Annotated in this window: 64 protein-coding genes (2 of these 64 only partly in view); 17 read left to right on the top strand and 47 right to left on the bottom strand. The window is 52.2% G+C overall.

The window, feature by feature from the left end; all coding sequences use genetic code 11:
* Positions 1–82: the 3' end of a 6-carboxytetrahydropterin synthase gene (locus NITSA_RS03710; protein ID WP_013553692.1), read on the top strand. It extends 488 nt beyond the left edge of the window; only the last 82 of its 570 coding nucleotides appear in the window; its start codon lies off the left edge, out of view; its stop codon occupies positions 80–82.
* A 59-nt stretch (positions 83–141) separates the two neighbouring features.
* Positions 142–663, top strand: a complete 522-nt coding sequence (ppa, locus tag NITSA_RS03705) for an inorganic diphosphatase (RefSeq protein ID WP_013553691.1) — start codon at positions 142–144, stop codon at positions 661–663.
* A 182-nt stretch (positions 664–845) separates the two neighbouring features.
* On the opposite strand, the gene NITSA_RS03700 is transcribed toward ppa, so the two are convergent.
* The 8 genes from NITSA_RS03700 to purH form a co-directional block, all read right to left on the bottom strand.
* Positions 846–1598: a DUF2231 domain-containing protein gene (locus NITSA_RS03700; RefSeq protein WP_013553690.1), complete on the bottom strand. Its 753-nt coding sequence runs from the start codon at positions 1596–1598 to the stop codon at positions 846–848.
* 47 nt (positions 1599–1645) lie between these two features.
* Positions 1646–2077: a protoporphyrinogen oxidase HemJ gene (hemJ, locus tag NITSA_RS03695; protein ID WP_013553689.1), complete on the bottom strand. Its 432-nt coding sequence runs from the start codon at positions 2075–2077 to the stop codon at positions 1646–1648.
* 2 nt (positions 2078–2079) lie between these two features.
* A complete protein-coding gene (locus tag NITSA_RS03690) occupies positions 2080–3675 on the bottom strand; it encodes an endonuclease/exonuclease/phosphatase family protein (protein WP_013553688.1) in 1596 nt (531 codons plus the stop codon).
* A gap of 55 nt (positions 3676–3730) precedes the next feature.
* Positions 3731–4114: a fluoride efflux transporter CrcB gene (gene crcB, locus NITSA_RS03685; protein ID WP_013553687.1), complete on the bottom strand. Its 384-nt coding sequence runs from the start codon at positions 4112–4114 to the stop codon at positions 3731–3733.
* 2 nt (positions 4115–4116) lie between these two features.
* Positions 4117–4467: a DUF190 domain-containing protein gene (locus tag NITSA_RS03680; protein ID WP_013553686.1), complete on the bottom strand. Its 351-nt coding sequence runs from the start codon at positions 4465–4467 to the stop codon at positions 4117–4119.
* Between the two features lie 31 nt (positions 4468–4498).
* The gene (locus NITSA_RS03675) at positions 4499–4873 is read right to left on the bottom strand and encodes a heat shock protein transcriptional repressor HspR (protein ID WP_013553685.1); all 375 of its coding nucleotides are present in this window, start codon (positions 4871–4873) and stop codon (positions 4499–4501) included.
* Between the two features lie 11 nt (positions 4874–4884).
* A complete protein-coding gene (locus tag NITSA_RS03670; protein ID WP_013553684.1) occupies positions 4885–5772 on the bottom strand; it encodes a DnaJ family protein in 888 nt (295 codons plus the stop codon).
* Between the two features lie 105 nt (positions 5773–5877).
* The gene (gene purH / locus NITSA_RS03665) at positions 5878–7410 is read right to left on the bottom strand and encodes a bifunctional phosphoribosylaminoimidazolecarboxamide formyltransferase/IMP cyclohydrolase (RefSeq protein WP_013553683.1); all 1533 of its coding nucleotides are present in this window, start codon (positions 7408–7410) and stop codon (positions 5878–5880) included.
* 107 nt (positions 7411–7517) lie between these two features.
* Here purH and kdsB point away from each other — a divergent pair, with 107 nt between their 5' ends.
* Positions 7518–8237 (top strand): 3-deoxy-manno-octulosonate cytidylyltransferase, encoded by a 720-nt coding sequence (kdsB, locus tag NITSA_RS03660; RefSeq protein ID WP_013553682.1) that lies wholly within the window; start codon positions 7518–7520, stop codon positions 8235–8237.
* 56 nt (positions 8238–8293) lie between these two features.
* On the opposite strand, the gene NITSA_RS03655 is transcribed toward kdsB, so the two are convergent.
* From NITSA_RS03655 to NITSA_RS03525, 27 genes are all read right to left on the bottom strand, one after another.
* Positions 8294–9544 (bottom strand): type II secretion system F family protein, encoded by a 1251-nt coding sequence (locus tag NITSA_RS03655; protein WP_013553681.1) that lies wholly within the window; start codon positions 9542–9544, stop codon positions 8294–8296.
* Position 9545: 1 nt separating this feature from the next.
* On the bottom strand, positions 9546–11303 hold the full coding sequence (locus NITSA_RS03650; RefSeq protein WP_013553680.1) for a GspE/PulE family protein: 1758 nt from the start codon (positions 11301–11303) through the stop codon (positions 9546–9548).
* Positions 11304–11346: 43 nt separating this feature from the next.
* Positions 11347–12057: a tetratricopeptide repeat protein gene (locus NITSA_RS03645; RefSeq protein WP_013553679.1), complete on the bottom strand. Its 711-nt coding sequence runs from the start codon at positions 12055–12057 to the stop codon at positions 11347–11349.
* Positions 12050–12862: an ATP-binding protein gene (locus tag NITSA_RS03640; protein WP_013553678.1), complete on the bottom strand. Its 813-nt coding sequence runs from the start codon at positions 12860–12862 to the stop codon at positions 12050–12052. The genes NITSA_RS03645 and NITSA_RS03640 overlap by 8 nt, the downstream gene beginning before the upstream one ends.
* A complete protein-coding gene (gene mshL, locus NITSA_RS03635; protein ID WP_013553677.1) occupies positions 12859–14394 on the bottom strand; it encodes a pilus (MSHA type) biogenesis protein MshL in 1536 nt (511 codons plus the stop codon). Before mshL ends, NITSA_RS03640 begins: the two co-directional genes overlap by 4 nt.
* Positions 14395–14399: 5 nt before the next feature.
* Entirely contained in the window at positions 14400–14732 is a 333-nt protein-coding gene (locus NITSA_RS03630) for a hypothetical protein (protein ID WP_148224931.1), read from the bottom strand.
* Between the two features lie 74 nt (positions 14733–14806).
* Positions 14807–15460, bottom strand: a complete 654-nt coding sequence (gene pilO, locus NITSA_RS03625; protein ID WP_013553675.1) for a type 4a pilus biogenesis protein PilO — start codon at positions 15458–15460, stop codon at positions 14807–14809.
* A complete protein-coding gene (locus tag NITSA_RS03620) occupies positions 15457–16980 on the bottom strand; it encodes a DNA topoisomerase IV subunit A family protein (RefSeq protein WP_013553674.1) in 1524 nt (507 codons plus the stop codon). The genes pilO and NITSA_RS03620 overlap by 4 nt, the downstream gene beginning before the upstream one ends.
* A 98-nt stretch (positions 16981–17078) precedes the next feature.
* On the bottom strand, positions 17079–17987 hold the full coding sequence (gene era / locus NITSA_RS03615) for a GTPase Era (RefSeq protein ID WP_013553673.1): 909 nt from the start codon (positions 17985–17987) through the stop codon (positions 17079–17081).
* Positions 17984–20038, bottom strand: a complete 2055-nt coding sequence (gene glyS, locus NITSA_RS03610) for a glycine--tRNA ligase subunit beta (protein ID WP_013553672.1) — start codon at positions 20036–20038, stop codon at positions 17984–17986. The genes era and glyS overlap by 4 nt, the downstream gene beginning before the upstream one ends.
* 78 nt (positions 20039–20116) lie before the next feature.
* Entirely contained in the window at positions 20117–21007 is an 891-nt protein-coding gene (locus NITSA_RS03605) for an NAD(P)H-dependent glycerol-3-phosphate dehydrogenase (protein ID WP_013553671.1), read from the bottom strand.
* Positions 21004–21726 (bottom strand): potassium channel family protein, encoded by a 723-nt coding sequence (locus NITSA_RS03600; RefSeq protein WP_013553670.1) that lies wholly within the window; start codon positions 21724–21726, stop codon positions 21004–21006. Before NITSA_RS03600 ends, NITSA_RS03605 begins: the two co-directional genes overlap by 4 nt.
* Positions 21714–23294 (bottom strand): potassium channel protein, encoded by a 1581-nt coding sequence (locus NITSA_RS03595; RefSeq protein ID WP_013553669.1) that lies wholly within the window; start codon positions 23292–23294, stop codon positions 21714–21716. Before NITSA_RS03595 ends, NITSA_RS03600 begins: the two co-directional genes overlap by 13 nt.
* Entirely contained in the window at positions 23291–24724 is a 1434-nt protein-coding gene (gatB, locus tag NITSA_RS03590) for an Asp-tRNA(Asn)/Glu-tRNA(Gln) amidotransferase subunit GatB (RefSeq protein WP_013553668.1), read from the bottom strand. Before gatB ends, NITSA_RS03595 begins: the two co-directional genes overlap by 4 nt.
* A gap of 247 nt (positions 24725–24971) precedes the next feature.
* Positions 24972–25514 (bottom strand): thiamine phosphate synthase, encoded by a 543-nt coding sequence (locus NITSA_RS03585; protein ID WP_013553667.1) that lies wholly within the window; start codon positions 25512–25514, stop codon positions 24972–24974.
* On the bottom strand, positions 25511–25747 hold the full coding sequence (locus NITSA_RS03580; protein WP_148224930.1) for a hypothetical protein: 237 nt from the start codon (positions 25745–25747) through the stop codon (positions 25511–25513). The genes NITSA_RS03585 and NITSA_RS03580 overlap by 4 nt, the downstream gene beginning before the upstream one ends.
* Positions 25748–25808: 61 nt before the next feature.
* The gene (locus tag NITSA_RS03575; protein ID WP_013553665.1) at positions 25809–26531 is read right to left on the bottom strand and encodes a F0F1 ATP synthase subunit A; all 723 of its coding nucleotides are present in this window, start codon (positions 26529–26531) and stop codon (positions 25809–25811) included.
* 72 nt (positions 26532–26603) lie between these two features.
* On the bottom strand, positions 26604–27959 hold the full coding sequence (gene ffh / locus NITSA_RS03570) for a signal recognition particle protein (RefSeq protein WP_013553664.1): 1356 nt from the start codon (positions 27957–27959) through the stop codon (positions 26604–26606).
* A gap of 178 nt (positions 27960–28137) precedes the next feature.
* Positions 28138–28869, bottom strand: a complete 732-nt coding sequence (locus NITSA_RS03565; RefSeq protein ID WP_013553663.1) for an RluA family pseudouridine synthase — start codon at positions 28867–28869, stop codon at positions 28138–28140.
* A gap of 103 nt (positions 28870–28972) precedes the next feature.
* Complete coding sequence (locus NITSA_RS03560; protein WP_013553662.1) at positions 28973–29269, bottom strand: DUF167 domain-containing protein; 297 nt, start codon at positions 29267–29269, stop codon at positions 28973–28975.
* Complete coding sequence (gene waaA, locus NITSA_RS03555) at positions 29259–30425, bottom strand: lipid IV(A) 3-deoxy-D-manno-octulosonic acid transferase (protein ID WP_013553661.1); 1167 nt, start codon at positions 30423–30425, stop codon at positions 29259–29261. The genes NITSA_RS03560 and waaA overlap by 11 nt, the downstream gene beginning before the upstream one ends.
* Before the next feature lie 7 nt (positions 30426–30432).
* A complete protein-coding gene (locus tag NITSA_RS03550) occupies positions 30433–31158 on the bottom strand; it encodes a zinc ribbon domain-containing protein (protein WP_013553660.1) in 726 nt (241 codons plus the stop codon).
* Positions 31159–31206: 48 nt separating this feature from the next.
* A complete protein-coding gene (locus NITSA_RS03545; protein ID WP_013553659.1) occupies positions 31207–31929 on the bottom strand; it encodes a Nif3-like dinuclear metal center hexameric protein in 723 nt (240 codons plus the stop codon).
* Positions 31930–31984: 55 nt separating this feature from the next.
* Entirely contained in the window at positions 31985–32878 is an 894-nt protein-coding gene (gene glyQ / locus NITSA_RS03540; RefSeq protein WP_013553658.1) for a glycine--tRNA ligase subunit alpha, read from the bottom strand.
* Positions 32878–33135 (bottom strand): glutaredoxin family protein, encoded by a 258-nt coding sequence (locus NITSA_RS03535; RefSeq protein ID WP_013553657.1) that lies wholly within the window; start codon positions 33133–33135, stop codon positions 32878–32880. The genes glyQ and NITSA_RS03535 overlap by 1 nt, the downstream gene beginning before the upstream one ends.
* 174 nt (positions 33136–33309) lie before the next feature.
* Complete coding sequence (gene purE, locus NITSA_RS03530; protein WP_013553656.1) at positions 33310–33804, bottom strand: 5-(carboxyamino)imidazole ribonucleotide mutase; 495 nt, start codon at positions 33802–33804, stop codon at positions 33310–33312.
* 23 nt (positions 33805–33827) lie between these two features.
* Positions 33828–35162, bottom strand: a complete 1335-nt coding sequence (locus NITSA_RS03525) for a peptidase U32 family protein (RefSeq protein ID WP_013553655.1) — start codon at positions 35160–35162, stop codon at positions 33828–33830.
* A 165-nt stretch (positions 35163–35327) separates the two neighbouring features.
* Between NITSA_RS03525 and NITSA_RS03520 the strand changes: the two genes are divergently transcribed.
* From NITSA_RS03520 to NITSA_RS03510, 3 genes are read left to right on the top strand one after another with little or no spacing between them, the layout of a single operon-like run.
* On the top strand, positions 35328–36122 hold the full coding sequence (locus NITSA_RS03520; RefSeq protein WP_052296598.1) for a polysaccharide deacetylase family protein: 795 nt from the start codon (positions 35328–35330) through the stop codon (positions 36120–36122).
* Between the two features lie 36 nt (positions 36123–36158).
* Positions 36159–36410, top strand: coding sequence for a hypothetical protein (locus NITSA_RS03515; RefSeq protein ID WP_013553653.1), 252 nt, complete (start codon positions 36159–36161; stop codon positions 36408–36410).
* Positions 36407–36763, top strand: a complete 357-nt coding sequence (locus NITSA_RS03510) for a type II toxin-antitoxin system PemK/MazF family toxin (RefSeq protein WP_013553652.1) — start codon at positions 36407–36409, stop codon at positions 36761–36763. The genes NITSA_RS03515 and NITSA_RS03510 overlap by 4 nt, the downstream gene beginning before the upstream one ends.
* On the opposite strand, the gene NITSA_RS03505 is transcribed toward NITSA_RS03510, so the two are convergent.
* Positions 36760–37560 (bottom strand): shikimate dehydrogenase, encoded by an 801-nt coding sequence (locus NITSA_RS03505; RefSeq protein ID WP_013553651.1) that lies wholly within the window; start codon positions 37558–37560, stop codon positions 36760–36762. The genes NITSA_RS03510 and NITSA_RS03505 overlap by 4 nt on opposite strands.
* Before the next feature lie 154 nt (positions 37561–37714).
* On the opposite strand from NITSA_RS03505, the gene NITSA_RS03500 reads away from it, so the two are divergent.
* From NITSA_RS03500 to NITSA_RS03475, 6 genes are all read left to right on the top strand, one after another.
* The gene (locus tag NITSA_RS03500) at positions 37715–38494 is read left to right on the top strand and encodes a histidinol-phosphatase HisJ family protein (RefSeq protein WP_013553650.1); all 780 of its coding nucleotides are present in this window, start codon (positions 37715–37717) and stop codon (positions 38492–38494) included.
* A gap of 124 nt (positions 38495–38618) precedes the next feature.
* A complete protein-coding gene (gene glnA / locus NITSA_RS03495; protein ID WP_013553649.1) occupies positions 38619–40049 on the top strand; it encodes a type I glutamate--ammonia ligase in 1431 nt (476 codons plus the stop codon).
* Positions 40050–40303: 254 nt separating this feature from the next.
* On the top strand, positions 40304–41407 hold the full coding sequence (locus NITSA_RS03490; RefSeq protein ID WP_013553648.1) for a carboxylate-amine ligase: 1104 nt from the start codon (positions 40304–40306) through the stop codon (positions 41405–41407).
* A 72-nt stretch (positions 41408–41479) separates the two neighbouring features.
* A complete protein-coding gene (ggt, locus tag NITSA_RS03485) occupies positions 41480–43000 on the top strand; it encodes a gamma-glutamyltransferase (protein WP_013553647.1) in 1521 nt (506 codons plus the stop codon).
* 17 nt (positions 43001–43017) lie between these two features.
* Positions 43018–44295: an RsiV family protein gene (locus NITSA_RS03480; protein WP_013553646.1), complete on the top strand. Its 1278-nt coding sequence runs from the start codon at positions 43018–43020 to the stop codon at positions 44293–44295.
* Between the two features lie 57 nt (positions 44296–44352).
* The gene (locus NITSA_RS03475) at positions 44353–45660 is read left to right on the top strand and encodes a cation:proton antiporter (protein ID WP_013553645.1); all 1308 of its coding nucleotides are present in this window, start codon (positions 44353–44355) and stop codon (positions 45658–45660) included.
* 25 nt (positions 45661–45685) lie between these two features.
* Here the strand turns inward: NITSA_RS03475 and NITSA_RS11075 are convergent, their stop codons facing one another.
* From NITSA_RS11075 to NITSA_RS03460, 4 genes are read right to left on the bottom strand one after another with little or no spacing between them, the layout of a single operon-like run.
* The gene (locus NITSA_RS11075) at positions 45686–45853 is read right to left on the bottom strand and encodes an AzlD domain-containing protein (RefSeq protein WP_281031939.1); all 168 of its coding nucleotides are present in this window, start codon (positions 45851–45853) and stop codon (positions 45686–45688) included.
* 45 nt (positions 45854–45898) lie between these two features.
* Positions 45899–46738 carry a hypothetical protein gene (locus NITSA_RS03470; protein ID WP_013553644.1) on the bottom strand — a complete coding sequence of 280 codons (840 nt, stop codon included), beginning with the start codon at positions 46736–46738 and terminating at the stop codon, positions 45899–45901.
* On the bottom strand, positions 46735–48168 hold the full coding sequence (locus tag NITSA_RS03465; protein WP_013553643.1) for a hypothetical protein: 1434 nt from the start codon (positions 48166–48168) through the stop codon (positions 46735–46737). Before NITSA_RS03465 ends, NITSA_RS03470 begins: the two co-directional genes overlap by 4 nt.
* A 12-nt stretch (positions 48169–48180) precedes the next feature.
* Positions 48181–48366 (bottom strand): hypothetical protein, encoded by a 186-nt coding sequence (locus tag NITSA_RS03460; protein ID WP_042203667.1) that lies wholly within the window; start codon positions 48364–48366, stop codon positions 48181–48183.
* 115 nt (positions 48367–48481) lie between these two features.
* Between NITSA_RS03460 and NITSA_RS03455 the strand changes: the two genes are divergently transcribed.
* Complete coding sequence (locus NITSA_RS03455) at positions 48482–49411, top strand: hypothetical protein (RefSeq protein ID WP_013553642.1); 930 nt, start codon at positions 48482–48484, stop codon at positions 49409–49411.
* Positions 49412–49439: 28 nt separating this feature from the next.
* Here the strand turns inward: NITSA_RS03455 and NITSA_RS03450 are convergent, their stop codons facing one another.
* From NITSA_RS03450 to NITSA_RS03420, 7 genes are all read right to left on the bottom strand, one after another.
* Positions 49440–49769 (bottom strand): branched-chain amino acid transporter permease, encoded by a 330-nt coding sequence (locus NITSA_RS03450; RefSeq protein ID WP_013553641.1) that lies wholly within the window; start codon positions 49767–49769, stop codon positions 49440–49442.
* Positions 49753–50466: an AzlC family ABC transporter permease gene (locus NITSA_RS03445; protein WP_013553640.1), complete on the bottom strand. Its 714-nt coding sequence runs from the start codon at positions 50464–50466 to the stop codon at positions 49753–49755. Before NITSA_RS03445 ends, NITSA_RS03450 begins: the two co-directional genes overlap by 17 nt.
* A 129-nt stretch (positions 50467–50595) precedes the next feature.
* Positions 50596–50919: a hypothetical protein gene (locus NITSA_RS03440; RefSeq protein WP_013553639.1), complete on the bottom strand. Its 324-nt coding sequence runs from the start codon at positions 50917–50919 to the stop codon at positions 50596–50598.
* A 9-nt stretch (positions 50920–50928) separates the two neighbouring features.
* The gene (locus tag NITSA_RS03435; RefSeq protein ID WP_042203661.1) at positions 50929–51765 is read right to left on the bottom strand and encodes a hypothetical protein; all 837 of its coding nucleotides are present in this window, start codon (positions 51763–51765) and stop codon (positions 50929–50931) included.
* 110 nt (positions 51766–51875) lie between these two features.
* Positions 51876–52073 carry a hypothetical protein gene (locus NITSA_RS03430; protein ID WP_013553637.1) on the bottom strand — a complete coding sequence of 66 codons (198 nt, stop codon included), beginning with the start codon at positions 52071–52073 and terminating at the stop codon, positions 51876–51878.
* Positions 52063–53046, bottom strand: coding sequence for an EI24 domain-containing protein (locus tag NITSA_RS03425; RefSeq protein ID WP_013553636.1), 984 nt, complete (start codon positions 53044–53046; stop codon positions 52063–52065). The genes NITSA_RS03430 and NITSA_RS03425 overlap by 11 nt, the downstream gene beginning before the upstream one ends.
* Before the next feature lie 4 nt (positions 53047–53050).
* Positions 53051–53302, bottom strand: coding sequence for a hypothetical protein (locus NITSA_RS03420; protein WP_013553635.1), 252 nt, complete (start codon positions 53300–53302; stop codon positions 53051–53053).
* Positions 53303–53499: 197 nt separating this feature from the next.
* Between NITSA_RS03420 and NITSA_RS03415 the strand changes: the two genes are divergently transcribed.
* From NITSA_RS03415 to NITSA_RS03400, 4 genes are all read left to right on the top strand, one after another.
* Positions 53500–54417: a YfdX family protein gene (locus NITSA_RS03415; RefSeq protein WP_013553634.1), complete on the top strand. Its 918-nt coding sequence runs from the start codon at positions 53500–53502 to the stop codon at positions 54415–54417.
* Positions 54418–54495: 78 nt separating this feature from the next.
* Complete coding sequence (locus tag NITSA_RS03410; protein WP_013553633.1) at positions 54496–54945, top strand: DUF1931 family protein; 450 nt, start codon at positions 54496–54498, stop codon at positions 54943–54945.
* Positions 54946–54967: 22 nt separating this feature from the next.
* On the top strand, positions 54968–55534 hold the full coding sequence (locus NITSA_RS03405) for an HdeD family acid-resistance protein (protein ID WP_013553632.1): 567 nt from the start codon (positions 54968–54970) through the stop codon (positions 55532–55534).
* Positions 55535–55775: 241 nt separating this feature from the next.
* Positions 55776–56362 carry the start of a DUF505 domain-containing protein gene (locus NITSA_RS03400; RefSeq protein ID WP_013553631.1) on the top strand. It continues 1363 nt past the right edge of the window, so only the first 587 of its 1950 coding nucleotides appear in the window; it begins with the start codon at positions 55776–55778; the stop codon falls past the right edge of the window.

Genomic DNA, 56362 nt, shown 5'->3' with positions numbered 1-56362 from the left:
CGGAATCGTCGTCGAAGCAGTGGAGTTTTGGGAGACACCCAAATCCCATTGCCGGGTTGAGCGCTCCACGGCGGGCTCCTGACAAGCTCGGGCACTCTCCGCCTATGGTAAAATTCCGGAAAACTTTGCAAAGGATCAACTATGGATATCAGCAAAATCGGACCGGGTGAAAACCCCGATGCAGTCAAAGCGATCATCGAAGTCCCCTACGGTTCCAACGTCAAATATGAGTTGGACAAAGAGAGCGGCGCCATCGAAGTGGACCGGGTAATGTATTCGGCGATGTTCTACCCCGCCAACTACGGCTTCGTCGCCAATACCCTCAGCGACGACGGTGACCCGGCCGACATCCTCGTCATCAGCGAATACCCCCTCTACCCCGGTTGCTACATCAAAAGCCGTCTCATCGGGGTTCTGATGATGGAGGACGAAAAAGGTATCGACGAAAAGCTCATCGCCGTTCCCGCCGACAAAATCGATCCTACCTACAAGGATATCCGGGAGATCGACGATCTGCCCCAGCATACCCTCAACAAGATCAAAAACTTCTTCGAAACCTACAAAATGCTTGAACCCAACAAGTGGGTCAAAGTAACCGGTTTCGAAGGCAAAGAGAAAGCGAAGCAAATTCTCGACGCCGCCATCGCCAACTACAACAAGTAAAACTTCCGCAGGCCTCTCTCCGAGGCTGCCTTTCCCCTTTTTTTCTTATCACATTTTTTGTATTGTTTCGTGAGAATCGGTTTGATTTTAACGAGCTTTTATTGGATAACACAGTGAGATATGGTGATTAATACATCAAGGTAATAACTTCTCTATTTCTTAGAGAGGGCCGGAGGGAAGGCTTATTCGGCTTTGCTCTGATTTCCTTCGGTCGTTTTCTCCGTGCTATTCTCAGTCGCAGCAGCAGGCTCAGCGGCTTTTTCAGGTGCCACTTTAGCAGGAGTTTTCTCTTCGGCGGGGGAAGAAGTCTTCGCTGCCGGAGTCTCTGAGGGACTTGCAGATTGTTTTACCTCCTCCGATGTCTTACTCTCCGATTTCATTTCATTTTTTTCGGTAGTTACAGGCGCTGCAGCGGGAGTTGCCTCTTCTTTGACCGGAGTTTCCTTGGCTGCTGTCGCCTTGACATTGACGCCATAGTCGAAGACCAACTCTTTGCCCTTTTGGGCCGTATTGATCGTCAAAGCGGTAAAGGCGATCAGGAAGATCAAAAAGAAGACGCGTATGGGTGTCTTGCGGACGAGCACGCTGAGGAGTTTGATCACGACCAGGACTAGGGCGCTGTAGACCAGATAGATCCCCTGAATTTTGTGAGCTTCAAAGAGATCATGAGCCGGACCCGCATTGAGAACATCTCCCGCCTCTTTGGCATCAGCCATTCCCGTCAGATAAGCACCGAAGAGAATCACCGCCAAGAGAACCATCAAAACGAAGCTAAAGACGCCCAGAGCTCTTTTTTTGGCGACCAGGTTGACCAATTCCAGCAGCAGGATAACCAAAGGCAGCGCTACTGCCAGGTGCACCATACAGGGATGCACCTCCACAGGGACAGAAAAAGGCAGAGGAAATGAAGGGATCGATACAGCGGGAAGAGCCATAATTACTCCTTGGAAAAAATTATGGCTCCATTATATCAGAGAGGTCGCTAAAAGGGTTTGACGACGACAAAGATCACGATCCCGATCATCAAGAGTGTGGGGACTTCGTTGTAGAAACGATAGAATTTCCCCGGCTTGTAGTGGGGATTCTCGATCAGGCGTTTGCGGTGATACTCCAGAGAAAAATGGTACGCAATCAGAAGCGCGACAAAAAGAAGCTTGGCATGCATCCAGGGCATTTTCAACAATACGGGATTGAGCCAGAGCATCGTCCCCCCTGATAGAACCGTCGCCCACATAGCAGGCACTCCGATATATTTATAGAGTTTGTACTCCTGGATCTTCACCACCTCCACAAATCCGGGATTGTCGGCGTGCTCGGCATGATAGACGTAGAGTCTGGGTTGATAGAAGAGCATCGCCATCCAACTGACGAAACTCATAACGTGAAAAGCCAATACCCAAGTGTAATATTCCATTTTTACCTCACTGTTTCGAAGTCGTTCCGATCCCAGATGACCAGTTCCGGATGGCCCTTATAATAACCAATCTGAGCTCTCTTTATCCTAAGGCGGCTCCCCTCTTTCGGCTTCCAACGCCTGCTGCGAAAATGAATCGGCCACGCGTGTTGTCTCACCCAAAGCTGCCGATGCCGATAGATCCCCTCCAAATCTCGGACCACCCGAAAGCGAGCAGCGGGGTCATTCATCATTTCCGGTCGAAAGGCCGGGATGTAAGGAGCAAGATCGACACGCCCCAGATCCTTCAGTGGCTCCAGGTCGACAATCTCCGGGAGCCCGTGATAACGTTTGAAGCCCTCGACCTCGATGCGGTAGCGATGCCCCTCTTTCAGAGCCGCAGCCGCCCCATAGACCAGGATTGTCGGCCCTTTTCCTTCCTCCTGCAATACTGCGTGGGGCCCCCGTTTGAAAGTGACGACCGCATTATCGAGACAGAGCGGCAAAGCCGGAGATTCTGCCTTTTGCAATTGTGTGATGGTGACCTTGTGACATTGAAGCCTGCCGGGCGGGAGAGGCTTTTTGGCCTCGGGGGCGGAGGTTTTGACAGGCAGATCAGGCAGAGTCTGAAAACGAGCGTAGATGGGCAAATGGTCCGAAAAACCTTTGCCGGTGTGCTTGCCGTGGCGATAGCCCCAGCGTAGGATCTCCCCGTGTATTCCGAAAAGATAAGAGGGGCGGTAAACGCCAAAACTCCCCCGGACATACTCCCATCTGCGTCCATCGGCCAGAGAGGGAGGGATCAACATCGCATCGATCGCTTCCTTGTTGCCGTAAAAATTGTGGCTCCATCGCTGGGAAGCCGGCAGATCGAGCCAGAGGTTATAGTGGAGAAACTCCCTCTGCCCTCTTTTCAAATCCCGGTAGCGTACCATCCGTCCGTCCCGGGTGGTTGCCATCACCTGATTGATCCCGGTGATCCCGCCGGTGTCGTTGAGCTTTGGGTCGATAATGCGAAACTCTTCCCAATCACTGTTGAAATCCCCCAGCAGGAGGTACTCGGTCGAGGGAGGAAGTTTCATCAACCGTTTGCGCAGAGCCTTCGCATAGAGGATCCGCTCGCTTTCGGGCCCCCGTTTGGAGCGCCAGTGATTGACAAAAATCTTGAGAGAGGGATCGAGACGGAGGGTCGCTTCGAGAATAGGCCGCTGCCGGCCGTAGCGGGTCACGGGGAGATCCCGTACCTTCGCCAGAGGAATACGGCTGAGTAGAGCCGTGTGGACCGGTGCCCTGCCCCCGGTGACGGCTCGGTAGGGATAGGGGCACCCCACCCGCTTCAAAAGTCTCTGGAGCCGCGAGAGGACTTCATCGTTTTCTATCTCCTGAAGCCCGATCACATCGGCATCCAGATCGCAGATTACTTGGGCGGTGTGCTCCAGTTTTTTTCGCAGCATCGCTTCGGACCATCCGTGACGTCCGGGAACATACTCTTCATACTCCGTTCCCTGATAGTGCATATCGAAGAGATTCTCTACATTCCAGCTGGCGATCTTGATCGTGCGGCTATGGAGATTCTGCCACGTCAGCAAAAACAGAAAAAGAAGAAAGAAGAATTTCATAGAGTTATTCTATCCGATCTCCAGAGGGGAGATCCCGATAGATGTCACAATGACATCAAAGGCCGTAGAGTTTGCGAAAGAGGGCCATCCCTCCCATCGTCGCGGCGAGACAGAGGGTGACATTGAGCAGAATGTTCGCGAGTGCTTTGGCGGCCAACCCCTGATGCAGCATCAGCATCGTCTCCAGAGAGAAGGTGGAGAAGGTGGTCAATGCCCCCAGCATTCCCGTCACCAGAAGCGCTTTTTGATAGGGGGCGATGGTCTGTTCGAAATAGAGGTAGAGGAAGCCGATGATGAAGCTTCCCAACACATTGACAGTAAGCGTACCGTAGGGAAAACCGGCACCGACGATTTTGTGTACTCCCGTAGCGATGAGAAAGCGGGCCGTCGCACCGATCGCACCTCCCAGTGCCACAGCCAGAATCATTTGAAAGCCCATAATCAATTCCTGTCGTAGACAGCGTTCTTATAGCGGAGGACCTCCACATCACAGAGGGTCACCAACCCCTCTCCGATCATCGTGTCGTATTTATCCAGGAAAGCCTGGATCCGTTCCTCATCTTCGATCACTTCAATGATCACCGGAAGCTTCTGGGCCAGAGCCCAGATCTCGAAGGTGTGCAGCTCCGTATGGGCACCGATCCCGGCAGCCCCTTTGAAGACCGTTGCGCCGGCCATCCCTTCGTCCTTGACCCGGCGGAGCAATTGCTGCCAGAGCGGCTTGCCCTCGTAGGTATCCGAATTGTCCAGGTAGATCCGCATCACCTTTTTCTTACCGAGATATCTTTTCATCTAAGGCTCCTTCCAGAAGGTGTTCCAGGGATCATTGATCCTCGAAGATCACCAGATCGTATCGGCTCTTGCGAACCACCGCTTTGCCGGCGGGGACTACACCGTTTCGGTTGACTTTGCTCAACTCTTCGCGGAGATACTCCAACTCCTGCTCCATCTTCTCCATCTGCTCTTTGAGCCGGAGAATGACGTCGACTCCGGCCAGATTGACCCCCATATCCCGGGTCAGGCGCAGGATCATCTTCATCCGGTCGATATCCCGCTGGGAGTAGAGGCGCATCCGCCCCTGCGTACGGGCGGGCTGGATCAAACCGTCCCGCTCGTACTGACGCAGGGTCTGGGGATGGATATTGAGCATATTGGCCACCACGCTGATCAAATAGACCGGCTCGTCATAACTGTGCATCGTTCACCTCCTTAGGCTTCAGGCAACTTCTCTTCGCATATTTTCTTCAGATCCTCCGGCAATGAATCCACATCCGGAAGGACGACGTTGGCCACCAGGTAGAGGTCTCCCCGCTTTCCGGTTTTGCGATCGGGAATCCCCATCTCTCTGAGGCGGAACTTCTGGCCGTTTTTGGTGTTTTTCGGGATCTTGAGCGTCACCTCTTTCTCCGGGGTCTGAACCTTGATCTTCCCGCCGAAGAGGGCATATTTGAGGGGGACATCGATCTTTTTGTAGAGGTCGTTGCCTTTACGCTCATACTCGGTGGAGGGAGCCACATCTACGGTGATCAGCAGATCGCCCCGCCGCCCCTGCCAACTGCGGCCCTTGCCGCGTACACGCAGGGTTTCTCCGCTCTTGATCCCCGCCGGAATCTTGATATCGAAGCTCTCTCCCTCTGAAGTGGTGATATGGTGTTTCCCGCCGGTAATGGAGACGTTGAAGGGGACGGTGATCCGTGCCCGCGTATCCAGATCGGGCTGGCCGTAGCCTCCGAACCCGCCGGCTCCGCCATAACTGCTTCGGCTGCTGCGGAAACCTCCGCCGCCAAACCCGCCGGCTCCGCCGAACATCGCCCGCAGGATCTCTTCGAGATCCACTTCGCCTCCCTGGCTGCGGGCGAAATCACTGAAGTTCTGTCCACCGAACATCTGGTCGCCGAACTGGTCGTATTTGGCCTTCTTCTCGGGATCGCTCAAAACTTCATAAGCGGCATTGATCTCTTTGAATTTTTCCTGAGCTTCCGGATCTTTGTTGATATCCGGATGGTATTTCCTCGCCAGTTTCCTATAAGCTTTTTTGATCTCTTCGGGTGTAGCGTTTTCACTGACACCCAATGTTTCATATAGACTCTTCGCCATTTACCTGCTCCTTGAAGCCCGGTCTTTTCGCACTCTTTTCGACAGGGCTCTTCTAATTTTTAGACTATTATATCAAAATACTTTAGTCTATGTCAATCAATCTTATCAATGCAGGAAATGACGGACCCCGGTGAAATAGAGTGCAATCCCATGCTCGTTGGCCGCCTGGATCACTTCATCGTCGCGGATGCTTCCCCCCGGTTCGATAATCGCACGGACTCCCGCCTCAGCCGCGGCATCCACACTGTCTCTAAAGGGGAAGAAGGCTTCACTGGCCATTGCAGCCCCGCTGACATCCAGACCCACCTCTTTGGCTTTCTTCAGGGCACACTGGGCGGCATCAACCCGGGAAGTCATCCCCATTCCTACAGCGACCATTGCGGAGTCTTTGACATAGACGACACAGTTGGACTTGGTCAGGCCAGCAACCTTCCAGGCAATCTCCAGATCCTTCATCTCCTGGGGAGTCGCTACTGTCTCGCTCATCTGTTTGGCCTGTTTGACCTCGTTGTCGCAAATACAATCCGCCGTCTGGTAGACGAAGCCTCCCTCGATATGTTTGAAATCATGCCGGTCTCCGGCGATGTGCAGGCGATCGCTCTTCTGGGAAAAGAGTTTGATCCGCTTTTTGGGAGCGAAGACCTCTACCGCTTCGGGAGTGAAATCAGCCGCGATAATCACTTCGAGGAAGATCTCGTTCATCTTCTCGGCCAGTTCCTTATCCACAGTTCCGTTGACGGCGACCACTCCGCCGAAAGCGCTGATGGGATCACATTTGAGCGCTTCGGTGTAGCTCTCGAGCAGATCGGATTTGATGGCGAATCCACAGGGGTTGCCGTGCTTGACGATACAAACGGCCGGCTCGTCACCGAAAGAGGAAGCGATCTTTACCGCTCCGTTGATATCGGTCAGGTTGTTGAAGCTCGCCTCCCCTTTGAGGGTATGGAAATTTTTGGTGAAAAAATCCCCGAATTCATAGAGTGCTCCCTGCTGATGGGGGTTCTCACCGTAGCGGGTATCAAAGACTTTTTTGCCGGAAATGAACTGATAACGCCCGAAGCCTTCGTTGAAACGCTGGTTCATATAGTTGGCGATCATCGCATCGTAGGCCGCGGTATGCTCGAAGGCCTTGATCATCAGATCGCGACGGAAGGCCAGATCGTCCTTCCCCTCACGCAGTGCCTCGAGGACAGGTGCATAGTCCGCCGCATCGGTCACGATCAGCACATCCTGGAAGTTCTTGGCCGCGGATCGAACCATCGTGGGGCCGCCGATATCGATGTTTTCGATGATCTCGTCAAAGTCATCGGTCCGTTCGATCGTCTCTTTGAAGGGATAGAGATTGACACAGACCAGGTCGATCCCCGTAATTCCGAGTTCTTCGGCCTGCTTCCGATGGCCCTCGTCTCCACGCTTGTAGAGAATTCCCCCGTGGACATAGGGGTTGAGTGTCTTGACCCGCCCTTCGAAACACTCGGGGAATTTGGTCACTTCGTCGATTTCTGTTACCGGAATTCCCGCCTCTTTGAGCGTCCGATAGGTACCCCCCGTCGAAACGATCTCCCATCCCATATCGGCCAAACCCTTGGCAAACTCTACAATTCCGCTTTTGTCACTTACGCTCAACAAGGCACGCATAGTCATCCTTATGAATATTTGGGACTAATTATATCCCAGGAGGGGTAAAAGAGGCGAAAGTTAAAGGCCCAGAGTCTATAATCGTTCAAAAAAGAGAGGCAAGCATTATGATCATTATCCCGGCACGTATCGGCTCATCCCGCTTTCCCAGTAAGGTCCTGGCAGATATTCTTGGGGTCCCTATGGTCATTCGCACCGCCCAGGCAGTCGCCCCACTGGATGCGGTTACCATCGCGACAGACAGCGTGGAAGTACTCGAGCTTGCGGAGGAATACGGGATCCGAGCCGTCATGACCTCGACGGAACACCAATCCGGAACCGACAGGATCTTTGAAGCGGCTACTATTCTCGAACTGCCCGATGACGAAATCATCATCAATGTCCAGGCCGATGAACCCTTTATCGAAGAAGAGGTGGTGGAAAAGGTTTATCAACTCACCCGTCAAAACGCTTCCGATCCTTCCATCCTGGCCTGCAGTGCCTACAAGATCGTCAGCAATCCCGAAGCCGACGATCCCAATCTGGTGAAAGTAGTCACCGACGATCACGACATAGCACTCTATTTTTCACGGGCCAAGATCCCCTACCCCCGCGATCACCACTTCGATACCTATAAAGGCCATCTGGGTCTCTATGGCTATACCATGGCATCGCTCAAGACATTTTGCGAGCTGGAACCGGCGAAGCTCGAAGAGGTGGAGAAGCTGGAGCAGTTACGCATTCTGGCCCACGGATATCGGGTGGCGATGGTGAAGGTCGAAACGGAGAGCTTCGGCATCGATATGCCTGAAGATTTGCAGAAGGTGATGAAGAAACACCTCTTGTAAAGAGGATATCGGTAAATAATGAGCCGAGCTCTCAACGCTCCAGGCTCTACGCTCTCTTAGGGCGCGTTTTTGACGGCGCGGCCCAGATCCCACATCGGCAGGAAAATTCCCAGAGCCATCAAGAGGACCAATCCCGCGATAAAGAAAAGCATAATCGGTTCGATATAGCTGGAGAGGTTGTCGATGATATCCTGGAAACGCATATTGTAATAGTCGGTCACTTTCTGCAACATTTTGTCCAACTGACCACTCGCTTCTCCCGCTTTGATCATCTGAAGCAGCATATTCTCAAACAATCCGGTCTGTTCAAACGCTTCCGTCAGGCTCATACCCCGTCCGATGTTGGCATTGACCGTTTCCAGTTTTTCCCGTATATAATCATTGTTAACCATATTGACCGCGGTCTGAAGGGCTTCGGAGACCGGGATTCCGGCTCGTACCAGCTCACCGAAGACCAACGTATAGTTATACATCGATGAAAGGAAAATGACCCGGTTGATGAGATAGAACTTTGGATGGACCATCAGCTTGTCCATCTGAAATTTAAACTTATTATTGTTTTTATACATAAAAATCAGAGCATAGATGCCTACGGCCAGAGTAATAAGTATATAGGGCCCGTAATGGCTAAAGGCATACTCCAACGAAAGCAGGATCTTCGTGGGGACGGGAAGTTCCGCATGGAATTCCTCGAAGATGGCGCGGAATTTGGGAACGACCAACATGATCAAAATGACAAAGGCGATCGCCATAGCGGTCAAAGTGATCAAAGGATAGCGCAACGCTTTTTTGAACTTGGCGGTATTGTCCCGAATATTTTCCAGAATATCGGCGAGTTTGTGATAGGATTCCGGGAAATTCCCTGTTTTTTCACCGAGGTTGGTCATAGCGATCGCTACATGACCAAACTCTTCGGAATATGGCTTGATGGCCTGGGACATGCTTTTTCCCGCATTGATGTCCGCCGCAATGTTATGATAGATTTCCCGAAGACGTTTATTGCTCGTGTTGGCCGCCACGTCTTCCAACGTATCGTGAATCGGAATCCCTGCATCGGTCATAACGGCAATTTGACGGATCGTTGCAATCTTGTCATCAATTTTGATCTTGCCCTTGGTATAGCGCTGAAGATCCTTACCGATCTTCTTGAAAACTTCCTCGATGGGGGCTGCTGTCTCTACCGTTTGGACGACAACGGCACGGGGAAATTCCCGCTTCGCCTTAGCTGCAGCCGCCCGCTTATTGGGGGCTTCATAGACTTTCGTCGTTCGATGCCCACGCTCCATTAATGTTACTTTGAAATACATATCACAACCTCGCTACCCTGAAGATCTCGGCCACCGTTGTCTCACCGGCCAATGCCTTATTGATCCCATCTTCGAACATAGTAATAAATCCTTCCTTCATTGCCTGTTCCGTCAATTGCTCTTTGGAGGCATTGGCTGCGATCATCCGTGAGAGTTTATCACTGATCGGCAGAACTTCAGAGATCATCTCCCGTCCGAGATAACCGGTATTGTTACACTCTTTGCAACCCGCTCCATGATAGAAAACAGGACGATCTGTTTTAATATAAGGACGGATCTCTTCCATAACATGAGGAGTCAGCACTTCTGTCGTTTTACAATAAGGACAAATTTTCCGCACCAATCGTTGTGCCTGGATTGCGACCAAAGCTCCACTGACCAGATAACTTTCAATTCCCATATCAATAATACGGGTTACGGCGCTGATGGCATCATTAGTGTGAAGGGTCGAAAGAACGAGGTGGCCCGTGAGTGCCGCCTGAATGGCAATCCGCAGTGTCTCGGTATCCCGGATCTCACCGATCATAATCTTGTCCGGGTCCTGCCGCAAAATAGAGCGAAGAGCCGAGGCAAAAGTCAATCCGGCATGAGGATTGACCTGGACCTGCTGAATCCCCGGCATCTGATATTCCACCGGATCTTCGACCGTAATGATCTTGTCTTTGACATCCTTAATAGCATTCAATGCACCGTAAAGTGTCGTCGTTTTACCACTTCCGGTAGGTCCAGTCACCAAAACGATTCCATAGGGAACCTTGATGGCTTCCGTGAAACGGTTATAGCAGAATTCACTCATCCCCGCCTCTTCAAGTTTGACAAGGACTTTGCTTTTATCCAGGATCCTCAGGACGATAGACTCCCCCAAGAGTGTGGGCAGTGTCGAAACCCGGAAATCAAATTCCCGCCCAGATACCTGGGTGGTGATCCTTCCATCCTGCGGTTTTCTTTTTTCAGCGATGTCAAGATTCGCCAATAGTTTGATTCGGGAAGCTAGAGGGCTAAAGATATCTTTATCGAAAATGAAGGATTGCGTGAGCATCCCGTCAATACGGTCCCGGACAACACAGCTTTTCTCTGTCGCTTCAATATGAATATCGCTGGCCCGATTGATTACGGCATTTTTGAAGATAAGATCGATCAACTTGAGAACGGCTGGAGATTCTCCCTCTTCCTTCTCCCCGCCCCCATCTTTCAGATCGCGACGGATCTCATCGATATATTCCTTGAGGCTTTCACTTACCTCCATACGCTGGAGGACCTCTTCAATCTTTCGGGGAAGTGATGTCCCTACCTGAATCGGCTTTCTTGGAAAGAGTCTCTGCAATGCATCCTGAGCCCCCATATCCAGGGGATCTTCAAAGACGATCAATATCCCCAAATCATTCTCTTCTACCGGGATAGCGTGGTAACGCAAAAGCTGGTTATAAGGGACTCTACTGAAAAGCTCTACGTCGATCTCTTTTTCATCGAGATCGACGTATTGGACGTGAAGTTCCTCGGCAACCCGTCGGATGATAGGTTCAATTTTCAATCCTTCATCTTCCAGAGCTCTGAGCTGAAAAAAGGAGATATCTCCCGTACGAACTTTTCTTGCCACATACTCTTCTAGTCTCTGCAGATCAATGACATTTTCACTGATCATATTTGCCAACGTAATTTTCAGAGGAGGCCTGCGACGAACAAGTTTGGCGACATCCCCTTTCGATACAATACCGTCTCTAATTAACTGCTCGGTAAGTTTAGCCATCATATTTTCCATGATATTTTCCTCTCTCCGTGCATTTTTCTATAGAAACGGCTTTTCAAAATTCTCTACCTTTTCTAATATCGTCAATGACCATCTTAACATGTAATGAGCCTGTTTGATCATAATAAGCCTGCAAAATACGTAATGCTGCAGCACGATGCCCCTGCTTGGCTTTCGATTTCGCATAGAGGATCCAACTCTCTTCCTGAGTGCTGTCGATCGTATTTGCCTGCATCGCCCATTTTTCAGCTTTGCGATACTGGTGCTTACTGTAATAATATTTCGCTAAATAAATCGTATCGTCATATTCTCTAGTATAGGGAAATCGGGCTTCAATCTCTTTAATGACTTGAGTACTCTTGGCATCATGGACTTCTAAATTTATTTTCTTTTTGGAAGGAATACCAACATTTTTTTCAACCTTTCCACTTTTATCACTGACTTGGATCAGCATATTGGTATGAGTTTTTTTCGCCTGTGATTCAACAGACGCATTTGCCAAAATCGCCTGTTGTTTTGGAGATGGAGCAGAGGTAGTCTTTTTATTTTTATTCACTGTATTTGACACCCCGGCTGAAACCTCAATGCTCTTATTGGAAACTTTGGGACCATTGCTGACAGCGTGTTCGGTATTAATACTGTAGTAATAAATAGCCATAGGAGCCGTTGTAATAACAATGATCAATAAACTCCATCCAGCGATTCTGATCATTCGCTTACGACGGTATTTCTGCCATTTACGTTCCAATGATTCAATATCATACATCGATCAATCCTGACCTGATTGCCGCCATCTCAATAATTTTCATTGGTAGCTGATTATGCGGGATTTTTTTGGGATTGTGACGATCGTAATAATCGGCGATATCAAACGTAGTATATAGCAGCTTATTGCATTCCCGGAAATTCCCCTTCGTCAGCCGATGGATCAACTTGAAATGGCGATCCTTGAATTGGTCGGCAAGTGCCATTTGGTTATGTTTGATCAACCTTTTGTAAATATAGGCCCGCAACTCGTCTCGATCAGCGTTTTTCAACTCAATCGTCTCCCATATTCTCGATTGAAAATGTTTTCTGGCAATGACATCTTCATCGACAGTTTTATGTAATGAGATAACAAATTTGATACTTCCCGTATCTGAAAGAATACGTACCTCTTCCAACATCTCCGTAGGATACATCTGTGCTTCATCCAGTAAAATGATAACACGACGATCTTCTTTGACCTTTTTTGCATATTCGACAAAAGTTTCCAAATTGATCGTCGAACCGGATGGCATCCTTTGGCCGGTGAAAATATAAAAAAGCTTTTCGTAGAATTCTCGACGTGTACCGGAAGGCGTATCGATGAGATGAAGGTCCATCTGATGCTTGAGTTGCGAGTAAAGTCGGGAAAGAAGCATCGTTTTGCCCGTTCCCGGTTCGCCAAAGAGAAGAACGAGTTTCGAAGATTTATTCAAACTTTGTTCCAGTTGAAGATAAGCCTTCGTGCTGCTCTCCAACTCTATATATTCATCTGCCACAACCTCATCGATGAATACTTTTTTTGCTTCTTCAAACCTATGCTTCATCTCAGATTTCTATAACCAAGATCTTTCAAGGTAACATTTCTATTATTGCGTATGATGTGAGGTGTGATGATCAGCACCAGTTCATCCGTATAATCGATTTTCTGTTCCTTTTTAAAAGCATATCCCAAAATGGGTATATTTTCCAAAACAGGAAGGCCCTCTTCTTTGGTTCCATGCCCTCTTGTGATCAATCCACCCAATATAGCATGGTCACCATCTTTTATCTTGATAACAGATGCTATCTGTCTTCTTTTGATATCCGGGGGCATAGTCCGTACACCTTGCAGATTCTTGGCATCCTCTTCATTAGCCAGTGCAGTAATGGATGGATTGATTTTCAAAGTGATCATTCCACGTTCATCAACCTCCGGAGTAATATCCAGTAGAATACCGGCAAAAACCGATTTTACTTCTTCGTTTTCTGAAGTTGCCGTATCTGAACCTCCCACTTTATTTGTGGTTGTCAATTTATAATAAATCTCTTGACCGACACTGATCATAGCCGGTTGGTTGTTTAGGGTCATAACACGAGGACTCGAAACAACGGTTACATCTCCCTGGGTCTTGAGGAATTTCAAAACTTCGGTCAAATCACCACTGAAGGTAAAGCTGATACCGCCACCAGGCAAGTAGTCACCAATATCACTTCCGTCTTTAAGAGAGACGTTATGAGTAACGGAATTTGTAGTTCCGTGAGTGACATCTCCGGTAAATCTTATCGAAGTATTAAAAATTTTATTCCAATCGATACCGTAAGAGTGATTATTGTTTATTCTTACATCGATAATACGGACATCGATCATTACTTCGGTCTTAAGTTGATGTGTAAGGGCTGCGAGATAACGACTGACTCTCTCAACCTGTCGGGCAGTACCTGTTACGGTAATCATTCCGGCTTCAGGATTGACCACCGGCTCCAGAGGATTATATTCCCATTTTTGACCATCCGGCCCAATCCACTCATCGCCCACCTTCGTAAAATGAACACTTCCATCTCCTGCAGTATTCAAGATATGGTGTATTTCATTTTTCACTGTCGACCAGAATTGAAACTCTTGATTTGTTTCTATGGAAATCGTAGATCCACCAGGTGTCTTATCGTTCGAATCAATATTTGAGTTGCCACCTGCAACTTGAACATTGGCATTACTTGTCCCCTTCCTCTGTCCTGTAACATAATGCACTTTGAATGTACGTGTAACAAGATAGGATATTGAGAGTTTGTTTCCTTTAAGAGTATAACTCAGATCATTATCCTTCAATAACGTGTCCAAGAAACTTTTTAATGAAGCGTTATTCAGCTTTACATAATAAAGTTTCTTATTTAACCGTTGTCGGGCTCCTGCATCTTTAACCACAACTGTCAATCCACAAGTTTCGGCCAGGTTGTCTATTGCATCTGCAATGCTGAGACTATTATTAATAGTAACGGTAAACAACTTGTCCATACACCCTTTTGCAGACACGACATTCACAAAGATCCCTGAAAGCATAAATGCCAAAAAAGAATTTCTTAATATTTTCGTGATCATCTCTTTTACCCCTCGGTGATTTGGAATTGTAGAATTTTTTTCGGCTTGGGAAGGAAAACCTCCACACTCCGGTTGGCTTTTTTCAGCACCACGTGATCCTCCGCTATGCTTTCTACTCTATATCCTTCAAGCACATCTCCGACTCTCACCCAATGATTGTTGATTAAAGCTTTGTCGTTCACAATTGCATCAAGGCTAAACTTAGCTTCTTGACGAACCGGTTTTAGAATTGGAGTGGCATTGACATCTTCTTGAACAAATGAAGCAAAAGGTGAAACGACTTTCTCAAAATCTACCTTGACCTTGCTCTGACGCTTCCCCTGAATCTGCTCGACCATGGCATCGATCCTCTTAACAGTGAGTTCAGCGTAGAGAGGATAGCAAAGTATTAAAATGGTCATTATTATACTTTTCATCTATTGACTCCCCAGACGGATACATTGAGATCTGCCACAATCTCTTTGGATTCTGGATCGACTTGTAGATCAGTGCTGTATACATCGGTTACGAGTTTGTTCTGTTCCAAGTCATTGATGAAAGACATAATACTTTGAAACTTCCCTTCACATTTGATTCCCATCTCCAAAACATGACCAAAGTTTTTCTTATCATTAATGTACTGATTGGTCAAATCCAAAATTTTCACGCCATTTGCGTGGGCTCTTTTTGTAATTGAATCGAGAAAAATCGACCAATTGTGACGATTGAAGAGAACTTCGGAGAGTTTTTGGAAACTTTTGTCCAGCAAAGCAATCCTCTCTTTATAATTCTTGATCGCTTTTTTCTTCTGAGCAATCTCTCTATCGAACTTCTTGATATAAAAATTCCTGTCTCCATTGACAGTAATCGAATGCAAATAGGTTTTTTCCTCGGCAATTTTCTTCTTGAGTTTCTTCTGGGTAAGAAGGCTGAATTTGTATCGATCCACAGCATAGGGAATTAGTTCAAGATAGACTATATAACCGATAACACTGGCGATAACTAGAATAATCAACCACTTCTCCGTTTCGCTTTTTTTGGAAAAGTATTGATCCATTTCCTCCATTTTGTCTTGTAAATAGCTCATTTGAAATCCACCTTTAGCACTCCTCTATAGAGTGAACTGTTTTCATCTGCGGATATATGCTCTATGTCGATCCTTTTGATTTCGGATGCATATTTATTCGTTACGTCCTTCACCAAACTGGTGATATTTCGATCACTGTTGGCAATAAGGGATACGGCAAAACGATCGTTGTGACTCATCATTTCGTCACTATTCAATCCATATTTTGAAAGCTCTTCAGCCAAAGCAGCCAACTGATTGGACTTGAGACGGTAATTTACCTTTTTATTGTAAACCGAAATCAGTGTTCTCTCTTTTCCTTCATAGATTCTCTTGAGTTGGGCAATCTGACTATCCAGGTGTTTCATTTCAGCCTTTTTCTTACCGAGAATCGCTTTGTATTTCGAAACTTCGGTATCCAACTGCTTCTCTTCTTTGGTCAACTGATAATTTTTGAGATCAAGAATATAGGATCCCACCAAATAATAGACGGGATAAGCCGATGCCAAAAGGATTCCTGCAATAAGGCTCAGGATAAATTGCCCACTCGCACGTTTATAGAATACCGGAGGACGTGGATTTTGAGTGAAGTTGACGATGCTTTCCGGATCTTCCAAATATCTTTTGGCCGTATCGGCAAGCATATAATGATATTGATCTACATACCATTCATCACTTTTAACCTTGAAATCGAAAAGAAAAGGCCTTGAGTATAGTCCCAAGTAATTCTGAGCATACTCATCAACCCCACTGATCGGCCCCAATTCACTACCGATATACATAACATCGATCACATCGACTTTATAGGCACGCTTCGTATAAATAACGATATCGTTGATGGTAATGAAAATTTCATTGAAGAGCTTACTCAGATTCTGTTGAAACTCCAAATGAGTGGTTTTTACGCCTTCTTTTTGGAAAATACGGAAGAATTGTTTCTCATCAACTGTTTTTCCAGCAATTTCACAATAACGGTCATAAATCTGTTTAAGCGAATACTGTACCGACTTGCTATAGAGGTACTCTCCATTCCGATAGAAGGTCAGTGTTGTATCGTAATGGGTAAAATAGAGAAAACAATGAACTTTTTTATTTTCAAGCAGATTGCGATCGTATAATGATTGATAAAGCAGTGGTGCCGGGACGATCAAATCAACATATTTGATCGTTTGGCGCAAATTCTCAAAAAGCTCCTCATATCGAACACGCTCGAGAATAAAAACCTGAAAAACCCGGCCTTCGCCATCGCCTGCAATTTCTTGATATTGAAAAAGATATTCTGTCGCCGGATCCAAACCTAACTCATCGTACGCTTTGTCTTCCAAAGCGCCGGGAACATCCTCATCCTCGATGTTCCGGCTGATGGATAACGGCGCAATAATCAGATCTTTGTTGGCGATGAAGGTTGTATAGTAGTTGTGGCTTTTAAACTGCAACTTCTCCAGCGGACGCATCACATCCGATTTGAAGATATAGGAGCGATGATTGTAGTTATCGATCGTCACTATGGACTGAAACGATTTCTCTTTATTCTTTCCCATCGTGCTTTTCCTTCCGTTCCCTTACCCTGATTGTATATGTTATAATATTAAAATAACCTTATTAACTTTCTATTTATACTGTGGAAAAGACCAATCGATCAAAAAACATACCCAATCTCTTCCAAACTCTTTTTGTTTTTGCTCCATCCTTTGCGAACAACTACGTGCAAATCCAAATAAATCTTTTTCCCTGAAAACTCTTCCATCAACTTTCGGGCATAGGCCCCTACCCGTTTGATACTTTCAGCTCTGTTGCCGATAATCATACGCTTCTGGGTCTCTTTTTCAGTGACGATAGTGGCGTAGACACGGTCGATTAACTCTTCCTCTTCGATGCGATCGATCACGACATCGCTTTCATAGGGGATCTCATCGCTGAGTTTCTCGAACAGGGCTTCACGGATCAGTTCCCGGTAGATGTCCCGAATGTTTTCGGTCGTGAGGATCTCGGGATCGAAGAGCCAGGGGTGCTCGGGCAAATGCTTGACGATTTCGTCGAGAAGCTCCTCTCGGCCGATATTTTTCTTGACCGAATAGGGGATCAGCGCGACAAAGTGCTCCTGAAACTTTTGATATTCGGCGATTTTGGACAGGATTTTCTCATTGGAAGCCTGATCGATCTTGCTCAACACAACGATATGAGGCGTCTTCTTTTTCTCGATCCGCTTCAAAAAGCGCTCATACTCCGCCGTAGAATCACTCACCGGAGCGATGAAGAGGATTAGATCCGCATCACCGATGGCTTTGAGGGCCTCTTCCAACATGAACTTATTGAGGAGTTTCTCCTTCTCGTGCAAACCCGGAGTATCGACAAAGATGATCTGGGCATTGTCGTGCATAACGATAATGTTCATCCGTTTGCGGGTCGCCTGGGCCTTTTTGGAGACCATCGCAAGTTTTTCCCCTACCAAATGATTGAGCAGGGTGCTCTTGCCGGCATTGGGACGTCCGACTACGGCGACGAAACCCGCCTTCATAGGCTGCTCGTGATTCTGTTCTTGATTCATACGGAGATCTCTTTCAAATCGGCGATATTGAGGAAGGTTTTATAGATAGATGCGACCATCGCCTGCCGGTTGAGGCGTAGCTTCTCTTCCTCGGCATTGACCAGCACCGAATCGAAGAAGGCATCGAGCAGCGGTTTCAGGGCGAAGAGGGCTTGAAGTTCCTCTTGATAATCGCCATACTCACGTTCTCGGGTCCGACGGAAGGCTTCCCAGAGCTTTCGCTCCTCTTCGGCCTCGAAAAGCTCCGGATCGACCTCGAGCACTCCATCGAGATCCACCTCCGCAGAGATGTTGGCGACCCGTTTGAAGGTAGTGAAGAGTTCCCGTGCCCCCTCCTGCTCCAGGATCGCCCGCAGCGCAGCCACTTTCTTGGCGATCTCGTTGACGTCTCGCTCCCCCGTCGCCAAAACGGCGGCAATGATGGAGGGGTTGGCTTTGAGGGATTTGTAAATCCGCTCCAGGATGAAGGATTCGAGCTTCTCTTCATCGAAAGGAGCGTATTGATCAGCTAGAAGTTCCATCATCTTGGGAATGTCAAAGCTTAGATCGTAACGGGTCACGATTCGGATGATACCGTTGACCGCCCGGCGCAGAGCGAAGGGGTCCTTGGAACCAGTAGGGATCTTGCCCACGCTGAAAAGCCCCAACAGAGTATCGAGCTTGATCGCCATCGCCAGGATCGACGAAAAGATCGTTGAGGGAAGCTCTGCCCCCTCCCCTTCGGGGCGATACTGCTCTTTGATCGCCGTGCAGACCAGGGGGTCTTCTCCAAGCGCTTTGGCATAGTAGTAACCCATCAGCCCCTGCAGCTCGGTAAACTCGTAAACCATCTCCGTCAGCAGGTCGGCTTTGGCCAGAGTTACCGCCCGATCCATCAGCTCCTCGATCTCCAGAGCGCTACGGCCTGTCTCCTGCTCCAACTTATCCATATAGATCCCTGCAAGCCGCAGTGCGATGTTGCGTTCTCGATCCACCTTGTCCTTGAGAGTTCCCAGGCCGTCGATGAATTGGATCTTCTCCAAGCCTTCGATACTGAGTCCCCGTTTGAGGTCGTTGCGGTAGAAGAAGAGGGCATCTTCCAGGCGGGGGCGCAAAACCCGTTCGTTTCCGGCGATCACCTGGGAGTAATTTTCCGTCACCGCATTGCTCACAACGACGAAGTGGTTGGAGAGTCTCCCCTCCCCGTCAAAAACTGGAAAGTAGCGCTGATGCTCTTTCATCGAGGTCATGATCACTTCGGGGGGAAGCTCCAGGAACTTCTCGTCAAAGGTCCCAAGAAGCGCTTTGGGATGCTCCGTGATCGCTACGACCTCATCGAGAAGGGCACCGTCGCGTTCGATCTTCAAGCCGCTCTCCGCTTCGATGGTATCGAAATCCTCCAGGATGCTTCGGCGGCGCTCATCGGCGCGGAGTGTCACCTCTCCCTTTTGCAGGATCTCTTCGAATTTTGCAGGATCCGGAACCTCTACCGGGTCGAAGCTCACCATACGGTGGACAAAGGTCCGAGTCCCGGAGGCGACACCGAAGAGCTCCGCAGGCACCGACTCTTGCCCCAGACGTACCTGAAGCCAGCGAACCGGACGGATGAACTCATCGTGCCGATCACCCCAGCGCATCATCTTGCCGAAGTTCATCGAAGCGACCCACTCCCGGATCATCTCCGGCAGCAGATCCCGAGTCTGGGATCCGGGAACTTCCCTCCGATAATAGAGCACTTCCCGGTTTCCCTTATGCGTACGGTCGAGTTGTTCGAAAGCGACACCGCACTTCCGGGCGAATCCTTCTCCTGCAGGGGTAGGCTTGCCCTCTTTGATCGCGATCTCCACCGGGGGGCCTACCAGCTCCTCTACCCGATCTTCCTGGGCCAGGGGTATAGCATTGTGACGCAGGACCAGCCGTCTGGGGGTGTAATCGAAGCTGAAGTCCGAGGAGAGTTGATGCTCTTGAAGGACCTTCTTCCAGGAGGCTTCGATCCGGTCAAGTATCTTGAGCAGTGGAAGAGCGGGCAGCTCCTCCACTCCGATTTCGATCAATAGGGGTTGTGTACTCACGTGACGCTTCCTTGCTGCCCGACTTCGCGGGAAAATGATAAGATGATTTTATCGAAAAAGGGGTGAAAGGAAGGCAGCTCAGCGCCGAAGAAGGTCCTCGAGGCTCGTTTGGGGGGATTTCTCTTCATAAAGCATAGCGTAAACCTCCCGGGCGATGGGAAGGTAGAGCTTCTCTTTTTGGGCGAGGCGATGGAGCGCCTGAGCCGTCGGCACTCCCTCGGCTACTTCGCCCAGCTCCTGGAGGATCTCCTCCCGCTTTTTCCCTACCGCCAGGCCCAGGCCCACACGGTAGTTGCGGGAGAGTTTGCTGCTCGCAGTCAAAAAGAGATCCCCCGCCCCTCCCAGGGAGAGAAAAGTCTCCGCCCGTGCACCGTAATGGATGCCGAATCGGGCCATCTCCACCAACCCCCGGGAGATCAGAGCCGCCCTGGCATTGTTGCCCAACTCCAGACCGTCGCAGACTCCCGAGGCGATAGCGATGACATTTTTGTAAGCGCCGCCTACTTCCGCTCCGGCGATGTCATCGTCCACATACCCTTTGATGAAATCCGGGAAGGCTTCCACATAGCTTTCGGCCAGCTGGCGGTTGAGGGAACTGGCCACCAGAGCCGTCGGGAGTGAACGCATCACCTCCGCGGCGAAGGAGGGGCCTGAAAGATAAGCCAGTCTATCGGCGGGAAGAAAAGATTCCAGAACCTCATTGAGCAGTGCTCCGCTCGAGATCTCGATCCCTTTGGCCGCCACGAGAATCTTCTGCCCCCGATCCACAAAGTGCTCCTCCATCCAGCCCCGGATCGACTGCGCCGGGATCACCAGCACCAGATACTCCCGCTCAAGCGCCTCCTCCTCGGAGACGAAATTGGGAAGATCTTGTTGATGGCGCGACGTGATCACCACATCGTTCTTCTGAGAAAAGGCATGGTTAAGCGCCTGCCCCCACTTGCCGGCACCGATGATCGCCAGTTTCATTCTTTGGGCTCCTCCGATTCCTTGATCAATTTTTCGAAACGGTCCAAATCGTCATCACGGCCGATACAGACGATGATGTCCCCGGCATCGAGATTGTGCTCTAGACCCGTCGTAACAAAGATAAAGCTGTTCCCGAGCTCCACGTCTATCATTCCGACGAAAATCACTCTGTAACGCCGAAAGTCCACCTCATCCAGACTGTGTCCGTGGAGGAACGAACCCTCAGGGATCACGATCTCCCGGAAACTGTATTCATGGTTGGTATCGAGAAAGCCCTCGAGGAATCGGGTCGCAATCGGTTTACTGAGAATATTGTGGATCCGGTTGGCACTGACCGCATAGAGGTCGATAACCTGATCGGCTCCGGCCCTTTTGAGCTTGCGGGTAGCATGGATCGAATCGGAGAGGGCCAGGATCCTGTTTTCGGGATAGAGCGCCCGCAGGGAGAGGACGAGGAAAACGTTCAAATGGTCATCGTCCATGACACAGACCAGTTGATCCCGATTCTCCACAGGCAAATCCGCCAGGGCATCGTCATCGGTCACGTCCAGATGCAGGCAGCGCGCGAAGCCTTTTTTCAATGCTTTCTGGTATTTCTCATCATCCGACTCCACCAGGGTTACGGTCGCTTCACTTTTCAAAAGTGCATCGGCAATACTCTCACCGAACTTGCCGTAACCGAAGAGAATGACCCGTTTCGATCCTCCTAACTCAAGCATCGTTTTCCTTCCGTGCAACTTCTCTCAAGAAAATAGGCGATGTTTGCCTTATGTCCCATCACCAGCAGGACATCCCCCTCTTCCAGGATCACAGAGTCTTCAGGATTGAAAATGAAGCGCTCTTCTTTGGCCTTGTGCACACCGATCAGCACCAGCTTGTAAGTTTTGAAATCGATGCTTCCCAGTGTTGCCCCGATCAGATTGCTGTGGGAATGGATCTTCACCTCATCCAGCAAAGCGACATTCTGACCGGTGAAAATCGCGTGGATCGCCCGATACATAACCGGCTTGAGGATCGCGGTGACCATCATCGTCCCCGCCACCTGATTGGGTAGGAGCACATGGTCCGCCCCGGCCCGTTCATATTTGCTGACGATCTTGGGGGAACTGGCCCGGGCGATGACACGGATCCTGGGGTCAATGCTCTTGGCATTGAGGGTGATGTAGATATTCTCCACATCGTCGTGGGACATACACAGAACCGTCACATCGGCCCCTTTGATATTGAATCGCGAAAGGGTGGCGTGGCGGCTGGCATCGTCGACGATAGCATCATACCCGTCGTGCAACGCCTCCTGCACTCTGGCGGGATCCCTGTCGAGAATGATATAGCGATACTGTTTGGCCTCTGATTGCCGGAAGAACATCTTTGTCATCTGCCCATACCCGCAGATGATAAGAAAGGAGTCGCTCCGGTTGACCTCTTCGACAATCCGCTCCTCTTTGAGCTCCTCCAGTTTTTCGGAAAAAGCCGAGACGATCACCGAGGTGGCGAAGGAGATCATCGCAATCCCGAAGAGGATGATGATCATCGCGATCACCCGTCCCATGTCCGAGACGGGAGCGATGTCTCCATAACCGACCGTGGTAATGGTCACCAGGGACCAGTAGATGGCATCGAAGATGTTGTTGATATTGGGATTGTGGGTATCTTCGAGGACATAAATGGCGATGGCCCCCGTGAAGGTGACAAAAAAGAGCAATCCGAGTAGAGTCAGCAGTTCGAAGCGTTTGGTGGCCAGCACTTCGACGAACTGATTGATACTTCGCGTATAACGTAGAAGTTTGAGGAAACGAAAGAGTACGAAAATCCGCAAAACCCTCAGAGGGCGGTAAGCCGGCAGAATCGCCAGCAGATCCACGATCGCCGCGGGAGTGACCATATAGGCCAGTTTCTTCTTCAGGGCCCGGGCCAGTGCCGGCCAGAGTTTATACTCCCTTCCCACGATGGTCGCCTGTTCGTATTCATGGACCAGATCTCCGGTCAGGTCGCTGGAGATCCAAAGACGCAGAATATATTCGATCAAAAAGACCAGAGAGACAAAATAGATATCATAATAATCCAACCAGACCGGGACGGGATGCTTAACCTCATAAATCAGAATAAAGACGGAGCTGAAAATAAGAAAAATGATAAAACCGTCGAAAGTTTTTTTATAGGGGTTGTGTTCATTTTCCAGCAGATCCGTCACCTTTTTGCGCCAGCGCTGATAGCGTTGGGATCGGTGAAGGGTAATCGCCCAGCGAAGAATCCGCTCTTCAAGCTGTTTCAGGAAGCCAAGCTTCATGAGCTGAGACGTTCTTTTAGCAGTTGATTGACTTTACCCGGGTTGGCGGTACCTTTGGAAGCTTTCATCACTTGCCCGACAAAGAAGCCCAGAAGCTTCTCCTTACCGGCTCTGTACTCTTCGACTTTGTCACTGTTGGCGGCGAGCACCTGATCGATCATCTCCAGAATGGCACTGTCGTCACTGAGCTGTTTGAGGCCCAGCTTCTCGATGAGTCCATCCACATTCCGCTCTTCATTCTCCATCATATAATCCAGGAGTTCTTTGGCCCCTTTGCCGGAGATGGTCCCATCCTCGATCCGGGCGATGACCTGCCCCAGCGTCTCGGCGCTCACCGGAGAATTCTGGATCTCGAGGCCTGCCTTGTTGAGCCGTCCCTGCAATTCACTGGTCAGCCACGTCACCGCCGCTCTGGCAGGAGCCCCTGCCGCGATCATCGCCTCGAAATAGGCCGCCATCTCTTTGACGGCGGTAATGACCAGAGCATCCTCCCGCTTGATCCCCAGCTCCTGGGCATAACGGGCCACTTTCTCATCGGGTAGCTCGGGGATCTTCTTCGCCTCTTCCATCATCTCATCGGTGACGATGACCGGACGCAGATCGGGATCGGGGAAGTAGCGGTAGTCGGCGCTGTCCTCTTTGCCCCGCATGGAGCGGGTCTCTCCCGCCTCGGTATCGAAGAGCCGGGTCTCCTGCCATACTTCTTCGTCATAGACTCCATCTTCCCAGGCTTCGATCTGGCGCTCCACCTCATATTCGATGGCTTGCTTGATGAAACGGAAAGAGTTGAGGTTCTTGATCTCCACTCGGGTCCCGAACTCTTCACGCCCCTTGGGACGGATCGAGACATTGACATCGCAGCGGAAAGAACCCTCCTGCATATTGGCATCGCTGATATCGAGATAGCGGACGATGGCATGGAGCTTGCGTAGATAGGCGACCGCTTCGTCACTGGAGCGTAGGTCGGGTTCACTGACGATCTCCAGCAGCGGAGTATCAGCCCGGTTCAGGTCGACCTTGGAGATCGACCCTTCGTGGAGGCTCTTGCCGGCATCGGCTTCCAGGTGGGCCCGGGTAATGCCGATCCGCTTACGCTCCCCCTTTTTATCTTCGATAAAGAGCTCTCCATCCTGTACGATGGGAACATCGAATTGACTGATCTGATACGCTTTGGGGCTGTCGGGATAGAAGTAGCTCTTGCGGTTGAAGATGGAGCGGCGATTGACGGTGGCGTTGACGGCAAAACCAAAGCTCATCGCCTTCTTCACCGCTTCTTTGTTGAGCACCGGCAGTGCACCGGGCAAGCCCAGGCAAACCGGGCAAGTGTTTTTGTTCTGATGCTCCGCGAAGCTGGTGGGACAAGAGCAAAAGATCTTGGATCGGGTATTGAGCTGGACATGAACTTCCAGGCCTATAACGGTTTCAAACATATTTATTCTGTCCTTTGAGGTCAGGTTTTGATAAGAGGGATATTATATCCTATACCGTTTTAACCCCGTCAGCTCTAAGACTCCATTCTATCTGTCATTAAGCCGGTTATAGATTTTTTTCTAGGGCCTGATGTTCTTAGGTATCGATTCGGATACGCTTGAGCTCTACGGCAAACATTTTGGAAAGCTATAAAATCCGGGATGCTTGTTTAACGATATAAATATTCTGACCCTTTCACTTTCTCATTTACGCAAAATAACGAATCGAAGCGATTCCCGATGCACCACAGCTCATGGCACGACGGATCTTCTCTTTATCGGTGATTCCTCCCAGTGCAATCATGGGAACCTTCGCCTCCTGAACTATTCGGGTGAAGCCCTTTTCTCCCAGAGGCTTTCCTTTCCCGGGAGAGACAAAAAGGGGGCTGAGGGTCACCATATCCGCTCCCGCTTCTTCCGCTTTCTTTATCTCCTCCAGGGAATGAGTGCTCGCCACCGTTTTCAATCCCAGTCGCTTCCCCTCGGAAATCAGCCCATATGCGTCGGAAGAGCAGTGGACTCCCCAGGCACCCAATCGAAGCGCCAGTTGCGGTGTGTTATGGAGGATGATCTTCCCGAAACCGGCCTCTTTTGCCGCTTCAACGAATCTTTCGGCCCGTTTTTCGTACTCGGCGGTTTTTTTATCTCTGTAAAGGATCATCGAAGCACCACGTGCTTTTATGCGATGAAGGTCAGAGGAAAGGGTCTCGAAAGAGAGGATGGAAGGGTCGGTAATGGCGTAGAGGATCATCGATCCGAACGGGAATCGAGGCGCTGTTTGATCTCTTTGAGGAGGCGGGTCTGATGGCGAAGCTCTTCGGTCCGTTCAAAAGCAGCCAGGAAAACCTCCATCAAAAGCACACCGAAGAGCCCAGGAATCGCCCAGACGATCATACCTGCCAGAGCATAGAAGAACCCCACATCGATATGGCGAAAAAAAGCGGCAAGAGCACCCAGGACCGCTACGGCCCAGAAAGTACCCAAAAGAAAATTGATGAGAAAAGAAAGAGTTCGGGATTTGAGGCGCATAAGGGGTGAGGGAACCTTAAACGGCACCCAAGGTATCGACAACCGGCTCGGGAGCTTTTTCGGGATGCTCCTCCTCCAAGGCTACGGCACCGGCCAGGTAGACGTAGGTCAGGATCATGAAGACGAAAGTCTGCAACAGAGCCGAGAAGGTCAGCAGAAGAAAGCCGGGCAGAGGCACGATCCAAGGGACCAGCATCAACAGGACCCAGAGGAAAAGATCATCTCCTTTGATGTTACCGAAAAGACGGAAGGAGAGCGAAACGATCCGGGAGATATGGGAGACGACTTCGATAGGGAACATCAGAGGCGAGAGAGCCTTGACCGGTCCTGCAAAGTGGGCGAAATAGTGAACGACACCCTGCTTTTTGATCCCCTCGTAGTTGTAATAGATGAAAACAACCAGCGCCAGAGGCAAGGTGACGTTGATGTTGTTGGTGGGAGACTCGAAACCGGGAATGATTCCGATCAGGTTACAAACCAGAACGAACAGGCCGATGGTAGCGACAAGGGGGAGATATTTCCGAGACAGTTCTTCTCCGATGACATCCTTGCCCATCGCGATGACACCGCCCAGATAGGCTTCCATGACATTCTGGGTCCCGTCGGGAACGGCTTTAAGATTGCTGACCGCTTTGAACGCCAGCCACATAATGATGATCGCAACCAGGAGCAGGTGTCCGACCACCTGTCCGCTTCCTTCGCCCAAGATCGCACCGATAAAGGTAAATACACCTTCCATTCGCTTCCCTTTTTGAGTTAATTTGCCGTGATTATATCGAGCTTTAGCTTAGTCAGGGCTCAAAAAAGAGCCTCAGCGGGGCATTCCGGGGAAGCCTCCCCCTCCCTGCATCTGCTTCATCAGATCCTGCATCTGTTTCATCCCGCCCTTGCCCGAGAGCTTCTTGGCCATCTTCGCCGCATTTTTGAACTGTTTGATCACCCGGTTCACTTCCATCTGGCTCAGCCCCGCCCCCTGGGCGATCCGGCGCTTGCGGCTGTTGTTGAGCAGATCGGGATTCTCCCGCTCCTTGGGGGTCATGGAGGAGATCATCGCTTTGATGTGTTTGACCTCTTTGGAATTCTCCAGATCCAAATCCCCCAACTGTTTGGCCATATTGCCCATACCGGGGATCATCCCGATCAGGGATTTCATAGAACCCAGTTTCTTCATCTGCTCCATCTGCTCCAGGAAATCGTTGAAGTTGAACTTCCCTTTTTTGATCTTCTGGGTTACCCGCTTGGCGGTCTTCTCGTCGATCACGGCGGCAGTCTTCTCCGCCAATCCCTCGATATCCCCGGCCCCCATCAGGCGGGAGGTGATCCGCTCGGGGATGAAGGGCTCTAGATCGGGCATCTTTTCCCCGCTACCGATGAAGCGCAGGGGCACACCCACTTGATGGGCGATCCCCAGGGCGACGCCCCCTTTGCTGTCGGCATCGAATTTGCTCAGGATCACCCCGGTAATGCCGATCTTGTCCTTGAAAGTCTGGGCAGTGCGCACCGCATCCATCCCGGTCATCGCATCGGCGACGTAGAAGATCTCGTCGGGCTGAGCCAGATCCCGGATCCGCGCCAGTTCCTCCATCAGCTCCTCGTCGATGGCCAGGCGACCGGCGGTATCGATCAGCACAACGTCATAAAGCTCATCTTCCGCCTTTTTAAGCGCCCGCTTGACTACTTCGTCGGGCGTAGCATTCTCGTCGGCCACCAGATCCACCCCGATCTGCTCGGCAATCTGACGCAGCTGCTCCACCGCCGCCAGACGCTGGAGGTCCGCCGCGGCGATGAGGACCTTTTTCTTCTTCTGCTCTTTGAGCATATAGGCCAGCTTGCCGGTCGTGGTGGTCTTACCCGATCCCTGCAGACCCGTCATCAGCACCACCGTCGGAGGCCGCGAGGCGAAAACAAATCCTTGATTGCCCTTGGCGGTCAGGATCCGCACCAGCTCATCCTGCAAGGCCTTCATAAAGCTCTCTTTGCCGATACCGGCGGCCTTCGTCTCTTTTTCGACGGTGACGATAAGCTCTTTGACCACCTTGTGGTGGACATCGGACTTGAGCAGTGCTTTCTTCAGCTCCGCCAGTGCTTTCTTCAGCGCCTTCTCATCATCGTGAAATCGGATCTTCCCGATGGCGTTTTTGAAACTGTCGGTCAATGTATCGAACATCTTTCTTTCCCCGTTCGTCAAATAGTTGTTGAGATTTTAGCGAAATTAGTCGTTAGTCGTCAGTTGTTGGTCGTTGGTATAACAAGGTGTCGCCTACGGCGACGAATATAAAAAACAGCGTTGCAAAGCAACGCTTACCAACATCCTCAATCCTCCATCTTCAATCTTCAATCCAACGCTATTTATAGCGTTGAATGTCCTTCGGTTCCGGCGCTTCGTAGCTTCGTCCCAGTAGAGTGATCTTCTTGGCGTGCAGCAGCGGGCGTTTGGCCCGGGTGGGGCTGCCGTATTGTTCGTCGCCTACGATGGGATGGCCGACGTGAGCCAGGTGAACCCGGATCTGATGGGTCCGGCCCGTCTCGATCTCGATGCGGACTTTGGACTTTTTGCCCTGGACCTCATCGGGCCAGACCTTCGTCAGAGCCGGTTTACCCAGTTTTTTATCGATCTTGGAGAAGGCCTTGCCTTTTTTGATCGTGTGGATGGGCAGATCGATCTCGAAGGGCTCCACGACGACCCCCTCAACCCAGGCGACATACTCTTTGTGCACTTTCCGCTGACGAAAGGCCTCGATCGCCTTTTTGGCGAAGGCTTCATCCCTGGCAAGCAGCAAGACCCCGCTGGTATCCCGGTCGAGACGATGAAGCAGCTGCGCCCCCTCGATCGCCTCTTCGATTTCGTAACTGTCGATAAAGGCCGGTTTGTTGACCGCCACCACCTGCTCATCCTGATAGATGATCTTCACATCCGCCGGCTCCTCGATACGGAACTTCGTCTCTTCGGGCATCTCCGCCCGGGCGATACGGACCTTTTGATCCCCCACATAGACCAGGCCCCGATCGATGAGTTCCTTGGCTTTTTTGTTGGAGATCCCCTCCTGAGCCGCCAAAAGTTTATACGCTTTTTCCATAAAAATCCTTCAAATATTAGTCGCAAGTCGCGAGCACAGGGCTTCGCCCCTCACGTCGCAAGTAAAAGCGTTGCCAAGCAACGCAAACCAAAATTTCTCATTTCTAATTTCTATCTTCTAATTTTTCGAGAAATTCTTTGAATTTCTCAGAATAAGGAAATTCCACCACCTTGATCTTCGCCGTCTCCCCGCTTTTGAAACGGATGGAACTTTTAGGCACTTTGAAGGCTTTGGAAAGGAACTTGACCAACTCCTTGTTGGCCGCTCCTTCCACCGCCGCCGCGGCGATACGCACTTTGATCGCTTCATCACCGTAAAGCCCGGCGAATTCGCTGCGGCTGGCGCCGGGCTGGGCTTTGATTTTGAGGGAGGCAAGCTCTCCTCTGATCTCATAAAACATTTCGGATCTCCTTTTCGATACGCTCCAGAGCATCCCCTCGGACTTTGAGGCGGGTCGGCTCCAGGAGTTTGGGGTAGCGCAGAACTTCAGCCAGCTCTTCTTTGGGAGCGATCGTGATCCCTTCGATCCCGGCGAATAGCTCTTCCTGATTGAAATAGTGGGGCCCGCTGATGATCGGCATACCGAATTGGGCCGCTTCGACGGCGTTGTGCCCTCCGATGGGTTCGAAGGCCCCGCCCAGGACCACCAGATCGCTGATGGCGTAACAGTTGATCAGCTCCCCCATCCGATCCATCAGGATCAGATCGGCCTCCAGGGATTCTCCCTGGCTGAAGCGTCGCGCCTGCCACGCCTGGAGCTTAGCGAAGGATTCCATCATCCGCCATACCTTGTCGAAACGCTCCGGATGACGGGGAACGACGAGCAATTTCGCCTCGGGGCGCAGGGCTTTGAGCTCCCTGAAAGCTTCCAGAACCGCCCCCTCCTCCCCTTCGTGGGTACTGGCGGCGCAGACCAGGTAGCCTTCGGGCTTGGGAAGCTGCCTTGTCGGCTGCGGCCTCTGGGCCAGTTTGATGTTGCCGGTCACCTCCACATTGCGTGCCCCCAGAGCTTCCAGACGTTCCCTGTCCTTTTCACTCTGAGCGAAGATGCGGTCGATGCGGGCGAAGATACGGCGGTAGAACCAGGCAAAACGCCGATAGCCGGGCCAGGAGCGGTCGCTGATGCGGGCATTGATCAAAAAGGTAGGCGCACCCCGCCTCTTGGCCACGGTAAAGAGGAGATACCAGAGCTCCGCCTCCATCACCACCAAGGCTTTCTGGGGCTTGACCCAGAGCCAGAGCAGCGGTTCGAAGGGCAAATAACGGCTCTGCTCCGGCGCCAGGGAGGCGATGCTCTCAAACCCGGTCTGGGTCGTCGCACTCATCCGGCGCAGCTCGGGAGCGAAGCGCTCCACCAGAGGGGCTACGCCCCTCGCTTCACCGAAGCTGCAGACGTGAAACCAGATCCCCCCTTCCCGCAGAGGCGGGTTTTTCCAGAGAAAAAAGCGGGCGGGGATCGATCGTCGGTATTTCTTTTTGAAGGAGAAAAGAAGTAAAAAAGGGAGTGCCGCGAGCCAGAGAATGGCGCTCAGCAGCGTATAGCAGCAGGTGAACAAGGCCGCATCAGGCCTCGGGGGCCGCCTCCACCTCTTCCAGGTAGAGAATCCGTCCGCAGTGGGGGCAGGTGACGATCTCTTCGCCGCGGATCACGTCGGAGTAGGTCTTGTCGCTGATCTTGAGGTAGCAGCCATAGCACGCCTGCTTGCGCACGGGAACCACGGCGCTGTTACCGGCCCATTTGCGGATCTTCTCATAGAAGGAGAGGATCTTCTGATCCATCTTGCGGATGATCTCTTCACGGGCTTTGTAGAGCCCTTCCTTCTCCTTCTCGATCGCTTGAAGCTCCTGATCGACGTCGGCTTTGACCGATTCGAGCTCTTCACTCAGCTGGGCCAGTTCCGCCTCTTTCTCTTCGAGCAGGGCGCTTTTGGTCTCGATCACCTTATTGAGGCGCTCGATCTCCTCGTTGGCGAAGGTGAGCTTCTCCTTGGCAATCTCCTCTTCGATCTGAAGGGCTTTCATCTCCTTTTCGGTGGAGATATCCTTTCCCTTTTTCTGAATATCCTGGAGTTGCTGGCTCAGGGCGCTGATCTGCTCTTCATAGCTGGCGATCTTGTCCCGGCTCTCCTGGATCTGCTGGCGGAGGGTGTCGATCTCGTTTTGGACCGCTTCGACCTTTTTCTCCTCTTTGGCGACTTTTTTCTGTGCCGCTTCGATCTGAGGGGCAAAACGATCAAGCTCGTTGTCGATACGGGAGAGTTCGATCAGCTCTTTGAGATGTTGGTTCAATGGTTATCCTTTTGGATGGGAGGTTCTGCAGTGGATTCCGCTCTACGCTCACGCGAGGGTGAACGGATTTTTCGATGGCGAGATTATAACCGAAATCGGCAGAGTTTTCAATTGTACCGCCATAAGTTCGGCGAAAAAACGTTCGCTCTCCCAATGGCCGATATCCACCATCATCAGCCCCTGGCTCATCGCTTTCATCGCATCGTGGTATTTGATATCGCCGGTCAGGAAACATTCGGCCTCCACCCGGTCCATCAGCGAAGCTCCGGACCCGGTACAGAGGGCCACCGAGCCGATTCGCTCTCTGGGGGCGACCATCCGCAGCACCTTCAGGCCGAAGGCTTCCCGCAAGCGCCCCTGCAGCTCCTCCAGGCTCCAATCCACCCGCGCTTCACACAAAAAGGGCTCTTCCCGCTCTGGCTCCAGGCCCAGAACCTCGGTAAATACATAGCGGTTGAGATGGGTCTGGTCGAAATTGGTATGCATCGCGATGAGCGACTGCCCTTTGCGGATAAGCTTCTCGATCAGATCGGCGGGATAACGGCGAAAATCGAGATCCGTCAATTTCCCGAAGATCAGGGGATGGTGTACGACAAAAAGCGCCCTCTCCGGGGCCGAATCGATCATTGCATCATCCAGATCCAGGGAAACCACGACCTCTTCGACGCTGCGCTCCGGATGCCCGACGATCAGGCCGCTGTTGTCCCATTTCTCCTGGAGTTCCAGAGGACTCAGTTCATTCAGATAGTCGAGAATGTCACGAATTTTCATAAAACCGCTTCCAATTCAAAATCCATAATCCAAAATCTATCATCTACTTCGACGCTCAGCTCTTAACTCTCTTCAAACGTTCCGGTTCCTGGGCTTTATAGAGCTCGGCACACCCCTTGGCCAGGTCCCGGATCTTGAGGATGTAATTTTGGCGCTGGGCCTGGCTGATCGCTTTACGGGCATCGAGGACGTTGAAGGTATGCGAAGCGATCATACACTGGTCGTAAGCCGGCAGGGGCAGCCCCGCCTCCAGGCAGCGGCGGCACTCGTTGCTGGCATCGTCGAAGTGACGGAAGAGCATCTCGGTATCGGCCACTTCGAAATGGTATTTGGAGAATTCATATTCGCTCTCTTTGTGGACGTCGGCATAGGTGACCACTTCGTCGCCTTTGCGGTTCCAGACGATATCGAAGACCGACTCGACCCCCTGCAGATACATCGCCAGGCGCTCGGTACCGTAGGTGATCTCCACGGCCACCGGATCGCAGGGCAGACCGCCGACTTGCTGGAAGTAGGTAAACTGGGTCACTTCCATTCCATCGAGCCAGACTTCCCAGCCCAAGCCCCAGGCCCCCAGCGTCGGGGATTCCCAGTTGTCTTCGACAAAGCGGATGTCGTGATCCTGGAGCCTGAGCCCCAGATACTCCAGGGATTTGAGGTAAAGATCCTGGATATTATCAGGCGAGGGCTTGATGAGCACCTGGAACTGGTAATAGGCGCCCAGACGGTTGGGGTTCTCCCCGTAGCGCCCGTCGGTGGGACGGCGGCTGGGGGCTACATAGGCGGTAGCCCAGGGAGTCGAGTCAAGCGAGCGCAGCAGCGTGGCGGGATGAAAGGTCCCCGCCCCGGCGGGCAGGTCATAGGGTTGGACAATGGTGCAGCCCTGGGCCGCCCAATATTGCTGGAGCTTGAGGAGAAGGTCGGAGAAGGTGATGGCGTTGGGGTTCATTATGATGCTATTCCTAAAAGTTTGTCGATTTTGGCCTGGTCGAATCCGCAGATCCATTGACTGCCGATGAGGACCACCGGCACCCCGCGGCAGCTGTGGCGTTCACAATCCTTGGCCGCTTTGCGGTCTTTGGTGATGTCGATCTCTTTGAAACGCACCTTGTGCTTGCGGAAATGATTCTTCGCCCGCGTACACCAGATGCAGCTCGGAGAGGTAAAGAGCACAACGGTTTTGGAGGGCTTTTTCTTCTCTTCCATAGTATTCTCCTTTCAGTCGAATAAATGAGGAGTTAGGAATGAAGAATGAGGAATTATTGTAGGCTTTACTGTCGTAAAGCTTTTATTATAAAAAGCCCGGGCTTAGGCCCGGGCAATCCTAAATTCCTCGTTCCTCATTACTCATTACTCATTCCTCATTCAAGGAGATCGAAGTCACAAAATGACTTCGATCTCCTTAGAATCCAATTCCACCTTCTTGGCTTTGCTCACCCGGTCTTCCTGGAGCTTGACCCGCAGTTCGTCGTCGCTGAGTGCTAGGATCTGGATGGCCATATAAGCGGCGTTGACGGCTCCGGCTTTGCCGATGGCGACGGTGCCTACGGGCATACCGGCGGGCATCATCACGGTGCTCAGCAAGGCATCCTCGCCCCGGAGCTCTCCGCTGGCCATCGGCACACCGATCACCGGTTTGGTCGTCGCCGCCGCTACGGCTCCGGCCAGATGAGCCGCCATACCCGCCGCGGCGATGAAGGCCTGGGCCCCCTTCTCTTCCGCCTCTTTGATGTAATGCTTGGTCCGCTCGGGAGAGCGGTGGGCCGAAGAGATGATCAGCTCGTAGGGTACGCCGAATTTCTTGAAGGTCTCGGCGCATTCTTTCATCACTTCGTAATCGCTCTTGCTCCCGATGATGATGGAAACGAATTTCATTACTATCCTTCTTTTTTATCTCTTCAGTACTTCTCTTCCCGTCGCTGAATGGCTTGAGGCTCGGGGGTCAAACCCTTTTTAGCCCGGGCTTCCCGAATGTCCCGGCGCAAAATCGTATATCCCGGGAATTTCGTCGGCAGTATTATATCATTTAGATCGCCGCTGTGGATGCACTCAAACTCTTTACCCGAAAGGGCGACGATCTTTTTGATCGTCAGCCACCATTTGCCCTCTTCTCCCAGCTCGACCTTGCCGTATTCGTTCTCCACCTCCTGCAGGGTCGCGCCTACCGGCAGCACGATCTCCAGCCGGTCGCCGACACAGGTCTTGTCCTTGCAGCGCCAGGTGGTTCCCTCTTCGCCCACCAGCGCCGCCACCTGATGGGTCCCCTCCTGGATTGTGAAGCCCTGGGACTGGGTATCGTGGCGCTCGAAGGGGCGGCTGATGAGATAAGCGTCGGTGAAGCCCCGGTTCTGAGTGGTATGCAGCTCCTTTTGGTAGCGCTCCGCCTCGAAGACGCCGGCGTAGTAATCGTCGATCGCTTGGCGGTAGGCCCGGGTGACGGTGGCCACATAATAGGGGGATTTGGTCCGCCCCTCGATCTTGAGCGAATCGATGACGCCGCTGGAGAGGATCTCGTCGATATGGCTCGCCAGGTTCATATCCTTGGCGTTCATAATGTAGGTGCCGATCTCTGTCTCCTCTTCGAGTTTGAAGGTGGTGCCGCTCTCGGGATTGTGGGCGTAGATCTCGTAGGGAAAACGGCAGTCGTTGGCGCAGCTGCCCCGGTTGGGGACCCGCCCCGTCTGCAGGGCCGAGATAAGGCAGCGCCCGCTGTAGGCGAAACACATCGAGCCGTGGACGAAGATCTCCAGCTCCAGATCCGGCAGCTCCTTTTTGATCGCTTCGCAATCTTTTAGGCTGATCTCCCGTGCCGCGATGATCCGGCGCACCCCCATATCGTAGTAGACCGCCGCATCCATCGCATTCATCACATTGGCCTGGGTGGAGAGGTGGATGGGGATCTCGGGGGCGACTTTGCGTGCCATCCGGATCACGCCGGGGCTGGAGACGATGAAGGCGTCAGGCCCCAGTTCACGCATCTTGGCCAAATGGTTTTCGTAAAGTTTCAGCTGGGAGTTGAAAGGAAAGCCGTTGATGGTGACATAGACCTTCTTGCCCCGTTCGTGGGCATAGTCGATGCCGGCTTTGAAAGAGTCCAGGTCAAACTCTTTGCCGCTGCGGATCCGCAGGCTGAAGGTACTCGTGCCGCCATAGACGGCATCGGCCCCGTAGTTGATGGCGATTTTGAGTTTTTCCAGATTGCCCGCGGGGGCGAGCAGTTCCACTTTGTCCATAGATTTTCCCTCTTGCGCTCAGGCGTGATAAAATTGGGATATTTTATCCAAATGGAGCCTCCCATCAAAACGTTTACAATCCTTTTGCTCCTTCTCTCATCGCTTGGAGCAGTGTCTGTCACCCATTACAAGCCTACGCATTTCTGTTTTCGACAAGAAGGAACGGTGCTGGAAGCCCTGAGAAGCTTTCAGCTCCAGGGCCGTCCGATGCTTCTGACGGTGCATCCCGAGACGCTCAAAACCCGTGTGCTCCGAGAGAACGATATACACAGAGTTCCCTGCCCCGCCGACTCCCGCTACCATCGCCTCCTGAGGGCTGCATCCGCCCCGCCTCATCCCCTGCAAAACGACGGCATTACCCACGCTCAAAACGGGCTCTATCTTACGACCGATCTCTGCCCCTCGTCCAAAAAGGGTTTTGAGCAGCGGCTCTATGAAGCCCTCATCGACCGTTTCCCCCATCCGGTGCCGGTGACCCTTTTCATTACCAAGCGCTGGATTGACAAACATCCGAATGCCTTCGCGCAATTCAAATCCTGGAAAGAAAAGGGCGACCTGGCGATCACCTGGGGCAACCACACCGCCTGGCACCACTACCATCCCGGCAAGCCTATGAGAGAGAATTTCGTCCTCTCACCCGAGGAGAATTTGACGGAGGATGTGCTGACCCTCGAAAAGAGCCTGCTGGAGCACGGCGTCACCCCTTCGATTTTCTTCCGTTTCCCCGGGCTGGTTTCCGATCGGCGCAGCGTCGAAACGGTTACCCGACTCGGGCTCATCACCATTGGCAGCAATGCCTGGCTGGCCAAGGGCCAAAGGCCCAGGCCTGGCTCCATCATTCTGGTACACGGAAACGGCAATGAACCCAAAGGGGTGGATCTCTTTTTGAAAATGCTTCAAAAGGGCGAGATCCCGCAGCTCTATCCTCTCTCCGGGATCCTCAAAGAAAAACATAAATAATGGTATAATATATACAAAGAATAAAAAGGTAAAACGATGAAATATATCACCGTAAGTGACGTAGTGAAGAAGCCGTCGATCGTAACCAACGCTACCGAAGTAACCCTGATCGAAGACGCCAAGCGGCATATCGCCAAGAGTGTCGTCATTCCTTATGCCCTCTATAAACAGCTTCGCAGCAAACTCGAAGAGGAGCTCTACCTGCTGGAAAATGCCCAAGCGCTCAACGAGGAAGCTTATGAAGAGTTTTTGGAGATTGAAAGTGTGGCGGAGGATCTCGGTCGATGAAACGAGGCGAAATCTATCTGGTTAATTTCGGAAAGAAATACAACAGTGAATTTGGCAAGGTCCGGCCTGCACTGATCATTCAAAACGATATCGCCAATAGAGTTATCGACAAAGTGGCTTTCAAAGGGGTAACCCTCCTTCCTCTGACAAGCTGGATCAGCGGAGGCTCCCTGCGGGTGGTCCTCAAGGCAAGGGACCATCTGCTTCAAGACAGCGAAATATGCATCAACGAACTCTGCACATTGGATCTCAGCCGCATCGATCTGAGCCGATGCCTGACTGTCCTGACTCCCCGGGAGCTCAAAGAGGTGGAACAAAAACTCTGCCTCCATCTGGGAGTCGGAACTTTTTAATCCAGAAAGAAACTCTCCCGCATAGCCTTTTCTATCTTTTCGAGATCAAAATGCCCTTCGGTGAAATAGTCGAAAGCGATCACTCCCTGGTAGAGGAGCATTTCGCTTCCGTCTTTGCTCCGCACCCCCAGAGAGCGGGCCAGACGCAAAAAGGGAGTCTCTTTGCCGTAAATCACATCCAGGGCTCCCGACGCGCGGCGCAATAGTGGTTCCAGGATCTCTCTCGGCGCCGGGAGGCTCTCATCCTCCAATCCGGCGGAGCTCATATTGACGATCAGGTCATACGCTCCGGGGGCAAACTCTTCCCAGGTATAGGCGGCGAAACCCTGCTCCTTGAAAGACTCAAGCCTCCCTGCGCTGCGGTTAAGGATTGTCACCTCATAGCCCGCTTCCCTCAAAATCATCGCCGTCGATGCCGCCGTACCGCCCGCTCCGAGGAAGAGCACCCTTTTGCCCCCGCCGAACTCTTCTACGACCCGCAAAAAGCCGGGAGCGTCGGTGTTGTAGCCGTGGAGCTTTCCATCGCGCAGGACGATGGTATTGACCGCCCCCACTTTTCGGGCGAAATCGTCCAATTCATCGCAGGCCCGGTAGGCGTGCTCTTTATGCGGAACCGTGATGTTGGCCCCCTTCAGCCCCAACTTCAAAAATACTTCCCTCAGCCGTTCCCCCTCTTCCAGCCGATAGCGTCCATAGCAGGCAGGGTAGTCGAGGGTTTGGAAAGTATAGTTGTGCATCAGCGGTGAGCGGGAGTGGGCCACGGGATTCCCGAAAATTGCAAAGAGTTCTCTATCCATCGGTCAGCATCCTTTTCCTCTCTATTTTGAGCCAAATCTTATCCAATCTCCCCTCATAAGCCACAGCCCGGAGCACCCGACTCGATTATTCCCTTGCCCCTCCCCTAAAAATTGGGTAATCTCCAATCATTGAAGTTTCTCGAAAAGGCGAACTATGACCATCGACCTGCACAACCATACACCCCGATGCAACCACGCCGAAGGAAGTATCGACGAATACATCGAAGCGGCCCTTGCCAAAGGGATCTACATTTTCGGCTTTTCCGACCACGCCCCGATGGATTTCGACGAAAAATACCGTATGGCTTTCGAAGAGATGAGCGGCTACGAGGAAGAAGTACGGGAAGCGGCCGAGCGCTACAAAGACAAGATCACCCTGCGCCTGGGCTATGAGGTGGATTACCTCCCCGGGCATATGGACGAACGGGTTTTGAACGCCGAGGTGGATTACTTCATCGGCTCGGTCCATTTCATCGACGAGTGGGGCTTTGACAATCCCGAATTCATCGGTGAATATGAAAATGCCGACCTCGATACCATCTGGCGGGAATATTTCGAAGCGGTCGAGGCGATGGCCCAAAGCCGCCTCTTCGATATCGTCGGGCACCTTGATCTCATCAAAGTCTTCAACTACAAACCCCGCTCCGACATCCGAACCCTGGCCGAGGGGGCCCTGGACGCCATCGCCTCTGCGGATATGACGCTCGAACTCAACGCCGCTGGCTGGCGCAAACCGGTCGCGGAGGCTTACCCATCCCTCGACCTGCTCCGTATGGCCCACGACCGGAAAATCCCAATCACCTTCGCCTCCGACGCCCACAAACCGGAGCAGGTAGGCTACAAGATGGGCCAACTGCACGCCCTGGCCCGGAAAGCCGGATACAGCGAGGCGGCCGATTTTCACCGAAGAGAACGCCGCCTGCTGAAATTTTAGGCAAATGATCTCCACGGCTCTGAAGTAAAGCGAAATGACTGCTTAAAATTTAGGCAGTTCCCCTTTCCTTTTTCTCAGAGAGTGGGAGTATAATGAAGCCATCAATTTTTCAGGAGGATTACCTATGGGTAAATTTGTCAACAATATTGAAGAGTTCTTCGCGTTCTGCAAAGACAACGAAGTCGAGTTCGTCGACTTCCGCTTCACCGATATCAAAGGGGCGTGGCACCACATCACCTACCGCCTGGGTGCGATCGATGAGGGAATGCTCGAAAACGGAATCCCCTTCGACGGCTCTTCCGTCGATGCCTGGCAGCCGATCGAGAAGTCCGATATGATTCTCAAGCCCGACGTTCCCACCGCATTCCTGGACCCCTTCACCGCCGATCCTACCATCGTCGTCATCTGTGACGTCTTCGATATCTACAAAGGGCAGCCTTATGAGAAGTGCCCCCGCTCCATCGCCAAAAAAGCGCTGCAGTATATGAAAGAGCAGGGGATCGCCGACGAAGCCTACTTTGGGCCTGAAAATGAGTTTTTCATCTTCGACAATGTCCGGATCTGGACCGGAATCAACCGTTCCGGTTACGAAGTAGACTCCGACGAGGGTGAGTGGAGCTACGACAAGAACTACGAAGATATGCCCAACATCGGTCATCGCCCCGGCACCAAGGGAGGATACTTCCCCACCATGCCCACCGACTCTATGGTAGACCTCAGAGCCGAGATGATGCAGGTAATGGAAGAGATCGGCTTGGAGGTCGTCCTCGGCCACCACGAAGTCGCCCAGGCACAGGGTGAGATCGGGATCAAGTTCGGCAACCTGATCGAAGCGGCCGACAATGTCCAGAAATACAAGTATGTCGTCAAGATGGTCGCCCACCTCAACGGCAAGACAGCTACTTTCATGCCCAAGCCCCTCTACGGCGACAACGGAAACGGCATGCACGTCCACCAGTCTCTCTGGAAAGACGGCAAAAACCTCTTCTACAAAGAGGGTGAATACGGTAACCTCAGCGAAACCGCCCTTCACTATCTCGGCGGAGTCTTCAAGCATGCCCATGCCGTCGCATCCCTCACCAACGCCACCACCAACTCCTACAAGCGGCTCATCCCCGGATTCGAAGCGCCCAGCATTCTGACCTACTCCAGCCAGAACCGCTCCGCTGCCTGCCGGATCCCCTATGGTGCCGGTGAAATGGCGACCCGGATCGAGACCCGCTTCCCCGACTCCAGCGCCTGCCCCTACCTCGCTTTCTCCGCGCTGCTGATGGCGGGAATCGACGGAATCAAAAACAAATATGAGCCTGTAGGGCCTATGGATATCGACCTCTTCGAGCTCACCCTTGACGAGATCCGGGAGAAAAACATTCCCCAGATGCCCCACACTCTCCGCGAGGGCCTCGAAGCGCTGATCAAGGATCACGACTTCCTCCAGCCGGTCTTTACCGAGCTCTTCGTCGATACTTATCAGCACTACAAATTCGAAACCCAGGTTTGGCCTGACGAAGCCCGGCCTACCGCCTTCGAATTCAGCTCCACCTACAGCTGCTAAAGCAGGGGCTTTGCCCCTTTTCTTTTAACGATCTTCTTCACATTCCATTTCAAAAAATCAACTCTATCTTTCCGGAGAGCATTGAGTATTGCGCGTTAAGAGATTTTATTTCTCCATCATTCCATTCTCCATTGCTCGGTTACTCACTCCTCACTCCTCATTATTTTGTCTTCCATTCTCCATTCTCAATTCTCCATTAATAAAAAGCTCTCTTTTCGCTAAAATCATTCCTATAGAGTGAGGAAGGAGCGAATATGGCCGGCCATTGCGATCCCACGATCTTTCATCCCGATACCCCCTGGAGCCTGGGAGTGGAACTGGAGGTGCGGCTCATCGACGCCGCCACGATGAAGCCGGCCAACCGCTCTCCCTACCTCTTCGAGAATATTCCCGAAAACCTGCGCCCCAATATTCACAAAGAGCTGCTCAAATCGATGGTGGAGATCGTCACCCCCGTCTGCCAAAACCCCACAGAGGCAGCGGATTTTGTGATGAAAGCACTCCACGAACTTACCCGCATCGGCGAAAAGGAGGGGATCCGCCTGGCCGCCCTGGCCACCCATCCCTTCGAGCGCAAAGAGGACAACGAACGTTTCGAAGACCCCCGCTATGACGCCTTCGCCGAAGAGCTGCAGATCGTCCTGCGCAACTTCCTCATCAGTGGGCTCCACATCCACGTGGCGATGCCCACCGACGAAGCCGCCATCCGCGCCTACAACGCCACCATCGCCTATCTGCCCATCTTTCTGGCCCTCTCGGCCAACTCTCCGTTTCATCTGGGAGAAGATACGGGCCTGCAATCCTACCGCACCAAGATCTTCGAACGCCTCCCCAGGGCAGGCATCCCCGAATACTTCGACAGCTATCCCGCCTATTGCCGACTGATGGAACAGCTCTACACTACCGGCACGATCCAGAGTGCCAAGGATGTCTGGTGGGATGTACGGATCCATCAGGGTTTCGGCACGGTAGAGCTGCGGGTCTGTGACGCTTTTTACGACCGGGAACGCCTGAGACTTATCGTGATGTTCTATCAGGGCCTGCTCCATCACATCACCCAATATCCCGTGGGGCGCATCTTTACCCAGATCGCCAAGCAGAACAAATGGAATGCCGCCCGCCACGGGATGAAGGGGAATTTCATCGAAGGGGACCGGGTCGTCGGCATTCGCCAAAAGGCCCACGAGCTGGTGGATCAGATCGAACGCTCCGGCTCCTTCCAAGCCCTGGGCACCCAGCAAGATGTCCCCGCCCTACACGAGCTCATCGAGCGGGAGACTATCGCCCGTAAACTCCGTCGTATTTATGAAGAGACAGGGGACTTCAAAAAGGTGATCGAAGAAGAGCTAATTGAGTGAGTAACTAGAAACGAGTAACTAGTAACTAGAAATTTATTTGTATGATTCGAAAAACATAAAAAAAGGAGTGGAATGAAAGGGATTATTGCGGCAGGAGATCGGCTGACGGCACAAGCGGGGGCACGGATCCTCCAAGAAGGGGGCAATGCTTTCGATGCGGCGTGTGCGGCGATGCTGGCGGCTCCTCTGGCGGAACCGATGCTTACCAGCCTGGGCGGGGGAGGCTTCCTCCTGGCCCACTCTCCGGGGACAAAGCCTCTGCTCTACGATTTTTTTGTGGATGTGCCGCCCCAGCGGGTCGAAGAGCCCGACTTTTTCCCCATCTACGTCGATTTCGGCACAGCGGTGCAGGAGTTTCATATTGGTGCGGGCTCCACAGCCGTACCGGGAATGATCGCCGGCATCGACCGGCTCCACCGGGAACGGGGGCGGCTGAGTATGGAGCAGGTCATCGCCCCGGCGGTGGAGTATGCCCGGGAGGGGATCCGGCTCAGCCAACTGCAGGCGAGCTTTGTCAAACTTCTCGAGCCGATCCTCCGCTCCACCGGAGGCTCCCAGGCCCTCTTCGCCCCGGACGGTGAGCTGATCGATCATCAAAAGATCGTTCGCAATCCCGACTACGCCGACTTTCTCGAAGCCTTCGCCAAAGAGGGAGCCGATCTCTTCTACCGCGGGGAGATCGCCGCGGAGATCGACCGCTACTATCGGGAGCACGGCGGCCTCCTGCGCCGGGAGGATCTGGAAAATTACCAAGTCCGGTTGCGTGAGCCCCTCAGTTTCGATTACCGGGGCTACCGAATCGCCACCAACCCTCCCCCCTCCGCCGGGGGCATCCTCATCGCCTTTACCCTCAAAATGCTGGAGGGTTCCAAAGCCCGAAGCTCCTACACCCTGGAGTATGTGCGGGACCTCATCGAAGCGATGGCGGTAACGGCGGAGTTTCGCCGGACCCACGTGGACCCCCACCTCCACGATGAGGCACTGCGCGATATCCTGGACAACGGCGATCTGCTCGCCCATTACCTCCTGAGCCTCCAGAGCCGTCTGAACCTCTGGGGCAACACCACCCACATCAGTGTCATCGACCGTGAGGGCCATGCCGCATCGGTCACCTCCACCAATGGCGAAGGAAGCGGCATCGTCGTCCACGGCGCGGGGATCATGCTCAACAATATGCTGGGCGAAGAGGATCTCAACCCCCACGGATTTTTCCGCTGGCCCGCGGGAGTGCGGCTCCCCTCGATGATGGCTCCCACGATGGCTTTCGACGAAGGAAACGAACCGGTGCTCATCCTGGGCAGCGCCGGCTCCAACCGCATCCGCAGCGCCATCACCGAAGTGATCGAACGCACCCTGCGCTTCGGCAAAGGAATCCAGGAAGCCGTCGATGCCCCGAGGGTCCATTACGAAAAAGAAGAAGTCTTCTTCGAACCCGGCTACGACCCCGAGATCGTCAAAGCGGTCAATGCCCGCTACAAGACCACCCTCTTCGAAGAGAAGAGCCTCTTTTTCGGCGGGGTCAACGCCGTCACCGGCCGTTTCGAGGGCGGAGCCGACTCCCGCCGGGGCGGTGCGGTGGAGAAAGTTCTTTGATCCATAGGAGGTGCCCAATGATAAAAAGCCTTTTAATTCCCCTGATCTCCCTTTTACTCTTCGGCGGGCTCTTGCAGGCGATGGACGGGGATCTCCCCCAATCCTCCTATCGGCTCAAAAGCCGCACCCTAAAACAGAGCACCTGCGTCCAGGGCAAAAAAGCGAAGCTTTGCTATACTAAAAAGATTGACCTTATCGACAGCGCCATTCTCAAACCCTCCCTGCGGCGCATCGTCGAGGGCTTCAACGCCTATTATTTGTCCGGCTATAACGAGGACAAGCCGCGTGAGCTCCTCGCCGATGTCGATCCCGATGATCTGATCGGCGCTCCCGAATGGATTCAGCAGACCTCCCTGGAATTCTATGATTATGTCGCCGGGATCGTGACGCTGGAGGCCTATCTTTACGGCTACACGGGGGGCGCCCACCCCAACAGCTCCGTGGAGCTGCGCCTCTTTCGGGAAAAGGACGGCAAAGAGCTGAAACTCGCGGACCTGATCGGTCCCGGACGGGAAAAGGCCTTTGCCAAAGTGGCCGAAAAGTATTTCCGCATCAAAGCGGGACTCCTGCCCGACGAACCGCTGGAGGATTACGGCTGGATCGCCGAGGGCTTCGTAATCCCTGAGAACCTGGCGGTCACCGAAAAGGGTCTTCTGGCCCTCTACAGCCCTTATGAAGCCAGGGCTTACGTCTACGGCTACAGTGTCTGGACCATCCCCTACTACGCCCTGCGCCCCCTAACCGCCCCCAATGCCGCCCTAATACCCCTGACCCGGCCAATCCATCTCCAGCCCCCGAAAGTCCACCGAAAAATCACTCTGGGAGAAAATGATGCGGATGAGCTCATCCTGGATCTGGAACAGAAAGGAAAACAGGTAGAAGTAAAAGCGACATTCACTCCAAGCCGGGACTACCGCCAGCTCCGGCTCACTTTCGGCTTCCCCCAGCCCCTGGCCCCATCGAAATATCCTATTCACGTTCTTGAGCGCAGCGGCTTTGAAAAGGTGCGCTTCATCCCCAAGGGCACTCCAATCCACACGCCTAAGAAACGAAAGAAAATCGCCGCCCCCTACCCCATTCTCCAAGCCGAAAGCAGCTCAAGCTCCTCTTACGAACCACTGGAGTTGCACTTCAGCTTCGAGCCTGCTGTGGAGAATGAATATTATTGCCTCAACTATCATCTAATCGGTCAGAAAGAGGGCAAGATACGTGAGCTGGGCGGGGACGATCCAATGGGCCAAGACCCTCTGGGATTCGAGCTCTACCGAATCTGCATCGACCTGCCGAAGCTCTAGCTTTTTCAGCCCCCTTCGGGTATCGTTACGCAACTCCAAGCAAAAGGAAAATAGCTGATGCACCATTTCGCCCCTGAGATCGTCCTGATCACCATTCTCTCCCTCGTGGTCCTCGCTGATGCCCTGGCGTTGCGGCTGAGGATCCCTTCGGTCTTTCTGCTCCTGCTGGGCTCCTATCTGGTCTATCACTACTTCCCCGCCGCGATCCCCATCGATCTCAAAGAGCACTTCGACAGCGTCATTCTCTTTTGTATCCCGCTGATCTTTATGGGGGATGCCCTGCATCTGAAGTTCGCCGACCTCAAAAGGCATGGCTGGGGGATCTTCTACCTGGCGGTGGTAGCGGTGGCCCTTTCCATCATCGCCGGAGCCAGCCTCTACGCCTTCGATCTTTTTCCCCAGATCACCCTGGGAGGCTATGTGGCGCTTTTCGCCATCAATATGGCCACCGACGCCGTGAGTGTGCAATCGGTCCTCTCCCGCTTCAAAGGGGTAGCCCACGATGTCAAAGTCCTCATCGAGGGCGAATCCCTGGGCAACGACGCCACCGCCGTCATCGCCTTTTTCTTCATCGGCCTGCCCTGGATGATGCAGGGCTCCATCGAAGCGGACGACGCCGCCCTCGAAGCGCTGAGGGTCTTCGCCTTCAGCACCCTCATCGGTCTGGGGCTTGGCTACGGATTCTACTGGCTGATGAAGTTCTACTCCGACAAACGCGGAGAGCTCTTCACCTTCGTCATCGAAGCCTACGCCGCCTATCTGCTGGGCGAGCATTTCCACCTCAGCGGCATCCTGACCCTCATCGTCGCCATCGTCTCCACCAAAGCCTGGATCGACCGGGATATCGAAATCGAAGAGCGACAACTCGAGCGCAAACGGCGCAGCTTCGTCCAACGCCTCCGTCTGGAGGGGGTCCTGGCCACGACACGGGAGCGGCTGGAGTATATCTATGAGATGGCCAGCGAATTCGGCTACATCGCCGCGGTGGTGATCTTCTTCGTGCTGGCGGAGATGGTGGACCTGCACAAGCTCTGGGAATATCGGAGGGAAATCCTGGCGATGTTTGTCGCCACCACCCTCATTCGCGCCCTCTCCATGGCCAAATTCGCCTGGTTCGGCCAAAAGCTCTCCGCCATCAAACCGGTGGGTGCCGAGGGGTGGTTCATCCTCACCTTCTCGGGAATGAAGGGAGCCCTCTCGATCATCCTGGTCCATATGATCCCCGCCGACTACCCCCATCGGGAACTCTTCGAATCGGTCACCGTCGGCGTAGTGATCCTTTCGATCTTCGTCTACGGCACGGTGCTGTGGGCCTGGTTCACCTTCCGCCCCGAAAAAGAGCGAAGGCTTTTTGGGGAGAAGTGAGACCGGTTATTCTTCGATCCCATTCTCAACCCCACTGCCCCAAAACCATATAAAAAGCCGTCCCACCAAAAATAGAGACCAAATAGTTCCGCCATCGCCAATGCAGCAAAACCGTCACCGCGATCCCCAGGAGCTCCCTCATCCCGTAGGGGGCCCGGGTAAGATCGACGCCGCTGAGGGAAGGATTGGGGATTTTTAATGGAGGAGAAATATAATCTTTTATCCGAGAGTAAAGAGACTACTCTTCAATAATCTCTTTCTTTCCAGCCGGTGGAGGAGTATGATGTGACGAGTGCCTCTTCGCTCTCTTTTCCGCTCTTAGGCTTTTTGCGAGCTCTTTGGCGTATATCTTTTCCAATCTGCGTTTTGCTCTCATATTACGATGGGCCAATCTTCTACTTTTGAAATACTCTCTAACCGAAAGAAACTTCCATTTGAATCTACGAGTCTTTTCCCCCTCCATATTGAACGTATAGCTCTGCAGCTTTCCGTCGATCACAGCAGGGATCTTTTCACCGGTCTTGAGATCGATAAGCAGCAGTCGGCGAAGTTTTCTGGCTCCGGGTGCTTCGATGCGTTTGTAGGGTCTTGGTTGAGCTTTACTTTTGAGCAATACCACTTTCTGGAGTTCAGACCATCGAAGCGTTACGGCTCTGTTGACATCGCTGGAAGTTACGACGAAATTCCATTCGTCACCTCTCCATCTCGTGATGTTATGGTAGTCTCCCTTATATTTGCTCCCGGGTCCATCAGCCTCGAAATTGACGGCGAGCTTCGGCCAACTGGGAAAGGATTCCTGATCATAGGCATCGACACCCTTTTTGGCCTTTTTGATCTGACCGAATCGCGTCTCTACGCTTTTGAGTTTGCTGTCAGCATCTTCGGCATAGAGTGTCATTGCCCACATAGCCCCGACTCTGACTCTTTTGTGTTTTGCCAACCTTTCGATTCTATGTTGTTGAACCTCGTGATTCACGATAGGACCGGTCTGAAGTCTGGCTTCCAGCGAACTCGTCATCAGAGCGATTAAACTTGTCGCCGCTATGGATCGGGTCAATATTTTGCTGTATCGTTTCATTGTTGTGCTCCTCCGTTGGGAATGACAAGATCGAGTGTATGTCCCGCCGTACCACATTCGACCTGTACCCATATCCCTTCCCAAGGCTTGGTGACACAGGCGCCCGGTGTTTGATCGGTATCGTCACAGGTGGTATAGTCATCCGCCGCCCTGTCATACTGGTGGATCTTTTTCAGGGCATAACCCGCCGTTTCTGCCTCAGAGGGGGTATATACTGTTGAACCATCGAGAAGGAAACGGTAATCTTTCCAATCCGCATTGCTTTTACCCGGATAACCGACCATCACGTTCCTGAACCGATCCGAGGCCGGTGCTGTGGCGCAATCCTGGACTGGCACGGGCAGGCGATATTCGATACAGCCGTTATCAGATTGGCAGCCATCCGTTCCCTTGGCAATGTTCCAGTTTATTGGGCTTGCACGTTCCACATCCCATATGCGCTTGGTATCAGTATATAGCCAATAGCCCCTGCCTGTCTCAAGCGTATCGTTAATATCCATTGTCGTATAACTGCTGCTATTGTCCGTTGTACTAAAGTCACGACGGTATAAAGTCCAGCCGGGCCCGCTCGTCGAATATCTGAGTGTCCCGAAATTATCCCCAAAAATGTCATCCACCGTCGCGGAATCAGCCGAGGTATCGGCGGGTATACCTACAAAATGCCAACCGTCTTCCGCCGCAGCTCCCGGTTCACAGAGTGGCGAGAAGTCACCGCTTGGCTGTCTTTCATGGATTTCGGTCCCCGATTTGACATTGTCGAAATAGTCCGCTGAGACAGACCCCATTACCCGAGCATCATCATTGAAATCTATCTTGCCCTTGGCATATACAAACCCTGAGATACAAGCCTGCTCCCCTCCAAACTGAAATTGACCATTGGTGTATATCACCAGTTTCTGAGGATCGCCGAAACCGTTGGTGTCTCCGTCGTTGCCCGGATATGAGCTGCAGTTGATAAATGCATTCTTATCGAGTTTGACATCGCCGCTTACGCGGATATACACCACTCCGTTACCGGAGCCCACTAAAATTTTTCCACCTTCACTTACTTGAATCGAATTATAGTCATAGGTTTGCCCCGGTGTCAGAGTCAGCGTCTCGTTCTCGTTGACCACCAGGTCTTCACCGCCTGGAGTGGAATCACTGATCGTCGTGCGTTCATAACCGGTGACATCGACGTTGGCTACAATATTGTTATTGCTGTCGCGGCACTCCATATCACCACTTTTGTCCTTACCTATGAGCCTGCAGTTGACCCAGTCATAGAGCCGCGGTATAGGGGAGTTCGTATCAAAATCGAAGGCAGTCGAGTTGTCAGAGCCTGCTTCCAGTCCACTTCCCCAGACTTCGAGACAACTCGGTGCCGCGTTCAATGAAGAAAGTGTGCCCGAAAGGAGGAGTACCGTAGCATATTTGAGTGTCATCTTCATACCATTTCCTTTCTATCGATCCGGATGCGGGGGGATTGTCGTACTATCCGCATGGGCAGAGCTTGGTTTGACCATTTGACCCAGTCCCACCAGTACAGGAGTGGAGTAGAACGCTTTTTTAATAAATGTTCTACGCTCCGAACCTTCAACCTTTTCCTTTTTAGATTCAACAAAAGAGTCCATCTTTTTCTCTGGCATTATGAATCCCCTTCCTGTCTGAAATATTCATATTATAATACGGTCAACATATAAAATTCAATAGAATTGAGCTTTAAATTATCAAGAAATTGATTTATTTTTTAAACGATTACAAATGGATTATAAAGAATATAAGAATATGACATCTGTTTTTGGCCACCATATCCTATTTGAAGAAGAGCCCCAGCTCAATGAAGCGTATGATTTACCCATTACGGCTTACGACGATCAGCGGTATATCCGTATATACCGAAGCGGTAAGAAAAAGCTGCAAGCCCCTTATGTCAGTGAAAAGGTAGAGAGTCAGAAAAGATCCTTCCGCTATCTCAGCACCGTCTCTTTCGATCAAACGGAAAAAAAGAACATCGACTGGGGGATTGAAGTGGAAGGAGTGCTGACACTGATGTGGCGGCACAAAACACATAGTATTGAATACATTCCTCATCAAGCCTTCACTCCCGAGCGCTTGCGCTATTGGGTCTATCACACTTTTTTACCTCAGATACTTGAGCTGGAAGGCATTTATCATATTTTACACGTTGGTTCTGTAGAAATAAACGAAAAAGCACTCCTCTTCTCAGCATTCTCCTACGGGGGAAAGTCTACGCTGACAGACTACTTCGTTCGGAGGGGGCATGCCTTGCTCTCAGATGACACTCTGGGGATACTTCAAAAGGCTTCCGACTACTATGCCATCCCTTCCTACCCTTTTTTGCGGCCTTTTAGAAAAGCCGAAACCCTGGGCAAAAGGGTGGAAAATTTCAAACGGAAACCTTTACCCATCACCGCCCTCTTTAGCCTCCAAAAGGCCTCACCCGATGCCCCCGTTGCCGTCGAGAAGCTGATAGGAATCGAAAAATATAAAGTTCTTCACTATACACCCTTCGCCCCCTTTGAATTCACCAAAATCCAACGTTTTTTTTATTTCGCCAAAATGGCAGAGTCGCTCCCCGTTTATCGCCTGCATATCCCATGGGAACTTTCACGGCTAGAAGAAGTGTACGATACGATTATGGATCTTTTAACTACGTCTTCAAAAAAATGACTGACAGGGCTCAAGTATCAAACCCGCTTCAACCCCCCTGCACCAATACCATATAAAAAGCCGTCCCACCGAAAATAGAAACCAAATAGTTCCGCCATCTCCAATGCAGCAAAACCGTCACCGCGATCCCCAAAAGCTCCCTGATCCCGTAGGGGGCCTGGGTGAGATCGACGCCGCTGAGGGTATAGAGGATCAGGATCGTCAGAATGACCGGCGGAAAATTTTGCTCGATAAAGATCACGAGCCTGGGCGGACGGTGCCGGGAGAAGAAGAGAAAAGGAGCCGCACGGGTAAGGAGGTTGGCTAGGGCCATGACGAAGACGGCTTGCCAGATCCATGCTTCATTCACCTGTTCCACCCTCAGCCTCCTCATCCTCATTCAATCTCCCCCGCAAAGCGAGCATCCCCAGCAGCGCCAGGCCGATGGCGGTGATCAGCATCCGGTCGCGGCTGACCAGCACCATAGCCGCCAGGGAAGCGCCCGCTCCGATCAGAAAGGGAAGGAGATTTCTGCGCTGACGGTACTGCTCCATAGCCAGCACCACAAAAAGGGCCGTCAGGGAAAAATCGAGCCCCCGGGTATCGAAACGCATTACGCCTCCCACCAGCACCCCGGCCACCGTGCCCAAAACCCAGTAGCTCTGATTCAGTGCCGCCAGGTAAAAGTAGTAACGCCTCTGATCGATCCTGGCATCGGGCTTCAGAGTGGTCATCAATGCGTAAGTCTCATCGGTGAGGGCGAAGATCAGATAGGGTTTGAAACGGCCGGTCTTTTGGAATTGCTTGAGCAGGGAGAGTCCGTAGAAGGCTTGACGGATATTGATGAAGATCGACGCGACGAAAATTTCCCACATCCCCGCCTTGGCCCGAAAAAACTCCAGAGCCAGAAACTGCAGGGTCCCGGCATAGATGAGCAGCGACATCGCCACCGGCAGATACCAGGCATAGCCCTGAGAGCGCATCAACAAACCGAAGGCGAAGCCCAGGACGCTGTAGCCCATCAGCACTGGCATCGAGGCTTTCAACGCGGCTTTGAAGGCAGGATCTTTTATCAAAAGCCATCCCTTGGTGTGGTAATAAAAATTGTAAAGATTATAGCAGAAGGATATGGGAGAAAAGGGGCAAATTATCCATATCGAAGCGGTCGGAAACGACACTGCCCGGTTGGAGAATTTACCGAGGCTTCAGTGCCGCCATTCATAAAAGATCCAGACCAGCAGAGCGATCCCGATCCCCAGATTGACCCAGCTGCCGCCGTCTTCGAAGAGCTTCTCCAAAATCCAGTAGACTTTGCGCCCCATAAAGTCGGGTTCCTGAAGCATCCGGGCATGGGCCCACTGGGCGATGGCTTTTCCCCGCCAAAATCCGATGACCTCGGGAAGGATGAAGAAAAAGAGTACTCCCAGTATTCCCCAGAGATTGGGAGTGGGTTTGAGGGAGCGGGCGCTCTGGCGCAATACGGGATTCTCCGCGGCTCTTCGGGCCGCGCTTCTGAGGCGTTCTCTCATCTGCGGGACCTAAAGCTCCAAAGAGGCCGCCCTCACTTGAAAGCAGACCAACACATCCACATCGGTATTTGCCAAAAGGCCCTTGGCCCCCTCGGCCAGGATCGTCTCCCTGTCCGTCGGGGCGAAGACCAGCAGATCGGCTCCGCTGCGCTCCAGTGCGTCCTGAACATCCTGCTCGATCCCCGATTCGCCGATCTCAAAATGCCCTGGGATCCCTTCCGCCTTGCAAAAGGCTTCGAAACGCTCCCGGGTACTCTCGATGACCTGAGACTCCTCCTGGATAAGGATCTCGGGAGTCATAGTCCCCATGACCGGATCGATCATCGCATCATCGGCTGAAGGGAAGAATTGATAATCCATATAGGCTTCCCAGCCCACTTTTGGCTCCAGGCGCTTCACCATATGGAAGCAGGGAGCGGGATCCCCCACGACATCGGGGACATAGAGTCCCTTGACAGGATGGTGCTCCGCTTCGGGCACGATGACATAGAGGGGACGGTCACTCTTTTGCAAAAGTTTGCCGAGCTCCTCGTGCTGATTGGCGACGATTAGGAGGGAATCTTCCCGATCCGACTCCAGCACGGCGTGGTCAACCAGATCATTCTCGTAAATCAGCAGTGCCCACTCCTCGAGCCCCTCTTTGCGGAGCAGCTCCTCCAGATGCTCACGCACCGCTTCCATATTCTCTTCCCTGCCTTCGTAGATCGGCAGTTCAAAAAGCCCCTCCTCCTTCACATAGACCAGGGTCACACCGGCCTTCAATCGATCGGAGAGTTCGCGGGTCTTCCCGATCAGCTCGGGAGCCTGCTCCACTTCGCTACAGAGTGCCAAAAGACGTCGCATCATCTTCTATCTCCTAATAAATTACGGGTTTTACGCAGTATATACCATATTCCGACAAGAGGGCAAAAATGCGCCCTCCGGACACAAATGATCACAAGGCACAATGCCCAGAATCAGTGAACCATCCCGAATCCGGGGATGAAAAGATCGCTCACCGCTCCGAAAAGCATCGTAAACAAGACCACAAAGAGATAGAGGATAAAGACCGCGGGGAAGGAGGCAAGCGCCAATTTCACCATAAACCAGACCAGATCCCAAAAGGGGATATCCAGCCCGGAGATGATGACCCTCTTTTTTTCTTCACTCTCCATCACTCGCCTCCAGTCCTTTTTCGATCTCTTCGCGCTCATCCGCGGAAGCCGGAGCAATGCCCTTTTCGGCCATAATCCAGTGGAAGAGGACCAGTTGGACGAAAAAGGGAGTAAACATATTGATGATCGGCACGAAGTTGAGCATCGAAGCGAAAAAGGCGATGCTCCAGATGACGAAACGATGCTGTTTGAGCCGGGTGAACTCCTCCTGGGTGCAGTAGAGCCGACAGGTTCCCCGGAAGGTGGCGTCCCGGTAGAGCCAGGCCCAAAGGAAGAGCTGGATCAGGACATTGACGATCGGGATCACCAGCAGGGGAAAGAGCAGTACCGTCAGGAGCACGAAAAGTGCGGCATCCCGCAGCGCCACCGTCCCGTGGTGCGTTTTGATCTTCTCGACAGGAGGTTCATAATCGGGGTAATTGATCTCGCGGACCGTTTCGAGAAAATCTTTCCGGAACAACGAAAGGACCAGAAAGAGGCTCAAAATGTAAAAGCCGTAGAGGATGTAGAAGTTGAGCAGCATCGCACTCCCCTCCGCCACCGTCTGAAAGGGGAGCCAGACCAGGAGTTTGTCGGCGATGGCTTTGTTGAGAAGCCCCCAGTTGGCGATGATGAGCCAGGCCCATCCGGCGGCAAGCAACAACAGCACGCCAAAAGAGTAGTAGTAATACCCCCGCTTCATCTTCCGGAAGAAGATCGGAGCGATCATTGCCGTAATGAACGCATAGGAGACCAGGACCGCCAGAGCCCAGATCAAAAAGAGGATCAACAGGGCTCCGTTGGCTTTGACGATACTGAAAGGGACCCAACTGATGATCCAGGTGCTCACATGCAGCAACGGGGTCCAGACGACCCAGCCGATGGCCAGCCAGATCAGCATCAGTGGCAATCCGGTCACCAGCACTTCCCGCAACACCGGCCAACGGATCAGATCTCTCAGGCTCCGATGGAAAATACCGTAAATGCTCGCCATCGTCTCACGCTCCGCCTGTATTCTCGTTCGGTTTCACATCACACTTGAGCGCTTCGGCCTTGAGCCATTTGAGCCGGGTGAGGATGTGTTCGAGTTCTTCCTCATTCTCCTGGCATTGGCGGTGGAGCTCCTCTTTCTTGGCTTCGATCTTTTCGATCTGCTGCTCGATCACCTGAGGATCGATGGCGCACTTCTTCGCCAATTCACCCTCTTTTTCCAGCATCCACTCGGTCATCTTTTTTACAAACTCAATCATAGGAACTCCTCTTTTTCGTTTTTTTGCTTGATCGCAACTATTATACACTCTCTTTTTATCTCTTTTTAACCCCTGAAGCTTTTTGGCAATTTTCGATGCGACTTTTGAGAGTTTGCTACCTGTGTAGCATTCTAGATTAGTGAGATAGACTAAACTTTCAGAGTAGAAAAATCAAAAAATTACCCAGGAGGTATCAAATGAAAAAGGTTCTTCTCTCTTCGGTCGCTGCCCTGGCTTTGCTGAGCAGCGGTCTCTCGGCCGCCGAGACCAAAGCGGCGCCCAAAGCCCAAGTCGCACAAAAAGCGAGCAGCCAAAGCGTCAAGAACGCTGCGGTACGCAATGCCAAAGCCCGGGCCAACGCCCAAAAAGCGGATGTCAAGATCGTCAAAGAGGCCGTCGAAGCAGTCGCTTTGACCCAGCAGACCCTGGTGCAATTGAGCCAGAACAAAAAAGATGAAGCCATCAAGTCTCTGGAAAAAGCCATCGGCAAAATGGAAGTGGTCCTGAGCCATCCCAACGCTCCGGCCCTTCTGCCTCTGAACGCATCGGTAGTCGTCAGCGAATTTCCCGGTACGGCCTATGACGTGGAAAATGCCGTCATCACCTCCATCGCCCTGCTGGAGAAAAAGCGTGTTCAGGATGCCCGGATCATCGTCCAGACTCTGAAAGACGAAATCGACCTCATCACCATCAATATGCCTCTGGCTTCCTACCCTGCCGCGTTGAAACTGGCGGCGAGATTCCTGCATGAAGGCAAGGTCGCCGAGGCACAAAAAGTGCTCGCCACGGCTCTGAGTACCTTCGTCGAGGTGGATGTGGTCACTCCTCTGGGTATCGTAGAGGCACAGGATCTCATCGTCGCAGCCAGCAAAGTCGCCAAAACCGACAAGAAACTGGCCCTGGCGTACCTCGATGCGGCCAAAGCCGCTCTGAAAAAAGCCGAAGCTCTGGGATACACCAGTACTTCGGACACGACCTACAAGATGCTCAATGAAGCCATCGAGAAGATCGAAAAAGAGATCCGCGGCAAGAACAAAGCGGAAAAACTCTTCGAAAATCTGATCGCCAAACTCAAAGAGTTCGAAGAGAAAGCGGTCAAAACCCTTCACAAGTAAGGGATGAGGGCCCGAGAAGGCCCAAAGTTCCGCTACAATGACGCAATAAACACCTAACAACAAGAAAAAGGATCAACCATGGCAATACTCGGATATACAAAACTCGAAGCACTCTTCCGCAAAGCGGCCTCTCTGGACATCGACAAGGGGCATGCGAAAGAGATCACCGACATCATCGAAAAGAAACTGGTCGACTTCCTCATCGCCGCGGAGCGCAACGCCAACCTCAACGGCCGTGACATCATTTGGGAAGCCGACCTCCCCATCACCAAGGGATTGCAGGAGACCATCATCGAGTTCAAAAAGCTCGAAGAGGAGATCGACGTTCAGGATGTGCTCAACTATCTGACCACCATCCCTCCTCTGAAGTATCCCCTCGCAGCTGACCTCGAAGCCAAGCTGCCCGAACTCACCGGAGCGATCCTCGTGGTCATGGCCCGCATCATGAAAGAGATCGACCGCGAAAGCCGCCGGGTCAACCACGAGCTGATCGAGCGTGCCGGCCGGATCATGGATCTGACCCTCTGATCCGGGTCCCAAAGGAATAGCGATGTTAAACATCAAACAATTCACAGACAACGTTCAGGATCTGGAAAAATTCAGTAAATACACGAAGATCTATGGCGTCATCTTCATCATCCTCGGACTCGTAGGAGTCTTTTACCCTGAGATCATGTCGATGACCACAGCGATCTTCTTCGGATGGCTGCTGCTCTTCAGCGGATTTCTCGTCGGAATCCAGACATGGCAGCTCAACAAAAAAGATTGGCTGGGCTGGTTGAAGTTTCTGCTCTTCACCGTCACAGGTGCCCTGCTGATCGTCAATCCTCTGCCGGGAGTCATCGCTCTGGGAATCATCTTTAGCGCCTACTTCTTCGTGGACGCTTTTACCAACTTTATGTTGGCGATGAAGCTCCGCCCGGCAGCCAACTGGTGGATCGCCCTGCTCAACTCTATCTTGTCGCTGGCGTTGGGCATCATCTTTTTCACCGCCATCCCCAATCCGATCAAAACTCTTTGGTTGGTGGGTCTGCTGGTGGGAATCAGCCTCTTCTTCGACGGCGTGATGCTCCTCGGCCTCTCCAGCGCCGCCAAAAGCGAGCAGGAGAAGTCCTAAGCGCCAGCCGCCTTGCGGCCGGATGAAAGATTTTGGATTGAGAAATCAGCTACAAATACTATCCGTTGTCCTAATAATTCTCTATCCATTTTCTCAACGCTCAGCACTCAACGCTCAACTCTCCCAATAACAAATACACCAATACACTAATAAACGAACCTCAATGCAACCCGGGTAGCAATGACTTTTCCAAATTTCCCACTACAATACCCTCAACAAAACATCCAAAAGGAGCAAAACAATGCTGATCAAGAAAGAACATGCTGTCGCACTCTACAATGTGCTGGGCGAAGAAAACAAAGGAACCCACTGCCAAATCTCTGTGGCTGCCGAGCGGGAACCCTACAATGAACTCAATCTGGCCAACCTGCTCGAAATGGGGAGCAGCAAAGTGGAATTCCGCCTCTCCTACTGGGGACGCAACCTCGTCTACCTCCTCGACGAAATGATCCAAAACGGCAAACTGGACATCCCCGCCAACTGGAAAGAGGGATACCGCTGGATCGGTAGCGAAACCATCGCGATGATCGAAGCCGCTATGAAAAACGGCGGCTTCGTCGGTCCCGTCGCCGAAGAGGCGCTAACCGAGCGTGGATTCGCCGAAAAAGTCCGTGACGAGCACTGCGGCGAATGCACCAAGCTCAACGACTATGCCGAGGCGCTCTACGACATCTATCTCCACTCCCATCCCAAGCTGGAGATCACCCAGAACCTGGCCAACTTCATCGTCTCCATGCCCGAAGGCCCCGCCGAGAAGAACGGCCTGGACTACGAGGGACGCGAAGCGGAGCTGCTGGAGTCGATGCGGCTGTTGAGCTACAGTGTGCC

It is taken from the genome of Nitratifractor salsuginis DSM 16511 (assembly GCF_000186245.1).
In the GTDB taxonomy this organism is placed as follows: domain Bacteria; phylum Campylobacterota; class Campylobacteria; order Campylobacterales; family Sulfurovaceae; genus Nitratifractor; species Nitratifractor salsuginis.
This window is presented reverse-complemented; position numbering and strand designations above follow the sequence as displayed.

Bases quoted from the DNA above. Each gene is read 5' to 3' on its own strand.
- ppa (WP_013553691.1), top strand. From the start codon at position 142: ATGGATATCAGCAAAATCGGACCGGGTGAAAACCCCGATGCAGTCAAA.
- NITSA_RS03700 (WP_013553690.1), bottom strand. From the start codon at position 1,598: ATGGCTCTTCCCGCTGTATCGATCCCTTCATTTCCTCTGCCTTTTTCT.
- hemJ (WP_013553689.1), bottom strand. From the start codon at position 2,077: ATGGAATATTACACTTGGGTATTGGCTTTTCACGTTATGAGTTTCGTC.
- NITSA_RS03690 (WP_013553688.1), bottom strand. From the start codon at position 3,675: ATGAAATTCTTCTTTCTTCTTTTTCTGTTTTTGCTGACGTGGCAGAAT.
- crcB (WP_013553687.1), bottom strand. From the start codon at position 4,114: ATGGGCTTTCAAATGATTCTGGCTGTGGCACTGGGAGGTGCGATCGGT.
- NITSA_RS03680 (WP_013553686.1), bottom strand. From the start codon at position 4,467: ATGAAAAGATATCTCGGTAAGAAAAAGGTGATGCGGATCTACCTGGAC.
- NITSA_RS03675 (WP_013553685.1), bottom strand. From the start codon at position 4,873: ATGCACAGTTATGACGAGCCGGTCTATTTGATCAGCGTGGTGGCCAAT.
- NITSA_RS03670 (WP_013553684.1), bottom strand. From the start codon at position 5,772: ATGGCGAAGAGTCTATATGAAACATTGGGTGTCAGTGAAAACGCTACA.
- purH (WP_013553683.1), bottom strand. From the start codon at position 7,410: ATGCGTGCCTTGTTGAGCGTAAGTGACAAAAGCGGAATTGTAGAGTTT.
- kdsB (WP_013553682.1), top strand. From the start codon at position 7,518: ATGATCATTATCCCGGCACGTATCGGCTCATCCCGCTTTCCCAGTAAG.
- NITSA_RS03655 (WP_013553681.1), bottom strand. From the start codon at position 9,544: ATGTATTTCAAAGTAACATTAATGGAGCGTGGGCATCGAACGACGAAA.
- NITSA_RS03650 (WP_013553680.1), bottom strand. From the start codon at position 11,303: ATGGAAAATATGATGGCTAAACTTACCGAGCAGTTAATTAGAGACGGT.
- NITSA_RS03645 (WP_013553679.1), bottom strand. From the start codon at position 12,057: ATGTATGATATTGAATCATTGGAACGTAAATGGCAGAAATACCGTCGT.
- NITSA_RS03640 (WP_013553678.1), bottom strand. From the start codon at position 12,862: ATGAAGCATAGGTTTGAAGAAGCAAAAAAAGTATTCATCGATGAGGTT.
- mshL (WP_013553677.1), bottom strand. From the start codon at position 14,394: ATGATCACGAAAATATTAAGAAATTCTTTTTTGGCATTTATGCTTTCA.
- NITSA_RS03630 (WP_148224931.1), bottom strand. From the start codon at position 14,732: ATGGTCGAGCAGATTCAGGGGAAGCGTCAGAGCAAGGTCAAGGTAGAT.
- pilO (WP_013553675.1), bottom strand. From the start codon at position 15,460: ATGAGCTATTTACAAGACAAAATGGAGGAAATGGATCAATACTTTTCC.
- NITSA_RS03620 (WP_013553674.1), bottom strand. From the start codon at position 16,980: ATGGGAAAGAATAAAGAGAAATCGTTTCAGTCCATAGTGACGATCGAT.
- era (WP_013553673.1), bottom strand. From the start codon at position 17,987: ATGAATCAAGAACAGAATCACGAGCAGCCTATGAAGGCGGGTTTCGTC.
- NITSA_RS03605 (WP_013553671.1), bottom strand. From the start codon at position 21,007: ATGAAACTGGCGATCATCGGTGCCGGCAAGTGGGGGCAGGCGCTTAAC.
- NITSA_RS03600 (WP_013553670.1), bottom strand. From the start codon at position 21,726: ATGCTTGAGTTAGGAGGATCGAAACGGGTCATTCTCTTCGGTTACGGC.
- NITSA_RS03595 (WP_013553669.1), bottom strand. From the start codon at position 23,294: ATGAAGCTTGGCTTCCTGAAACAGCTTGAAGAGCGGATTCTTCGCTGG.
- gatB (WP_013553668.1), bottom strand. From the start codon at position 24,724: ATGTTTGAAACCGTTATAGGCCTGGAAGTTCATGTCCAGCTCAATACC.
- NITSA_RS03585 (WP_013553667.1), bottom strand. From the start codon at position 25,514: ATGATCCTCTACGCCATTACCGACCCTTCCATCCTCTCTTTCGAGACC.
- NITSA_RS03575 (WP_013553665.1), bottom strand. From the start codon at position 26,531: ATGGAAGGTGTATTTACCTTTATCGGTGCGATCTTGGGCGAAGGAAGC.
- ffh (WP_013553664.1), bottom strand. From the start codon at position 27,959: ATGTTCGATACATTGACCGACAGTTTCAAAAACGCCATCGGGAAGATC.
- NITSA_RS03565 (WP_013553663.1), bottom strand. From the start codon at position 28,869: ATGGAAAAAGCGTATAAACTTTTGGCGGCTCAGGAGGGGATCTCCAAC.
- NITSA_RS03560 (WP_013553662.1), bottom strand. From the start codon at position 29,269: ATGTTTTATGAGATCAGAGGAGAGCTTGCCTCCCTCAAAATCAAAGCC.
- NITSA_RS03545 (WP_013553659.1), bottom strand. From the start codon at position 31,929: ATGAAAATTCGTGACATTCTCGACTATCTGAATGAACTGAGTCCTCTG.
- glyQ (WP_013553658.1), bottom strand. From the start codon at position 32,878: ATGAACCCCAACGCCATCACCTTCTCCGACCTTCTCCTCAAGCTCCAG.
- NITSA_RS03535 (WP_013553657.1), bottom strand. From the start codon at position 33,135: ATGGAAGAGAAGAAAAAGCCCTCCAAAACCGTTGTGCTCTTTACCTCT.
- purE (WP_013553656.1), bottom strand. From the start codon at position 33,804: ATGAAATTCGTTTCCATCATCATCGGGAGCAAGAGCGATTACGAAGTG.
- NITSA_RS03525 (WP_013553655.1), bottom strand. From the start codon at position 35,162: ATGGACAAAGTGGAACTGCTCGCCCCCGCGGGCAATCTGGAAAAACTC.
- NITSA_RS03515 (WP_013553653.1), top strand. From the start codon at position 36,159: ATGAAATATATCACCGTAAGTGACGTAGTGAAGAAGCCGTCGATCGTA.
- NITSA_RS03510 (WP_013553652.1), top strand. From the start codon at position 36,407: ATGAAACGAGGCGAAATCTATCTGGTTAATTTCGGAAAGAAATACAAC.
- NITSA_RS03505 (WP_013553651.1), bottom strand. From the start codon at position 37,560: ATGGATAGAGAACTCTTTGCAATTTTCGGGAATCCCGTGGCCCACTCC.
- NITSA_RS03500 (WP_013553650.1), top strand. From the start codon at position 37,715: ATGACCATCGACCTGCACAACCATACACCCCGATGCAACCACGCCGAA.
- glnA (WP_013553649.1), top strand. From the start codon at position 38,619: ATGGGTAAATTTGTCAACAATATTGAAGAGTTCTTCGCGTTCTGCAAA.
- NITSA_RS03490 (WP_013553648.1), top strand. From the start codon at position 40,304: ATGGCCGGCCATTGCGATCCCACGATCTTTCATCCCGATACCCCCTGG.
- ggt (WP_013553647.1), top strand. From the start codon at position 41,480: ATGAAAGGGATTATTGCGGCAGGAGATCGGCTGACGGCACAAGCGGGG.
- NITSA_RS03480 (WP_013553646.1), top strand. From the start codon at position 43,018: ATGATAAAAAGCCTTTTAATTCCCCTGATCTCCCTTTTACTCTTCGGC.
- NITSA_RS03475 (WP_013553645.1), top strand. From the start codon at position 44,353: ATGCACCATTTCGCCCCTGAGATCGTCCTGATCACCATTCTCTCCCTC.
- NITSA_RS03470 (WP_013553644.1), bottom strand. From the start codon at position 46,738: ATGAAACGATACAGCAAAATATTGACCCGATCCATAGCGGCGACAAGT.
- NITSA_RS03465 (WP_013553643.1), bottom strand. From the start codon at position 48,168: ATGAAGATGACACTCAAATATGCTACGGTACTCCTCCTTTCGGGCACA.
- NITSA_RS03460 (WP_042203667.1), bottom strand. From the start codon at position 48,366: ATGCCAGAGAAAAAGATGGACTCTTTTGTTGAATCTAAAAAGGAAAAG.
- NITSA_RS03455 (WP_013553642.1), top strand. From the start codon at position 48,482: ATGGATTATAAAGAATATAAGAATATGACATCTGTTTTTGGCCACCAT.
- NITSA_RS03440 (WP_013553639.1), bottom strand. From the start codon at position 50,919: ATGAGAGAACGCCTCAGAAGCGCGGCCCGAAGAGCCGCGGAGAATCCC.
- NITSA_RS03435 (WP_042203661.1), bottom strand. From the start codon at position 51,765: ATGATGCGACGTCTTTTGGCACTCTGTAGCGAAGTGGAGCAGGCTCCC.
- NITSA_RS03430 (WP_013553637.1), bottom strand. From the start codon at position 52,073: ATGGAGAGTGAAGAAAAAAAGAGGGTCATCATCTCCGGGCTGGATATC.
- NITSA_RS03425 (WP_013553636.1), bottom strand. From the start codon at position 53,046: ATGGCGAGCATTTACGGTATTTTCCATCGGAGCCTGAGAGATCTGATC.
- NITSA_RS03420 (WP_013553635.1), bottom strand. From the start codon at position 53,302: ATGATTGAGTTTGTAAAAAAGATGACCGAGTGGATGCTGGAAAAAGAG.
- NITSA_RS03415 (WP_013553634.1), top strand. From the start codon at position 53,500: ATGAAAAAGGTTCTTCTCTCTTCGGTCGCTGCCCTGGCTTTGCTGAGC.
- NITSA_RS03410 (WP_013553633.1), top strand. From the start codon at position 54,496: ATGGCAATACTCGGATATACAAAACTCGAAGCACTCTTCCGCAAAGCG.
- NITSA_RS03405 (WP_013553632.1), top strand. From the start codon at position 54,968: ATGTTAAACATCAAACAATTCACAGACAACGTTCAGGATCTGGAAAAA.